Raw genomic sequence first — 55,708 nt, 5'->3', positions numbered from 1 at the left:
TGGGAGACGTGATTTCTAGAAATATAGTTCGAATACGAAAGTATAGGAAAGAAACCTAACGATGATTGATATTTTGGCATAAGGAAGAAACCTAGCAAAAATATCAAATTTTTCAAACGCTAGTCGTATCTTTTTATTTCAGCATAGAAAGATAAGTATACAAAATAAAACATATATATAGATTTGAATTGAATCTATAAAAATATGCATACTGAAATAAAAGTGTATTCGCTATATAAAATTACTAGAAAACATATCCTTCTCCCATCCAGACTATACTGTCGGCCCTAGAGTTTCACTAGATCCACCGTTTTCGAGTTGAAAACGGGTCACGGACTTAGAAGTTTGCACTTCATCACCGCCGGTTGGGAATTTCACCCGACCCCGAAGGATGTTGTTTGCTCAAATTATAGCATAAAAAAAATAAAAGGCTAGTAAAAAGTATTCGAATGTGAAGAATTGTGTGAAAATATATGTAGGCTGAGATGGAGACAAAAGTATTAGAAATGTTGTAAGGAGAAGGGATATAACGGAGTTGCTAAAAAGAAAAAACATGCACAAAAAAATGTGCATGTCACATGTGAAATTATTCTGCCTCTGGTGCTCTAACAACAGATTCAAATTTTCCTTTATGCGAAGCATCGCAATAAGGCATATTTTTTGATAAACCACAACGGCATAAAGAAAATGCCGGTTTTGCTGGGAATACATTCCCTTGTGAATCAACTAATTCCACGTCCCCTGTAACGCGAAAAGAGCCATTATCATTTACTTTAATTTGTACTTTAGCCAACGCTATCCCTCCTTCCCAAACGCTTAATTTCATCATATAATCAAGAGAAGTACTTGACAATATGAAAAGAGCACTTTCTTTGGAAGAGAAGAGAGTGTTATAATGTTTTTTATAACTGACTAGAGTAAGGTGACGAAAGATGGATAAACAATTACGTACATTACGAAATATTGCAAATGAGCGCACGTGGGCATCATTTTTGAATGATAATCATCCATATAGTTTGTTGCACTGGTCCATTGCTGGTGTAGGACAAGAGTCAAAGGATGTTTGGTTACTGCAAGATGAGGTAACATTTCAAACGACAGAATTTCCAACGTTAGATGATGCAATAAAGTGGATTTCTGAAAATATGGAACAAGTTACAGACGTTTTAGCGCAATAAAAAAACAGGCTTATGCAAGCCTGTTTTTTGTTTCTTTTACATATGAGTTTAAAAATTGATCAATGGCTGCTTCATAATCTTCTTTATTTTCGTTATAAGAGCAAGCGTGTGCGCCGTTTTCTGCAATATAAAGTTGTTTATTGTTTTCCTTCGCTTCATAGAGTGCTTTCGTCATATCAGCTAAAATATAATCATCATCTTTACTATGAATAAAGAGGACGGGATTGTTAATGTTTTTTATACAATCGATTGGTGAAACTTCACGAATCGTATAACCGTCACGCACTTTTAAGAAAGCATTTGCTAAAGGTAATAAAGGCCATTTTGGTAAATGGAATTCAACCTTTAAACGGTGCTGTAATTGTCCGTAGAAATCAGAGAAAGGACAATCTGCAATATAGAAGTCAGCACCATCTTCTACAAGTCCTGCGTACTGAAGAAGTGTTGCAGCGCCCATCGATTCACCATGAATACCGAGTGTTATATTTGTTCCAAAACGACCTTTTAGCCAGTCAACTACAGATTTTAAATCATGCTTTTCATAGTATCCATAGCTTGTCGTTTTTCCGCCAGTTTTACCATGACGACGATGATCATAAATAACGACATTATATCCTCTGTTTAAAAATAACCTTGCATATTTTACAGAGTTCATTTTATTTACAGTTACGCCGTGACAGAAAATCATAAACTTATTGGAATGACCAGCAGGAATGTAATATCCGTGAAGATCATATCCGAATTGCGAAGGAATATGAATTTCTTCTTTATGAAGAGCTTCAAAATCCTCTATACGAAAATGTTTTTTCGTTTCTCTTTCGAGTATTTCTTCCTCTGTTTTTTTCTTTAAGTACATCACCTTATTTGTAAAGAAAATCCCAAGGGCAGTTATCGCACCTAGTATAGTAAACAATGCTGCAAAAAAACGTTTCATACTTTACCTCATCCTCCAAATACCGTTACATGTGATACACTTATATTGTATCACAAGGATAGAAAAGGGGAGAAATAGGAAATGGTGCATATACAAAAAATTACGCCAGCGATGAAAGAAACAATTCGAATGTTCATGTGTGAGAACTGGGGGAGTTCATTGATGGTTTCACGTGGTAAGGGACATCAGTTAGAAGAGTTGCCAGGATTTGTTGCGCTCTCAGAAGACAGAATAATCGGAATTGTAACGTATGAATTGATCGGAAATATGTGCGAAATTGTATCGTTAGATAGCTTTGAAGAAAGAAAAGGAATAGGGACAAAACTTGTGGATTGTGTATTACGAGTTGCAGAAGAAGAACGGTGCAGGAAGGTTTGGCTTATAACAACAAATGATAATATGAATGCGTTACGTTTTTACCAAAAACGTAATTTTTTGATGACGAATTTATATGTAAATGCGGTGGAAGAGGCACGAAAAATAAAGAAAGAAATTCCGCGCATTGGGTATGATAATATCCCGATTTTACATGAAATTCAATTAGAATATAGTTTAGTGTAATGATGTAACAATTTTCAGAAATATAAATTATTAACCTTGACGAATATTGTAATTTAGGTTACCGTAAAATTGTAATCTATTACCATATTAAGGGGTGACGATGTGGCAACTATACGTGATGTTGCAAAATTGGCAGGTGTTTCAGTCGCAACCGTTTCACGAGTTATAAATGAAAAAGGATACGTTCATGAGGACACAGTAAAACAAGTAAAGGAAGCAATTGAGGAATTACGTTATAGGCCAAATAGTGCAGCAAAGCCACTATTTAAAGAGAATTCAACGATAATTGCATTACTTGTAGATAATCTATATGACCCATCAAACATCACTTTGCTACATTGTATTGAGGAAATAGCGTATAAAGAAGGATATCAAATTATTGTTTGTAATATAGAGAATAAAGATAGATACATACATATGTTGAAGGAAAATAACGTTGCAGGTGTTATTTTGACAAGATCCGTTTTTAAAAGTATAGGAGAAATCCCATTTCCGTTTGTTGTGATTGATGAAAAAAAATCTCATGCAAATTATTATGAAAGTGGCCAAAGAGCGGTCTCTTTATTAAAAGAAAAAGGTTGTCACTTTCTTGCTTATTTCGGTGAGGGCGAAGATAGTGAAGAAATGGAAGAGTACATATCAGGATTTTTAGACGCTGTTTGGGAGGAAGGAATCTCTTATCGAGAAGAATGTGTACAAGGGTATACGAATAAACAGTTTGTTACATTATTGCAAACTTATCCGTATATAGATGGAATTGTAACTTCAAGTGATAAGATTACCTTTGAGTTAATTCGAGCAGCAAAAAAATTAAATATCCGTATACCGGATAAATTGAAAATTATTGGACTGAACGGGAGTATAGACAGTGAGTGGGCAGGTCCGTCATTTATGCAAATGGAAAGTTGTATCGAAGAAAATGGGAAAATAGCATTGCAACAATTAAAGGGAAAAATAAAAAAGTAAAAGGTGCGTATAAAACGCACCTTTTATAATGTAATTGCGGCAATAAAGCCGAATATAAGTAACGGTATATTGTAATGTAAAAAAGTTGGTACACACGTATCCCATATATGATGGTGTTGACCATCAGCATTTAAACCGGATGTTGGTCCAAGTGTACTATCTGATGCTGGAGATCCTGCGTCTCCTAGCGCTCCGGCTGTACCGATAATTGCAATGGTGGCCATTGGACTAAATCCAAGCTGAATACAAAGAGGTACAAAAATGGTTGTTAAAATAGGGATGGTTGAAAAAGATGATCCAATCCCCATCGTAACGAGCAGTCCAATTACAAGCATAAGAAATGCAGCGAGTGGTTTGTTATTCCCAATTATATGTGCACTCGTTTGTACAAGAGATTCAACATGTCCTGTTTTTCGAAGAACAGCTCCGAACCCAGCGGCAGAAATCATAACAAATCCGATAAAGGACATCATACGCATTCCGCTTGTTAAAATTGCATCAGCTTCTTTAAGAGGTAGACTACCACTAACTGATAAAACGATAATCCCCGCTAGAGCGCCGAAAATCATTGATTCTGTTGCTAATTGAACAGTTAATGTAGCTAAGATAGATACTAGCCCGAAAGTAATGCTTCGTTTTGTATAGGGAACGATTTCATTTTCAGTAGTATGAATTTGTTCTGTTTCATACGTACGAGGTTTTCGGTATGTAATAAATACTGCCACACATAATCCGATAATCATACCGATTGCTGGAATGGTCATTGCTTTTGGAATAAGTGCGACATCAAATGTAAGACCGCTTTGCGCAGCATTTGTTTGTAATACGTCATGATAAATTTTTCCGAATCCTGCTGGAATCCACATATAAGGAGTAATCAATCCGAATGTAATAATACATGTAACAAGTCTGCGATCCACTTTCAGCTCATTTAATACTTTTAAAAGTGCTGGAATTAAGATGGGGATGAAAGCGATGTGAACAGGAATCACATTTTGTGAGAAACAAGCCATCGTTAAAATGATAAATAGAATAAGTATTTTAGAGTAAACTTGTTTTTTCGTGTCTTGTTCATTGCCAATCCACTTTAATGCAGTTTGAATCATAGCATCTGGAAGTCCGGTTTTGGAAAGAGAAATAGCGAAACCACCGAGCATTGCATAACTTAAAGCGATTGGAGCACTGTTTCCAAGACCAGTTGTAAAAGTGTTAATCGTTTCTGAAATACCGAGTCCACCGATAAGTCCGCCTGTTAAAGCTCCAACAATGATGGCGACAATGACCTGGACACGTAATAAACTAAGCAATAGCATAACTGCTACTGCAATGAGTACAGCATTCATAATAAATGTAATCTCCCCAAAATTTTATTGTGTTAAGGCAAGGAAATATGAATCACCTTGCTAGATTTATACATAGTTGCGACATATTATTATAAATTGTTTTTTATGAAATGTAAAAGAGCCTTTTGTTACTAATGTTGAAAAGCTAGCTCTTGTTTAATGGATTGTAAAGAACGAGCGAATAATTCTGGCTCTTCTAAATCGGGAGAATGTGCTGAATTTGGGAACCAAATCATCTTTTTTATCGGTGCTTCTATTACATCACAATATTCCTGAACGAGTGCATAAGGAGTTTGATAATCATAGCGACCAGAACAAAAATAAACTGGAATAGATAAACTCGTAATAGAAGAAAAGAAATCGATTGTCAACATTTCTTCCCATAAAACGCCAGATTTTAAATTTCCTGCGAGAAACTTGAACCAATCTAATAGTGTATATTCGGGAGAAAAGAAGCCTTTTCGTATGAAAGAAAAGGAAGATCCGTTTTGGATTGCACCTCCGAATGTGCCAAGCCATTTTCTTTGAATAATAAGGCGTCTCGTATCTAAAAATGGCGGTTTTCCTAATTTTAAAAGGGACGCTAATGCTTTTTTATGATTATATTTTTTTGCAGAACGAATTAAATGCTGATATAGTAATTCCTCGTTTTGTTTCATATGTACAATTTGCCCAATACCGATATAAGCCTCGATATATTGTGGATAATAGTGTGCTATGTTAAGCCCGATAATACTTCCCCAAGAATGACCAGCGAGAAATAGTTTCTGTTTATTGAACTTTTTAAGTACATATTGAATCACTTCTTTTGCATCGGAAATGAATTGTTCGATTGTAAAATTTGCTCCGAAATCTTTCATTGAAAAGGATTTACCTGCCCCGCGCTGATCCCAATTAATTACGATGAAGTGTTTCTCCAATTCTTTTTGAAAATGACGAATAAATCCGATTTGTGCCATGCCTGGTCCACCGTGACAGCATAATAAAATAGGCTGCTCTACGTTTTGCCCGCGCATAAGGAGAGCTTGTTTTCGGTTGTTAATCATAACGCTTTCCATCGTAGCGATACTATTAGGAATGAGTTTTTTATTTTCATTATAGAACTGCGGGGTATTGCTACGAAAAAGCATATTGAAAACCTCCTTTTCTAAAATCGTATGAATCGCACAGGCTATTCGTTTTGCATATACTGTTAGAAAATCATTGTAACATACCATACTAGTGTCATTTCAATATGGGAGGAGGGAAATTGTGACGATTGGAGAAATTATCGATTGTTTAAATAGGCGTGAATCCATCGCTATTATAGCAAAACGTCTTGAAATAAGCCCGTATACATTATCGAAGAAATTAAGATTGATTGGATACGAATATGATGGAGAACAGAAAAAGCGTATTTTTGTAGGAGATGGAGAAGAACCGCGTCACTTACAACTCCAAGAAGCGACAGCCCTTCAATATGCGAAGACGGATTATCAACTATTAATTTATGAACAATTACAAAGTATTTATGAGTTATTAAGAAAGAAAGAAGAAGTAATTGCGCCCATGATGAATATAAGTACAGAAAAAAAGAAACGTACCTTTTCTATTAATAAAGAAATATTAGCAAAACTAGACGTTATATCAGAATCGAAAGGAATTCAAAAATCTAAACTTGTAGAAGAGGCGTTACAACAATTTTTACAACAATATGATTTTAACAACACATCACATATTGATAAATAAAGAAAAGGATACTATGTTCATTGTAAGAACGAGTATCCTTTTTAGGTTTCACATATATGACGGATAAAAGGTTTATGTGTATCTTTTACGATGAAAAATTAAGATTGTTTATTATGAGTGTACTTAATTTGTTTTTTGAATTCTACCATCGATAATTGGCTGAATAGGTTCTTTTAATTGTTTTACGTAATCGACTAGCGCTTCAAAGTCGTTTGGACCAGTTTCTGCATTTTTACCATTTTTAAATGATACAAATCCATCACCGCCAGAAGCTAAAAAGGCATTTGCCACTACGCTATACGTTTTAGATGGAGATAATTCTTCACCGTTTGTTAAACGTATATTTGTAACTTTTTCACCGTTTGGTTTATTTGCATCCCACGTATATTGAATACCTGAAATTTGAAGCATTCTCGTCGTTCCTTTTTGCCATTGTTGATTTAAAATGTCGCGAATATCTTGACCTGTTAAATCTACTTTAATTAATTGGTTTCCAAAAGGCTGAATGCCGTATAATTCGCCCCATGTAATATCGCCAGCATCTAAGTCATTACGAATGCCGCCCGGATTCATAAGTGCGATTTGAGTTTGCATCGTTTGGCGCTGGGCATCGGCAACTAAATTTCCAAGAGTGGACTCACCAGCATCATTTTGTTTACGGTCGATAGGTGCTGTAGATTTTCCGACAACTTCATTTACAAGCGGTGCAATTTTTTCTTTATATTGATCTAGTTTTTTCTTTACTTGTTTATCAGGTTCTACACCTTCATGGTATGTTGTAACAACTTCAGCTTTTTTCTTTACAATATCTTTTGTTTTACGATCAATTGTTACATCTACATCTGAGAAAGCCATTCCGTAAGAGTTCGCTTGGACGATTAGTTTATTATTTACAGTACCATTTACATACGTGTGACTATGCCCACCAAAAATAACATCAACTTCCGGATCTGTTTCATTTGCAATTCGAGTAAGGTCTCCATTTGTCACACCAGACTCATCTGTTGTTCCACCGACATGAGCAAGGACGACAATGGATTTAACGCCAAGACGCTTTAATTGCTGCGTTGATTTATTAATTGCTTCTACTTCGTCAGTGATTTCTACATTTTTAAGCATAGTAGGCATCACGACATTTGGTGTATCAGTTGTAACTACGCCAATGAATCCTACAGGCACACCATTTACCATTTTTACAGTAAATGGCGGTAAAAATAAGCGGCCAGTGGATTTATTATAGAAGTTTGCAGCGACATAAGGGAAATTTGCACCTTTGAAATTCCCTGTTTTTTCGTGATAGCCACCGTAAATGAGACGTTTCATTTCATCAATACCTTCATCAAATTCGTGGTTTCCGATTGTACCAACATCAAATTTTAAGTCATTTAAAAATTCAATCGTTGGTTCGTCTTGTAACAATGCTGAAACTGGTGGACTAGCTCCGACAATATCGCCAGCGTGTACGAGAAGTGTATTCGGGTTTTGCTTTTTACGTTCTTTTAAATAAGTAGCTAAGTAATCAGCGCCACCAGCTTCTTTGTTATTAATTTTTTTAACAGTATCTAGTTGTCCATGGAAATCATTAATACCAAGCATTTGTACGTCTATGTAGCGGTTTTGTTCAGCTGGAGTCTGAGATGGGGGAGCAGCAAATACGCTTGAAAAAGTAATGGTGCTTAAAACAGCAATGGCAGGAATAATTTTCTTCCACATAATCTAATTCTCCTTTTTTTTATAATCTGACATCATACGACATAATTTTAATAGATTCATAGGATTATAGCTACATAAAAATTTAGTCTTTTCGAAAAATTAACATATTTACAAAAAGTGAATAATAGAGTAAAGGACCTTTTTTATTGTCGAGTTCATTGTGTATCTACTATAATGGAGAAAAAAGTAAAAGGTGAGTAGTATGAAGAAAAAGAAACAAAGACAAATGCAAAGACAAGCGCAAGTGAATCAACAAAAGAAAGAGTCGCTTACATTAGGTGATCAATTAAATGATTCACTCCTGCAGCAATTAAAGAATAAGAAGAAAGAGTTGCAAGTGAGAGAAGAGGAAAAAGTGGCAGCTGAACAGGAAAGAAAGCGCCAAGAACAAAAAGAACGTGAAAAGAATAAATCATTTGAAGAACTGTTAAGTGAAAGTAACCTTACTTGGAAAGACTTTAAATAATAACGAAAATGATCAGTGAATAACGCTGATCATTTTTTTGACGAGCTTGTAAGAAAAGGGGAGTTAGAATGAGAAAAATTGTAGTTGTTCCGCATGAAAATCATTGGGGTAAAAAATTTCAAATGGAGGCTGAAAGATTAAAAGCGGCGATGCCAGAAAAGGTGAAGGTCCATCATATTGGAAGTACGTCGGTGCCAGGACTGGCAGCGAAACCAATTATAGATATGATCATGGAAGTAGAGAGTATCGACAGAGTAGATAGGTGGAATGAACGTTTTGAAGAGCTTGGCTATATCGTAAAAGGGGAGAATGGTATTTCAAGACGCCGTTATTTTATTCATGGAACGGAGGAAAAACGCTCGTATCACTTACACGTGTTTGAAAAAGGAAACCCTGAGATAGTAAGGCATTTAGCATTTCGTGATTATATGATGGCTCATTGTGAAGAAGCTGAGGCATATGCAACTTTAAAGAAAGAATTAGCTGAAAAGTATACATATGAAGGTGCGTTATATTCGGAAGGGAAAACTGAGTTTGTACGTAATGTTGATGAAAAAGCAAAGAAATGGATGGAAAATAATGCGAATGAATGAGTTCGCATTATTTTAGAAAGTATATAAGTTTATTATGTAAACTGTACATATGTTTTGACTTTTTGGTTGAATCTTGTTCAAATAAAGTGGTGGCTTATAAAAAAATGTAATGATGAAAGGGAGACGACTGTGCACATTCCAACAACTACACTTCATAATGGCGTAAAAATGCCGATGATTGGTTTAGGCGTTTATAAAGCGAAAGAAGGCGACGAAGTAAAACAAGCAGTAAAAACAGCGCTAGAAGTTGGATACCGTTCGATTGATACAGCAGCTGTATATGAAAATGAAAGCGGTGTCGGAGAAGCAGTTCGTGAATCAGGGATTCCGAGAGAAGACATCTTTATTACAACAAAAGTTTGGAACGATGATCAAGGATACGAGGAAACACTTGAGGCGTTTGAGAAAAGCTTAAAAAAATTACAAATGGACTATGTAGATTTATATTTAATACATTGGCCAATAAGAGGGAAGTATGTTGATACGTACCGAGCATTAGAAAAATTGTATGAAGAAGGTAAAGTGCGCGCGATTGGTGTTTCTAACTTCCATAAACATCATTTAGAACTGCTATTACCAAATTGCAAAATAAAGCCGATGGTAAACCAAGTGGAACTTCATCCAATGTTAACACAATTTGAATTGCGTGATTTCTGTCAAGGTGAGCAAATTCAAATGGAAGCATGGAGTCCATTAATGAGGGGCGGAGAAGTATTTCAGCACCCGATTATTCAGGCCATTGCTACTAAATATGAAAAAACACCTGCGCAAGTTATATTAAGGTGGGATATTCAAAGCGGGATTGTGACGATTCCTAAGTCTGTTACACCATCTCGCATTCAGGAGAATTTTTCTATCTTTGACTTTTCATTAACAGAAGAAGAGATGACTCAAATTAATACGTTAAATCGTAATTTACATGTAGGAACGAATCCTGATAAATATGATACGTTATAAAAAGACGCTACCAGTATGGTAGCGTCTTTTTATCGGTGTAATGCGTACGTATCACATTTCACGATTTGCTGAAGCTGGATATATTCTTCTGTTGTTAACTGTGTTTGTTTACTAGCTTGTACATTTTCTTGCAATTGCCCAATAGAGCTTGCACCAGGTATAACAGCTGCAACAGTTTCGTTATGTAAGCAATATTGAATAGCTGTTCCAGTTAAGGAGTTTTCTCCAAGTATTTCTTTTACATTCGCAAGCGTCGCATATAATTCATCGTAAGAATAAGAAAGGTAATCTTTTTCTTTTACTCTTTCTATCTTTCTTGTATTGTTATCAGTTAATATTCCTTTCGCAAGTGGTCCGCGAGCAATAACGCTAATTTGATGTTCATTAAGAAGCTGGAACCATTCTTCAGGGCGACGATTCAAAAGGCTATATTCCATTAGAACACTAACGATATTTGATCGCTGTGCATACTCACGGATGACATTTGGACGTATAGAAGAAATACCGTAATGGCGAATGATACCTTCTTTTTTCAATTCTTCAAAGGCTTCAATTACTTCATCTATAGGATCTTCAATCGTCCCGCCGTGAAGTTGATAAAGATCAATATAATCAGTTTGAAGTCTACGTAAACTTTCTTTCACTTCAGCCTTTATGTAATTTTTAGAAGGATCCCAAGACCAGCCGTTTTTTTCTTCTGTCCATCGATTCCCAACCTTCGTTGTAAGGATAATTTGGTCTCGTTTTCCTTTTAAGGCTTTTCCAACAAATTCTTCGTTTAATCCATAATCATATAAATCCGCTGTATCAAAAAAATTGATTCCTAAATCGATTGCTTCATGAATAATACGCAGGGCTTCTTTTTCAGATGTACCGAGGGACATACAGCCAAGCCCCATTTCTGTCACAAATAAATCTGAGTTTCCTAATTGACGTTTTTTCATAGTTCAACCTCCTTCTCCTTATTCTTATTGTACGCAAGGGAAAAGAGGTTGACAAACGTTTACTTTTTAGTTGCTGTAATCCACTCTTGTACAGTTGTATACTCTTTGCCATATTGTTTTAGCTTATGGCGAATTTGCCATGCTTTTCCGACTAAAGTGACGCGATTTGGTAAAATATAAACTTTCATTTCTATCACGCTCCTTTCAATGTGGTAAAATGTATGAGGAAAGAATAGGAAATAGAACAGGGAGATGAAGTAGTATGAGTAATCTTGCAGAGAGAACAGTAAAAACTGAGCCGATTTTTGATGGTAGAGTTATAAAAGTTCGTGTTGATGATGTAGTATTACCAAATGGAGCAATGAGTAAACGTGAAATTGTAAATCACCCTGGTGCAGTTGCTATTATTGCTATTACTGATGAGGGGAAAATTGTGCTTGTTGAGCAGTATCGTAAAGCGCTTGAAAAGGCGATTATAGAAATTCCGGCTGGCAAGTTAGAACCAGGTGAAAAACCTGAGGTGACAGCAGTTCGTGAATTAGAAGAGGAAACAGGTTATGTATGTGAAAATATGGAGCTTATTACTTCTTTCTATACATCTCCAGGATTTGCAGATGAAATTTTATATGTATATAAAGCGACAGGTTTGACGAAAAAAGAAAATAAAGCTGCGTTAGATGAAGATGAGTTTGTGGAATTAATGGAAGTATCATTAGAAGAAGCAACTACTCTTATGAAAGATCTTCGTATTCACGATGCGAAGACGATGTTTGCAGTACAATATTTACAACTACAAAAATAAACACTCGCCAAAGGCGAGTGTTTTTAATTAATTTTTGCATATACGCGTGCATCACGTAAGCTACCATCTGGTGCTATGAAATCATTTTCCATTGTACCTTCTAGAATAAATTCTAAACGTTCTGCTAAGTTACATGCATTTGTATTTGTTGCATCAATACGAATTTCAATTCTTCGAGCGCTTAGCTTATCAAAGGCAAATTGAATGGCACCTTTCACAGCTTCGGTCATATAGCCTTGTTTTGTATAAGCGCTATGTAGCCAGAAGTGAAGTGAAAACTTTGGAATATCCCAGTTTTCAGGCTTGAGCGTTATAGCTCCGATGAATGTACCAGATACTTTATCGTATAAGTGAAAATCAAGTGTTTCACGAAGTAAAAACTGTCCGTGAGCGTTACGAACGATTTCTTCAGCACTTTCTTCTGTTTCAGCGTTAATTGGCATCCACGGTACTAAGTCTTCTAGAGAAGCTTGTATTGCTTCATACACTTCTGCACCATCACCTGGAAATGGCTTACGAACCTGTAAGCGTTCAGTTTGAAATAATGTTGGAAAATCTAATAATAATGGTTTCAAGAGAAATCCCTCCTATTCTCTACTTTTTAGTTTAGCAAAGTAGAGCGGAATTTCAATGTTAATTCGTCATACTTTTTTCTTTCTTTCATACATTTTTAGTAAGAGTGTGAACGGAGGGAAGAAAAATGTGGAGAAAAACTTGGCAAGACCGTGTAATGTCTCACATACAGGAAAACTCTTCATTATATATATTTAACGCTGTTTTGTTATTGATGGGAGTAATATTTGGAGCGATTCTTGTAAATAGTTTACAATTAAATCAAAAACAAGATTTATCATTTTATTTGCAACGTTTTTTTGGACAAGTTTCTAAAGGAGAATTTGCTATTGCAGGCGAAATGTTTCGAGAAAGTTACTTTTCACAATTAAAATACATTGGATTTATTTGGATTTTAGGGATTTCAATTATTGGATTGCCACTCATTTTTATTTTATTATTTGCAAAAGGAGTAGTTGTCGGATTTACAGTAGGTTTCTTAGTAAGTCAGCATGGATGGAATGGATTATTATTAGCATTCGTTTCTGTATTGCCACAAAATCTCATTATCATCCCAGTATTTCTCGTTATGACAACAATTGCCGCAAGTTTTTCCTTACGCATGATTAGGCATCAATTTATCCGAAAAATAACTGAGCCACTATTACCATTATTGATCCGTTATACATGCTTCTTTCTTGTAATTGGAGCGGTGTTAGCTCTTGCTTCTAGTGTAGAGGCTTATGCATCACCAGTTTTAATGAAAGAAGTCGTTGAGGCTATTAATAAACAATAAATACTTTATGAGAATAATTATCAATTTGTTTTTATTGTTTTTCTTTTGACAGAAGCCCTTCTTCTGATATAATGGTGTAAGAGTGGCGAGGAGGGAGTAGTACCGAATGGAAGAAAGAATTGAACGAATTAAGAAGCAATTACATGCAGCGAGCTACAAATTAACACCGCAACGTGAAGCAACAGTTCGTGTGCTGCTAGAAAATGAAGAAGATCATTTAAGCGCAGAAGATGTTTACCTCCTTGTAAAAGAAAAGTCGCCAGAGATCGGATTAGCAACCGTCTATCGAACTTTAGAACTATTATCTGAGTTAAAAGTTGTCGATAAGATTAACTTCGGAGACGGTGTTTCACGCTATGACTTACGCCAAGAAGGTGCGCAGCGTTTCCACCATCATTTGATTTGTACACAATGTGGTGCTGTACAAGAAATACAAGAAGATTTACTTGGTGAAGTGGAAAGGAAAGTAGAACATGACTGGAGCTTTAAGGTGAAGGATCATCGTTTAACATTCCATGGGATTTGTAAAAATTGTCAAGAAAATGAAACGGATGAAAAATAACCTTTTCCTATTTAACTAGGAAGAGGTTTTTTATTTGAATAAGGTATAAATTGGTGAAAGCTTGGCATATGTTGTAATAACTTATATTTTGGAGGAATTTACAATGCGCCGAGCTTTAAAATTAACTTTTGATGGGATAAAAGTATTTTTATTATTTACAAGTTGTACGATTTTGTTTTATTTCGCTATACTATGGATAAATGAAGAATATGAAAGCTATCATCGTTATGAAAAGCCAAAAGAAGAGACTGTAGAAAAAGTATCAGGGAATGAAGAGCCGGCAAAGGATGCTTTCGTAAATAGAATGATGTTTTTCTATGAAAATGGGGAGTAGTGTAGATTGGAAGATCAATTAAAAGATTTTATTCATTATATGGTTGTTGAAAAAGGACTAGCGAAAAATACAGTAGTATCTTATGAACGTGATTTAAAAAGTTATGTAAAGTATTTGCAAAATGTAGAACAAGCGAAAAACTTTCACGAAGTGACACGCTTGCACATTGTTAACTTTCTGCAGCACTTAAAAGAAAACGGAAAATCTTCGAAAACATTAGCACGTCATATTGCATCGATTCGTTCGTTTCACCAATTTTTACTTCGTGAACGAGCGGTAGAGCACGATCCATCCGTACATATTGAAACGCCGCAAGGAGAACGGAAATTACCGAAAGTATTGTCAGTTGATGAAGTAGAGGCGTTACTGCAGACACCAAAAATGACGAGCGCTTTTGGGGTTCGTGATAAAGCGATGCTAGAGTTATTGTATGCAACAGGACTTCGTGTTTCAGAATTAATTGCATTAAATTTAGAAGATGTACATTTAACGATGGGATTTGTTCGATGCATAGGGAAAGGGAATAAAGAAAGAATTATTCCACTAGGAAGTTTAGCGACGGAAGCGATTCAAAAGTATATTGAAAAGGGAAGAAGAGAATTGATGGGGAAAAAAGTAGTAGATGCACTCTTTTTAAACCATCATGGCAATCGATTATCAAGACAAGGATTTTGGAAAATTTTAAAACGATTAGCGAAAGAAGCAAATATTGAAAAAGAGCTTACACCTCATACATTGCGTCATTCTTTTGCTACGCATTTATTAGAAAATGGAGCAGACTTACGTGCTGTGCAAGAAATGCTTGGACATGCAGATATTTCAACGACACAAATTTATACGCATGTTTCAAAAACTAGATTAAAAGATGTATATAAACAGTTTCATCCGAGAGCATAGGTACTATGCTCTTTTTTCATAGATTCAAAAGGCTATAGCACTTCACAGAAACTTCACAAACATTTCGTACATTGTTTTCAGCAGAAGACTAGAATATTACAATGTATTTCCTCTATACTAAATAAAGTATGAAGGAGGAAATGATGATGAAAAAACTTATTATGACTTTATTTATCGCGATGCTAGCATTGGCTGGCTGTAATACAAACAAAGAAGAACCGAAAAAAGAACAGAAACTAGAAGCTGTAAAAGTAGCAGTTCAAACAAATCCGAAAGAAATTAAACCTGGTGAAAAAACAGAAGTACAAGCACTTGTTACACAAGGAAAAGAAAAGGTAACAGATGCTGATGATGTAAAGTTTGAAATTTGGAAAGCTGGCGACGAAAAGCACGAGATGCTAGAAGGTAAGCATAAAGGAAAAGGTGTTTATGCTGTAGAGAAAACGTTCGAGACGGATGGCGTATACCATATTATCGCTCACACAAATGCGCGTGAAATGCATGTTATGCCAGAAGTAAAAGTGGCTGTAGGAAATGCGAAAGTAGAAGATGCGAAAAAAGAAAATAGTGATCATGGTGCAGGACATGGCGATCATAAAAGCGATACAATGATTCACCTTATGGCTGGTGAAATAAAAGCAAATGTTGAATCAACAATGAAAGTTCATTTAAAACAAAAAGAAGAAGCTTTAACTGGTGCTGAAGTACAACTTGAGATTTGGAAAGATGGTGTGGAAAAACACGAATTCATTCCAGCAAAAGAAGGAAATAAAGGGGAGTATGAAACGAAACATACTTTCAAAGAAAAGGGTTCTTACAAAGTGAAAGTTCATGTTAAAAAAGGCGAATTGCATGAACATAAAGAAGAAACAGTAGAAGTAAAATAAAAAAGTAGCTCTTTAGAGCTACTTTTTTTATTTTTATCCCGAAAAATGATCAGTGAGAAAGAACAAAACCGCCACTGATTAAAATTTTACTTTATATGAAGAAATAAATCATAAAATAATTAGCACTTCTTTGCATAATGGATTACAATAGAAGTGTGAAGAAAATGAGAAATTCTACGAAAATGTATTAAAAAGAAAGCGTAAACATGTTATGATATCAGTATCAGATGTCTGACATCTGACTTAGAAAAAACTAGAAATGTTTTTGCGTCGTTTTAAGGTAAACGAAATAGGTTAGAGAATGATTTAAAGAAGTACTGTTTGATAATGAGAACGAAAGATAATTCTTATGGAGAACAGTTTCACTTTATAGCGTTTTGAACATACTACAAGAAGTAGAACTGAACTTATAGGAGGTCGCAGTTATGAATAAATATAAACGTATATTCCTAGTCGTAATGGACTCTGTTGGAATCGGTGAAGCACCAGATGCTGAACAATTTGGTGATTTAGGATCTGACACAATTGGTCACATTGCTGAACATATGAATGGGTTACAAATGCCTAACATGGTGAAATTAGGTCTTGGTAACATTCGTGAAATGAAAGGCATCTCTAAAGTAGAAAAACCACTTGGATATTATACAAAAATGCAAGAAAAATCTACTGGTAAAGATACAATGACAGGTCATTGGGAAATTATGGGTCTTTACATTGATACACCATTCCAAGTGTTCCCAGAAGGATTCCCAAAAGAATTACTTGATGAATTAGAAGAAAAAACAGGCCGTAAAATCATCGGTAATAAACCAGCTTCTGGAACTGAAATACTTGATGAACTTGGTCAAGAACAAATGGAAACAGGCTCTTTAATTGTTTACACTTCTGCTGATAGCGTACTACAAATCGCAGCACACGAAGAAGTAGTGCCGCTTGATGAGTTATATAAAATTTGTAAAATTGCACGTGAATTAACGTTAGATGAGAAGTACATGGTAGGCCGTGTTATCGCTCGTCCATTCGTTGGTGAGCCTGGAAACTTTACACGTACACCGAACCGTCATGACTATGCATTAAAACCATTCGGCCGTACAGTAATGAATGAATTAAAAGATAGTGATTATGATGTGATTGCTATCGGTAAAATCTCTGACATCTATGATGGTGAAGGGGTAACTGAATCACTTCGTACGAAGTCTAACATGGATGGAATGGATAAGCTTGTAGATACATTAAATATGGACTTTACAGGTCTTAGCTTCTTAAACTTAGTTGACTTTGATGCATTATTCGGTCACCGTCGTGATCCACAAGGATACGGAGAAGCTCTGCAAGAATATGATGCACGTCTTCCAGAAGTATTCGAAAAACTAAAAGAAGATGATCTATTATTAATTACAGCAGACCACGGTAATGACCCAGTGCATCATGGTACTGATCATACACGTGAATATGTACCGTTATTAGCATATAGCCCAAGCATGAAAGAAGGCGGAAAAGAGTTACCACTTCGTCAAACATTTGCTGATATTGGTGCAACTGTAGCAGAAAACTTCGGTGTGAAAATGCCAGAATACGGAACAAGCTTCTTAAACGAGCTAAAGAAATAGGGGGATAAACAAATGAATCGTGAACTTATTACAAAATCAGCTTCATACTTAAAAGAGAAATTTCAAGAGACACCACAAGTAGGACTAATCCTTGGATCTGGACTAGGTGTATTAGCAGATGAAATCGAGAACGCAGTAACAGTACCTTACAGTGAAATCCCTGAATTCCCAGTTTCAACTGTAGAAGGCCATGCAGGTCAACTAGTATTCGGTACACTTCAAGGTGTAACGGTAGTAGCAATGCAAGGACGTTTCCACTTCTATGAAGGATACGATATGCAAAAAGTAACATTCCCAGTTCGTGTTATGAAAGAACTAGGGGTAGAAACAGTTGTTGTAACAAATGCAGCTGGTGGTGTAAATACATCATTCGAACCAGGCGATCTTATGTTAATTTCAGATCACATTAACTTCATGGGTACAAATCCATTAATCGGACCAAATGATTCTGAAATGGGTGTACGTTTCCCTGATATGTCTACATCATATACAGTAGAGCTTCGCGAAATGGCGAAACAAGTTGCAGCAGACTTAAATATTAAAGTACAAGAAGGTGTATACGTTGGAATGACAGGTCCTGTATATGAAACACCTGCTGAAATTCGTATGCTTCGTACACTTGGCGGAGATGCAGTTGGTATGTCAACAGTACCTGAAGTAATTGTAGCGCGTCATGCTGGTATGAAAGTACTTGGTATTTCTTGTATTTCAAATATGGCAGCTGGTATTTTAGATCAGCCACTTCACCACGATGAAGTAATCGAAACGACAGAACGTGTTAAAGCTAACTTCTTAGCATTAGTAAAAGCAATCGTAAAACAAATGAAGGGGTGACCTCACAATGAGAATGGTGGACCTAATTGCAAAAAAACGTGACGGACATGCATTAACGACAGAAGAAATTAACTTTATTGTTGAAGGATATACAAATGGTGATATTCCTGATTATCAAGTAAGTTCACTTGCAATGGCAATTTTCTTCCAAGATATGAACAATCAAGAGCGTGCAGATTTAACGATGGCAATGGTAAATAGCGGTGATACAATCGACTTATCAGCTATTGAAGGAGTAAAAGTAGATAAGCACTCGACAGGTGGCGTTGGTGATACAACAACACTTGTATTAGGTCCATTAGTAGCCGCTTTAGGTGTACCGGTTGCAAAAATGTCTGGACGTGGTCTAGGACATACTGGTGGTACAATTGATAAATTAGAAGCAGTTCCAGGATTCCATGTTGAAATCGAAAATGATGAATTCATGCGTCTTGTAAATGAAAATAAAATCGCAGTTATTGGTCAAAGTGGAAACTTAACACCTGCGGATAAAAAATTGTATGCACTTCGTGATGTAACGGCAACAGTAAACTCAATTCCGCTTATTGCAAGCTCAATTATGAGTAAAAAAATTGCTGCTGGTGCAGATGCAATTGTTCTTGATGTAAAAACTGGAGCAGGTGCATTTATGAAAACAGATGAAGATGCAAAACGTTTAGCAGAAGCAATGGTACGCATTGGTAATAACGTTGGTCGTAATACGATGGCTGTTATTTCTGATATGAGTCAACCACTTGGTGAGGCTATTGGTAACGCACTTGAAGTACAAGAAGCAATTGATACGTTACAAGGTAAAGGACCGAAAGATTTAGAAGAGTTATGTTTAACGCTTGGAAGTCAAATGGTATACCTTGCTGGACAAGCTTCATCTCTAGAAGATGCACGTGAGAAATTAATTGAAGTAATGAACAACGGTAAGGCGCTAGAATCATTTAAAACGTTCTTATCAGCGCAAGGCGGCGATGCATCTGTTGTTGATGATCCTTCTAAATTACCACAAGCACAATTTAAAATTGAAGTGGAAGCGAAGGAAGACGGTTATGTATCAGAAATCGTTGCAGATGAAATCGGAACAGCAGCAATGCTTTTAGGAGCAGGACGTGCGACGAAGGAATCTGAAATTGATTTAGCTGTTGGCTTAATGCTTCGTAAAAAAGTAGGGGACAGCGTGAAAAAAGGTGAATCCCTTGTTACCATTTACGCAAACCGTGAAAATGTAGAAGACGTAAAAGCAAAAATTTATGAGAACATGAAGATCTCTAAAGAGCATGTAGATGCACCAACATTAGTGCACGGCATCGTTACTGAATAATAAAGAAGGGCCAGGGAGTATTTCTCCTTGGCTTTTTTTACTATTTTTTGTTTATAATAATAATGGGTGAAAATATGATTAGAATTTGTGCAATAACAAAAACAGATGAAGTATTATATGATGTTTCGCTAGAGGAAACAAAGAAAGACCATATTGTATGGTATTGGCTAGATTTATATAAGCCAACGAAAGAAGAGTATACATACATTTTGCAAGATCATTTTAAGTTCCATCCCCTTGCAATTGAAGACTGCATAGAATATGTACAGAGGCCAAAAGTTGATTTTTATGATGGATATAACTTTTTAGTTCTTCATGCATTTGGTGAGGATGGATTAGAACCGCACGAGATTGATTTATTTATTAGTGATCGTTATATTGTTTCTTTCCACTTTTCTCATAACAATGCAATTGAAAGAGTATGGAAAACGCTTGGAGAAAAGAAGCGTATTAAAAATAGTCCCCTGCACGTAGCGCATACAATTATCGATCAAATTGTAGATGACTATTTTGCGCCTGTATATTACATTGAGGATCATTTAAATGCAATTGATGATAATTTAACGGGTGAAACGGCAGGAAGTGTACTAGAAGAGGTATTTGATATACGTGCAGATCTATCGAAGTTAAGACGTACAATTATTCCGATGCGTGATTTATTGTATCGTATTTTAAATTCGACTCGTTTTTACGGTATAAGTGATCATGAAATTTATTTTAAAGATATACATGATCATTTGCTTAAACTGACTGAAATGATTGAAGCAAGCCGGGAGTTAACAGCAGATATTCGAGATAGTTACTTTTCATTAAACTCGCATCATATGAATAACATTATGAAAACACTAACTGTATTCTCGACTATTTTCATGCCATTAACATTTATTGCGGGAGTATATGGAATGAACTTTACGCATATGCCAGAGCTCGGTGGACAATATAGTTATTTTATTTGTTTACTTATTATGGCACTAATTGGCGGCGGCATGATGGCTTGGTTTTATAAAAAAGGATGGTTTAAATAAAAAACACCGAGGGAAATTCCTCGGTGTTTTTACTTAACCAATAGCATGTAATACGAACATGGCTAAGAATAAGCATGTAATGATATACATAGACGGTGCGACTTCTTTACGCTTTCCAAGAGCAACTTTTAAGATAGGATAAGCAATAAATCCGAACGCAATGCCATCAGCGATACTATATGTGAGCGGGATCATGACGATAATTAAGAACGCAGGAAATCCTTCTGAAAAATCATTCAGAGGAATTTGTTGAATGCTTGTAATCATCAGGCCGCCAATAATAATTAAGATTGGTGCAATGGCACTATCAGGAATTAGTTTGACAAACGGAAGTGCAAACAGTGATGCAAAGAATAACAACCCTGTAACGATAGACGTCAGACCTGTCTTTCCACCTGCAGTAATACCCGCGGCACTCTCTACTGTTGATACGGTAGGGCTTGTGCCAAATAGACCACATGTCATTGCTGAAATTGCATTGGCTTGGTAAGCACGTGGGAATTTACGGTCATCTTCTAATAAACCGTGCAATAGTCCCATGTTCTCAAAAATAAGCACCATGCTTAAGGAGAATGTTGCAATCCAAAACGGTAAGGAAGAAAGTTTGCCAAATGACATAGCTCCAAATACATCGCCGTAATTAGCGAATGAGAATGAGCTATTTCCGATTTGACTTGTATCAACAAGGCCAAATAGCCATGCAATACCAGTTCCTATTGCAATCGTCCATAAAAAGTTTCCACGTACGTTACGAATAAATAGCACAAGTGCAACGATAAGAGTAAGCACGGTCGCAAGAACGACAGGGTTACTTAATTTACCCATTGCAACAGCAGTATTTGGATTCGAAACGACTAAACCACCTTTTTGCAATCCGATAAACGCTAAAAACAATCCGATACCGACAGTAATAGCTTCCTTTAATGACTTTGGAATCGATACTGAAAGCACGCGAGCGATTGGTGTAAACGCAGCAATTGCAAAAATAATACCAGAGATGAAGACAGCTGCTAATGCTTCCTGCCAAGTTAATCCGAGCGTATGCACAGCAGTGTACGTGAAGAATGCATTTACACCCATACCAGGGACAAGAATAGCAGGTGCATTTGCCCAAAATGCCATGAGCAGACATCCGACAAATGAACTGAAAACAGTTGCTAAAATTCCAGCTTCAAGAGGAATGCCAGCATCGGATAAAATGGATGCATTTACAATCATAATATATACGATCGTAAAAAATGACGTAACTCCAGCTAAAACTTCTTGTTTTGGTGATGTTTCGTGTAAACCTAATTTAAATGTTCTTTCAAGTATTCCTTTCATGTTAAACCTTCTTTTTCATATCCCTCTCCCACCCGTGATATCTCTTTCGTAAGAGCTCACCGTCCTTTATTATATCAGAACATCATGTTTTTACAACAAGGAAAATGATAACGTTTACTTATAAATGAAATTATTTATAAATACGTAAAGATCGCCCTTATTGTAGAAATGATTTCTAGTTCTCCCGATTGAATGGGAGGAGCTGCTTGTGCATGTAAAGTAGCATAGGACGCAACTTCCCGTGGTAATTGAGCAGATTCTTCAACGAATGAGAGTGGAACAGGATTAATGTTTAAATTGTATGTACTCGCAATAGCACGAGCTTTTTCTACCGCTTGTTGCAGAGCTTGAATGAGAGCTTGCTCATAATATTTATTTGGGTGAGATATTCGAAAACGTAATCCTTTTGCTACGTTTGCTCCATTTGAAACGGCTATATCATATACTTCCCCTGCTTTTTGTACATTTAAAACGGTAATTTCATACAAATGTTCCACACGATATCCTTGTAGTAATGCTTTATCATTTACATACTCGTATTGAGGAGTGATCGTATAAGAAATCGTTTCTATATCTTTATCAGCGATACCAAGCTGTTTAAGTGCATCCAGTAATTGTTTTGATTGTACTGCATTTTCTTCTTGCGCTTGTTTCACATTTTTACTATCAGTTCGAATGCCAAGTGTTAGTATAACGACATTTGGTTTCGCTTTAACAACACCTTCACCTTGTACAGTAATAGTCGCTTCTTTACCAGTATTAGCTGTGCGTACATTGTGTAAATAAGGATTCATTCCACCCTGCATTTTCCATCACCATCCTTTTTATATGTATATGTGTGAACAAAAAAGAAATTTGTATGAAAAAAGTTACATAAATGAGAATGTTGAGGAAAGAAAGGATATACAACGAGGGTATTTATAGATTATAATATGTGTAAATATGATAAAAAAGGGACGAGGCTAGTGAACGAAAAAAGAGAAACACTGATTTTAGAGTTATCCGGATCATTTCGAAAGATGATACGTTTATTACAAAATGATATTAATACACGTTTTGCAGAACATATGCCATATAATGAATTTTCTGTATTACGCGCGTTATTTTTAAACAGTCCACAGATGGCTTCGCAAATTGCGAGTGAAGTAAACGTAACCTCCAGTCATATTACAGCTGTTACAGATCGTCTTGTACGAAAAGGATTAGTAGAAAGAAAACGTTCTAATTCAGATCGTCGTATCGTGTACTTAGAAATTACAGAGCACGGAAGAGAAGTAACTGAAAAACTAGAAGCTGTACGAAAAGAATATTATAAAGAGAGATTTAAAGGTTGGAGCGACCAAGAAATAGAAATGGTGTTAGAGCTATTTGGCCGCGTATTATAATAAATGAGGATAGGGAGCGACAGCTTTCCTATCCTTTTTCTTTTGAATAAAAACATTTTGAAACTCCAATACTTTAATTAAAAAGAATCGGAGTGAAAAATTATGAAACGTATTTCTATGCTTTTCATTATGATTGGAAGTTTATTCTGCTTTCATCAATTCGCGGATGCCGCAACGCCTCTACAAGTCGTTCAGAAAGAATTACAACATATTTCAAATAAGCAACCTGTTTTATATTCAAAACTATGGATTCGCTCAATGCAGAATGCTATTTTATTTCATCATAGTGATAACATTCGGCATGAAGATACGATAAGCAATGTAACAAAGTCTTCTCTTGTAAAAGTAAAACAACTGCCACTTCAGAAAGCGTCACAGTATATCCCGAGATTATCGCAATATATTTCTAAGTTTGAGGCTGAGAATGTACAAGTGTATTATGTTGCAGCGCGTTACGAAGTGAAAAAAGAAAATCCATATCAGTTAAATGGTATGAATTATTTTATGCAAGTGTTTATTCAACAAGGGGGAGAATGGAGAATTGCTGAAAGTATAGTTGCTCCAACAGATCAAATCGTGGCAAATGGTGATGGGTTTGGAACGAAGCAAGAAAAAGAATATGGGAAAAGAAGAGAGAATGTAAAATAACCTCCTCATCAAGAGGAGGTTATTTTATTTGAAATTCCAAGAGACTTTCCATTTTAATATTTTAGGTAGGAAGAAATACGTAATGAAACTAGTCACTAAAAATCCGATGTAAAAGCTGGACAATGAGTGCGCTCGACTTAGTATTAAACCTCCAACGATCCCACCAAAGAAAATCGCACAAGCTAAAACTACTTTTTGTAGTTTTGGATATAATAAGTAGTTACCATTTCGCTCATTGACTGAACGGGCATATAAATATATACCGAGTGGTAATAAAATAATGATATGTGCGATAGGGCCAAGCAATGTTTTTGCTGGGGGAATTTTTGTAAAGTTTGGTTCGTTATGACGTACTCCATTTTGATCAGTATAAGCGCTTTGTGGATCATAATTAAAGTGAATACGAAAATCTTCTGCTGGACTAGAAATACGTATGTTTTCCATAACATCATGTATTATGCCATTGTTCTCATGAAAGTCGGCATTCGAGTGAACAGCAATGACTCCTGATATTAGAGATGGAAGTAACGCTGGGAAGATTAATATAGCTGCAGTAAGAAATCCTTGCGATATCACATTTCCAGCGATTGTTCCTATACATAAGGCAAGTGTATAAATAGCAATTAATACAATTAACATGTATATAAAGTAACGATGAAAGGGGGAGAATACTTGATATTTATTATGAAAAGTCAACTTTTTCATAATAGCAAATAGTCCCCAGTTTAGAACGACAACAGCGGCGATATTACAGATTCCAAACAACCACTTTGTTATATAGAGGTGCGAACGTTTAAAGGGCATAGACCATAACAAGTCGCTAGCGTTATTTTGTCTTTCCCATCCAATTAATGTACAAGCTAGCAAGATAAGCACACTACCTAACAGTATGACGGGATTTATGAGTGTTAAATCAAAATTGTAATGATATACATAGTTCCATTTTTTATTGTCATTTAGAAATTGTTGTTGTTGAATAGAAGTCATATAGTAGTAATATGACAAAGTATAGAAGCTGACGAGCCAAAATAACCATACAACATATTTACTTTGTTGATACGTTCTTAGCCATAGTGCTTTTTGAAACATAGGATCTCTCCTTTAAAAAACTTTATAATTTGTTAGGCGTGATAATATAACATAAGTAATGATTCCAGCGAGAAACAAACAAATATAGTAGTTAAGTAAGAAATGAAATTGATTTAGTTTATAGCCACCTAGTAATGCAAAGTAAATGGTTGTCCCCCATATACATATTCGTAAATGTTTTTGGAAAATAAATATCTTTTGACTGTTTTCATTTGGTGATCGTGTATATAAATATGTTCCAAGTAGTAAGTAAACTATTGTATAAAAAATAGGGACTAACATCGATTTAGCTGAATAATAGTGATAAGATGCTGGATCTCTTAAAGTAGTTGAGTCCTTTTCTTTTTTACGTGATTCAGGATCATAATGGTAATAAATCGTGAAATTATATATTGGTGCAACTATATTTGTTTTTTGATTAATTTCGTAAAGTTGTTCATATAACTTATAATTTTTAGGATCGGTAGCTTCTAAGTGATTTATCGTAAAAGTGTACACTAGTGGAATAAATGTAAGCCCCATTAGTAACCAAGGAATACAAAAAACAACCTGCGAAACAACGCTTCCAGTAAAAGTACCGATGCATAGTGCAGCTGTATATACTGCTGCATAAGAAACAATCGCATAAAGAAAGTATCGATGAAATGGACTAAATGATTGATACTCAAAATGAATAGTTGTTCTATAAATAACATACATAAGAATCCAATTTATAAGTAACGAGCTCAAAATACAAAAGGAACCAAAAGCCCATTTAGATAAGAAGACATCTTTTCTTTTAAAAGGCATCATCATAAGTAGTGTATTCGATTGGTTGCTACGTTCCCATCCTATCAATAAGCAGGCTAAAGCAATGACAAGAACAGTTAACCAAAAACTATTACCTTCCCCTGGCGAAAAGGCATAAAAATAATAATACTGTTTCCCTTTTTCTTGTAATTCGTAATACTCAGCAAGTTGTCTCTGAGCACTTTTATAGTAGCCAAAAGATAACAAGTAAAGCGAACTAAAGAAGAAGAGTAACGCAGCATATTTCCCGCGCTTCCAATTCCACATCCACAACGCCTTATGAAACATACCCATCCTCCTCCAGTGTCGTAACGAAGACATCTTCAAGTGACATTGTTAATTCTTCAATGAGTATAGGTTGTTCTTTATAAAACTTCTCCAGTGTTGTAGCCACATTTCCCTCAATTAAGATTGTATATACTTTTCCTGTTTGATTTAATATTTTAATATTGCTTAAGTTTTCTAGTTTTTGAGGTAATGAACGTTCGTAAGCAACTTGGATTTTAGCAAATCGTGATTTTGCATCGTCTAGTGATGTAATAGACGAGACAGTATGGCCTTTTAATATAATGATTGTATCTGCAATTTGTTCCACTTCATCTAAATGGTGAGTTGAGATGAAAATGGTAATTTCTTTTTCTGCAACTTCTCCAACGAGAAACTGTAAAATCTGCCTTTTCACGATAGGATCAAGTCCATTTGTCGGTTCATCTAAAATGATATATTCTGCTTTTGTAGAAACAGCTAAAATAATTGCAAGCAGTGCTTTCATGCCTTTTGAATAGCTACGAATTCGTTTGTTTGGTAAGTTAAAACGTTCTAACAGTTCATAGAAATATGCTTCATCAAATGCGGTATAAACTTCTTTATAAAACTTTACAATTTCTTTTATCGTATAGCCGTTCAATATGTTAGTAGAATCCGGAACATATACGATTTTTTGCTTTATTTCAGGACATTGATGAATGTTTGTATCTTCATATGTAACAGTCCCTGCATCAGGGTCTAAAATACCGACCATCGTTCGCAATAAAGTTGTTTTCCCCGCACCGTTTCTTCCGAGTAATCCGATGATACTCCCTCTTTGTAATGTGAAAGAAACATCGTCTAAAATCGTTTGATTATCAATTGTTTTCTTCAGGCTTGTCACTTTCAGCATCTGTATTTCCTCCAATCTCTTTATAGTATGAATCTATCCAATCATGAATTTTATCTTTCGTAACACCAAGATAAGAGGCTTCTAATAGTAATTGATGAAATTGCTTTTCAACCATAGCGATTTTCCTTTCGTCTAATGTTGGGGTAATCGATTGGGATACAAATGTTCCTTTTCCTCGTAATGTTTCAATAATCCCTTGTCGCTCTAACTCTTGATACGCTTTACTCACTGTATTTGGATTGATAACGAGTAAAGAAGCGAGTTCGCGTACAGAAGGAAGTTTGTCACTTGGAGCTAACATGTTCTTCAATACGAGTTCTTTTATATTTTGAACAATTTGTTCCCATATCGGAGTGTTGCTTCTTGGATCAAGTTGAATATGCAAGAGCAATGTCTCCTTTCTGACATGTATTAAGTGTACTACTTCATGTAATACACTTAATACAATAAAGGTGATGAATGTGTTTGTCAACCGAAAATGTTAGAAAAATATGGTATTAAAAAATGAAGAATTGGAAAAAATAGGTTTGATATAGAATGGAGGGTTAGTCATGAAGCGAGTTTTTGGAATACTTGTTTGTTTCATGTTATTGCTTTCTGGTACTTCAGTTAGTTTCGCACAATCTGAGAAGACGAAGCAGGAGAAAACAGAAGAAACAACGCCGAAGTTAGCGGAACAAGCGTCATCAGCAATTGTAATTGAACAAGATACAGGTAAAGTTTTGTTTGATAAAAATCCAAATGAGAAGTTACCACCTGCTAGTATGACGAAGATTATGACAATGCTATTAATTATGGAACAAGTTGAAAAAGGAAAATTAAAACTGACCGATAAAGTGAGAGCAAGTGAGCATGCAGCTTCAATGGGTGGATCACAAATTTTTTTAGAGCCTGGAGAAGAGATGACCGTAAATGAAATGCTAAAGGGTATTGCCATTGCATCTGGAAATGATGCGTCTGTTGCAGTAGCGGAGCATATTGCTGGTTCAGAAGAAGGTTTTGTAAATATGATGAACAAAAAAGCGAAAGATTTAGGACTGAAAAATACTCATTTTCAAAATCCGACTGGTCTTCCGGCTAAAGACCATTATTCCACAGCGAATGATATGGCTATAATGGCAAAAGAATTGATGAAATATCCACTTATTCGCAAATACACAGGAAAATATGAAGACTATTTACGTGAAGATACGGATAAGAAGTTTTGGCTCGTTAATACGAATAAGTTAGTACGTTTTTATCCGGGAGTAGATGGTGTAAAAACGGGCTTTACGACAGAAGCAAAATATTGTTTAACAGCATCGGCTGAAAAGAATGGGATGCGTGTTATTTCAGTTGTTATGGGAGCACCTACATCGAGAGAACGGAACAATCAAGTAACGAAGCTTCTTGACTACGCATTTGGTCAATATATGACAAAGAAATTGTATACACGAGGCGAAAAAATTAAGACTGTCCAAGTAGGAAAAGGGAAAAAAGAAAAAGTAGATTTAGTTGCGTCAGACAATGTATCTCTTCTTATGAAGAAGGGCGAAAATATGGACAAGGTAAAGCAAGAGGTAATTGCTGAAAAGAAAGTGAAAGCGCCGATTAAAAAGGGCGATGCACTTGGTACACTTGTAATTAAAAAAGATAAAGATGTTTTATTAAAACAAACAATTGTAGCAAAAGAAGATGTTGCTGCAGCGAGCTGGTGGGAGTTATTTAAAAGAAGTTTTGGGATGTTTTCAACATCAAAATAGCGGCAAACATTTTGCCGCTTTTCTATTCGTATGTAAGTAAATAATTGCTGAATGGTTTCACTTTATGGCGAAATAGTTCTTCTTTTGTCAGTAGGAAGGATTCTTATGTTGTATCACGAAAATCTTTATGTATGTAAATGAGTAAAGTTTGAGCATAAGGAGGAAATCGTGTGAGTCTTTCCATGCAATTAGAAGTAAAACGTGACGTCCTATGTGTGAGACTAGCGGGTGAATTAGATCATCATACTGCTGAAGAGTTGCGAACGAAAGTAACAGATATGATTGAGACACATGGTGTTCATCATATTGTTTTGAGCCTAGAGAACTTATCGTTTATGGATAGTTCTGGTTTAGGTGTTATATTAGGCCGATATAAGCATGTAAAGGGATTAGGTGGAGAAATGGTTGTTTGTGCAATTTCACCGCCTGTTAAGCGTTTATTTGAAATGTCGGGCTTATTTAAAATTGTTCGCTTAGAAGAAAGTGAAGCGCATGCGCTCGCGACGTTGGGGGTGGCATAAATGAGAAATGAAATGAACCTTCAATTTTCAGCATTAAGTCAAAATGAATCGTTCGCTCGCGTTACAGTAGCTGCTTTCATTGCGCAACTAGATCCTACGATGGAAGAACTTACAGAGATTAAAACAGTTGTGTCAGAAGCGGTTACGAATGCAATTATTCATGGGTACGAAGGAAATGCAGAAGGTGTTGTTTATATTTCTGTAATTTTGGAAGAAGCAATGGTGAAACTCACGATTCGAGATGAAGGGATTGGCATCTTTGATTTAGATGAAGCGAGACAACCCCTTTTTACAACTAAACCTGAATTAGAGCGTTCCGGAATGGGATTTACTATCATGGAAAATTTTATGGATGAAGTAGAAGTTATTTCAAACGAATCTTTCGGGACAACAATCCATTTGACAAAATACTTATCAAATAGTAACGCTCTATGCAATTAAGGAGAATAGCCTATGGACATAGAGGTCAAAAATGAGAAGAAGAAACCTCAGTTAAAGGACCACGAGCTAAAAGCGTTAATTCAAAAAAGTCAAGATGGAGATCAACAAGCGAGAGATACAATTGTTCAAAGTAATATGCGTCTCGTATGGTCGGTTGTGCAACGTTTTCTTAATCGCGGATACGAACCAGACGATTTATTTCAAATTGGATGTATTGGGCTCTTAAAATCGGTAGATAAATTTGATTTATCTTTCGACGTGAAATTTTCAACATATGCAGTTCCCATGATTATTGGCGAAATACAGCGATTTTTACGTGATGATGGATCAGTGAAAGTAAGTAGGTCATTAAAAGAAACAGGAAACAAAATTCGGAAGATGAGAGACGAGCTTTCGAAAGAATTCGGAAGAGCTCCAACGATTAATGAAGTAGCCGAGGCGTTAGAACTAACGCCAGAAGAAGTTGTTCTGGCGCAAGAAGCGAGTCGTGCTCCTTCATCTATACATGAAACGGTGTATGAAAACGATGGGGATCCAATCACTATTTTAGATCAAATTGCAGATCAATCTGAAACGAAATGGTTTGATAAAATTGCTTTAAAAGAGGCAATTAGAGAATTAGATGAGCGAGAGCGTTTAATCGTATATTTACGCTACTATAAAGACCAAACCCAATCGGAAGTAGCGGAGCGAATAGGCATTTCGCAAGTACAAGTTTCAAGACTTGAAAAGAAAATTTTAAAACAGATGAAAGATCGAATAGATGAATAGCTATTCGATCTTTTTTTATGCCTTTAATTAGGAGGAGATTGTAAACTTTCGTAAAAATTAACAGAATTTATTGATAATTTAGTAAATTTAAAATATAATCCAAGTATGAACTTGTCACAAAGGGGGAAGGAAATATGGAAACGAGGCAACAATGGGGAACGAGGGCTGGATTCATTTTCGCAGCAGTCGGCTCTGCCGTTGGATTAGGAAACATATGGCGTTTTCCTTATACAGCGTATGAAAATGGGGGAGGCGCATTCTTTTTACCGTACTTATTCGCATTATTAACGACTGGTATTTCATTATTAGCGTTTGAATTTGCTCTTGGGCATCGTCACCGTGGTTCCGCGCCACTTACGTTCTTCCGTATTCATCCGCGTGCTGAATTCATCGGATGGTGGCAAATGTGCGTAACATTTATCGTTTCAACATATTATGCAGTAATTATTGCTTGGTCTATTTCGTATACGTATTTTGCAATTACTGGGGCGTGGGGGAAAGACACGCAATCATTTTTATTTAAAGAGTATTTGCATGTTGCAGATAAGCCTGGGCAGTTTGGAGGGCTCGTACCCGAAGTATTAATTCCGCTAGCTCTCGTTTGGATTATTGTGCTTGGTGTTGCATTTAAAGGAGTAAAAAAAGGAATCGAAGTTGTGAACCGTATTTTCATCCCTTTACTAGTTGTTATGTTCCTTATTATCGTAGTTCGTGCAGTGACGATGGAAGGTGCGATGCAAGGATTAGATGCATTCTTTAAACCAGATTGGAGTCGTATTTTTGACGGAAAAGTATGGCTTGCTGCTTACGGTCAAATTTTCTTTAGTTTATCTTTAGCATTTGGAATTATGATTACGTATTCAAGTTATTTGCCGAAAAACTCAGATACAACAAATAACGCCTTTATCACGGGCTTTGCAAACTCAGGATTTGAATTATTAGCAGGGATTGGGGTCTTTGCGGCTCTTGGATTTATGGCAAATAATATGGGAGTACCAGTTGATAAAGTAGCAAGTGCTGGTGTAGGGCTTGCTTTCGTAGTATTCCCGCAAATTATTAATGAATTACCGATGTCACCTTTATTTGGCGTATTATTTTTCTTATCATTAACGGTTGCCGGAATTACATCCCTCATCTCGCTTGCGGAAGTATGTTTTGCTGCCGTATCTGAAAAGTTTAGCTTAAGCCGCCAGAAAACAATTGGAATTATGGGGACGCTTCTCGTACTTGTTTCTCTCGTTTTTGCGACACGTGGCGGGCTTATGTTCCTAGATGTTGTCGATTACTTCGCTAATAACTTCGGATTAATTACAATTGCTCTAGCGGAAGTAGTTACGATAGGACTCATTTTACGTCGTTTACCAGTTTATCAAAACCACGCAAACTTCGTATCTGATATTAAGTTAGGGACGTTTTGGAGGGTGAGTTTACTCGTTATTACTCCGCTTATGTTAGGGTACATGTTAATTGATGGTACAATCCAAAATATTAAAAAGAACTATGGAGGTTACTCAACGGAGTTTGTCGTAACATATGGTTGGTCAATTGCAGCAGCGTTCCTTATCATTGCGCTAATCATTAGTTTAAAGAAATGGAATGCACAAATACATTCAGATTCTGCTAAGCTTGAAAAAGAATGGAAAGATCGAGGTGTTTCATAATGAGTGGATCAGCGATTATGATGATGGTTATTGGAATAGTAGTCATTTGGGGAGGGCTCGCATTAAGCATTGCAAATTTATTTAAGAAAAAAGCATAAACTAAAAAACATCTGTACCGAAATGGTACAGATGTTTTTTTATGAAAAAATTGTATTAGAAAAAAATTGAATAACCATACTACAACTACGAGGAAGAGTGAAGAGGTGAATGGAAATTGGAACAAACAATTTATATTAAAATGCGTAATCGATTAAAAGTTTCTCCTACGTATGAAGTAAAGCTGGGAGATGTTGCTCAACTTGCCGGAGATGCTGCAGTAGTTCAGTCATTACAGGATGAGGTAATTTATAAAATTACAGCGCGTGATAAAACGCATGTTGTAATTGATGTTATGAAAATAATTGAGATTATTAGGCGAAAAACCGCTCATATACAAATTAATTTACTCGGTTCTGGACAAACTCTTGTTGAAATTATATATGAAAAAAAGAAAGTACATCCGATTTTTTTCGGACTTGTATGGTTGTTACTTTTCATTGGAGCAGCTCTTGCCATCATATATTTTCATGAAGATGTAAGCATGCAACAAGTGCACCAACGGTTATATTACATGATTACGGGAGAATTTAAGGCGCAACCACTTTTATTTCAAATTCCTTATTCATTAGGTCTTGGGCTAGGCATGGTTTTATTTTTTAATCATGTATTTCAAAAGCGTATTAATGAAGAGCCGAGTCCGTTAGAAGTGGAGATGTTCCAATACCAGCAATCACTTGACCAATATGTAATTGTTCATGAAAACAAGGATAATATGAAACAACTTACCGATGATTGAGTCTGGATTCGTTATTTTAATTGCTTTAGCAGGAGGAATTGCTGTAGGTAGCGGATATGTTGCGTTTTTAGCTGTACTTGGTATAATCCCTCGTCTAGCTCAATTAACGAGAAGTGGAAAGCACATTCAATATTTTGAGTGGGCAGTTATTGCAGGTACATTAACAGGAGCTTGGTGTAGTTTGAAAAACATTACATTTCAAACATCGCAATATTGGCTTGTTATATTAGGGATATTTTGTGGCACATTCATTGGAATGCTCGCTGCCGCATTAACGGAAGTGTTAAATGTTCTACCTATTTTAGCGAAGCGAGTAGGGGTAGAGGGGAAGATTGTTGTTTTACTCGTTGCTCTTGTACTTGGAAAAGTAATAGGCTCGTTGTTTCACTGGATTTATTTCGTAAAGTAGGAGGCAATATATAAATGACAGGGCGAAAACTAAAGGACGATTACGTAAATAAAGTGAAGGAATACCATCCGAAGCCAAATTATTTTATAAATTGTGTTAAGGCATTTTTTGTAGGTGGACTCACTTGTACAATCGGAGAAGTATTGATGAAATTTTATATACATTATTTTCATTTTAGTGAACAAGAGGCAGGAAATCCAACAGTCGCAACTCTTGTACTATTATCGGCGATTTTAACAGGTTGTGGTGTATATGATAAAATCGGTCAATTTGCTGGAGCAGGTTCGGCCGTACCTGTTACGGGATTTGCTAATTCTATGGCAAGTGCTGCGCTAGAGCATAAGAGTGAAGGAATTGTACTTGGGGTTGCTACAAACATGTTTAAGCTAGCGGGAAGTGTAATCGTTTTTGGTGTTGTCGGGGCGTACATTATTGGGTTAATAAGATATACTTTTAAAATTTTTATGTCTTAAAGGAGGGGCTAGTATGAGGTTGACAGGAAAACAAACGTGGGTATTTCAAAATGATATTTATGTGAATGCAACCGGTACTGCCGTCGGTCCAAAAGAAGCTGAAGGCCCTCTTGGAAAGGAATTTGATATTTCATATGATGATTTACATTGCGGAGAGGAAAACTGGGAGCTTGCGGAACGAAGATTAATGTCAGATTCTATTCAACAAGTCATGCAAAAAGCAAATGTAGAAACATCACAAATTGATTTCTTTTTAGCGGGTGACTTATTAAATCAAACAGTAACAGCAAATTACGTTGCGCGTAAGTGGGGAATTCCCTTTTTAGGCATGTTTAGTGCTTGTGCGACCTCGATGGAGACTTTAGCGGTCGGATCAGCCTTTATAGATGGTGGATTCGCAAATCGTGTTTTAGCGACGGTAAGTAGTCATAATGCAACAGCTGAAAGACAGTTTCGTTATCCAACAGAGTATGGGGGACAAAAACCAGGAACAGCAAATTCCACTGTTACAGGTGCGGGATCCATATTAATTAGTAAAGAAAAAAGTGCCATTAAAATTACGTCGGCTACGATTGGAAAAGTACAAGATTTAGGAATTGCGAACCCTTTAGATATGGGATCGGCGATGGCGCCGGCTGCGGCTCATACAATTCAGCAGCATTTTGAAGATTTGAAGAGAAGTGCTAATGATTATGATGTGATTGTTACCGGTGATTTATCTGCTATTGGGACACCGATCGCGAAACAACTGTTACTGGAAGAAGGTTATGATATTGGGCATATATATAATGATTGCGGATTAATGATTTATGATTCGGGTCAAGAAGAAGTATTTGCAGGTGGTAGTGGTTGTGCTTGTTCAGCTGTTGTCACATATGGTCATTTATTAAGCGAGATGCAAAAAGGGAATTTACAACGAATTTTTGTCGTTGCTACTGGCGCGTTATTAAGCCCGATGATGATGCAGCAGAAAGAAACAATTCCAACAATTGCACATGGTGTCGTATTTGAGAGAGTGAAGGGAGAGTGAATTGTGGATTTTATATATGCATTTCTTGTAGGAGGCGCTATTTGTCTAGTTGGACAAGTATTGTTAGATTTTGCAAAGTTAACACCAGCTCATTTAATGGCTACCTTTGTAGTGATAGGAGCAGTTTTAGATGGATTTGGATTGTACGATAAGCTTATAAAGTTTGCTGGTGCTGGGGCAACAGTTCCTATTACAAGTTTTGGACATTCCTTATTACACGGGGCAATGCATGCGGCAGAGAAACACGGATATATAGGGATTGGTATGGGTATGTTTAGTTTAACGTCTGCAGGCATTTCTGCAGCGATATTATTTTCATTTTTTATAGCACTTATATGTAAACCGAAAGGATAAATCAAATGAGACGAAGGGTTGTTTTGGTCACAGATGGAGATGAATATGCAAAGCGAACAATTGAGCTTTTAACGAAGGAATTTGGGGGAAGGTGTATTTCAGCATCACAAAGCAATCCAACCAAATTGACAGGGAAGAAAGTTGTTGAGCTTATTATGCAAACGCCATATGACCCTGTATTTGTCATGTTTGATGACAGTGGATTTATTGGAGAAGGATCTGGTGAAAAAGCTTTAAAATATGTAGCCACGCATAAACAAATTGATGTACTTGGGATTTTGGCGGTAGCGTCTAATACACATCATTGGGAATGGGCACGTGTAGATGTAAGCGTGGATCGAAACGGGAATTTAACGGAATATGGCGTTGATAAGTTTGGACTCCCAGATGGTGAAATTGGCAGAATTAGCGGAGATACAATTTATTGTCTAGATGATCTGAATGTTCCTGTCATTGTTGGAATTGGTGATATTGGTAAGATGTGTGGAAATGATGAATGGGAGAGAGGCTCACCAATTACTAAAAAAGCAATTCAGTTAATTTTGGAAAGGAGTGGGTTTTATGACGAAGCCTAAAAAAATAGATATCCCTATTTCAACTTTCATAAGTGACAATGAAAATTATTTAAAACAAACGGTTGGATTAGGCGTTACATTTGATGTTGGTATTCGTAAATTTCAAATTTTGAATAAAGAAATTGCTGTGTTATTCGTAAATGGACTTTGTGATACGAATTATATTATTCCTATTTTAGAAGAAGCTGTGGATACGAATGAAATAAGGGATGTTGAAGAAGATACAGTAAAGCTTTTAGAGAATCGTTTAATTCATCAGCAAGTAAGTAAAGTGAAAACGATGGATGAAGTAATGGTTCAAGCGTTATCAGGGCTTATTATTATATTTGTGGAAGGCGAAACAGAAGCGTTCGCGATAGATGTTCGAAGCTATCCAGGAAGAACACCGACAGAGCCGGATACCGAAAAAGTAGTACGCGGTGCGAGAGATGGATTTGTTGAAAATATCGTTGTAAATACAGCGTTAATTCGTAGAAGAATTCGAGATCCACGTCTTCGAAACGAAATTATTCGAGTAGGGGATAGATCGCAAACGGATATTTGTATTACATATGTACAAGATGTTGCAAATCAAGATTTAGTAAAGATTATAAAACAAGAATTGAATAACATTGATGTTGATGGCATTACGATGGCGGATAAAACAGTGGAAGAATTTGTTGTAAAGCAAAGCTATAATCCATTCCCGCTTATTCGATATACAGAAAGACCGGATGTAGCAGCCAATCATTTATTAGAAGGACATGTTTTAGTACTTGTTGATACATCACCGAGTGCTATGATTACGCCAACAACATATTTCCATCATTTACAGCATGCAGAAGAGTTTAGACAAAATCCAGCTGTCGGTACATTTTTACGTTGGGTACGTTTTTTAGGTGTTTTATTCTCCTTGTTTTTACTACCATTTTGGTTAGTGTTTGTATTTGATCCAACTCTTTTACCAGAAAATCTTGCTTTTATTGGACCGACTAAGATGACACATTTACCAATTTTATTACAAGTATTAATGGCAGAGGTCGGGCTTGAGTTTTTAAGGATGGCTGCCATTCATACTCCAACGCCGTTATCGTCTGCAGCAGGATTAATTTCCGCTATATTAATTGGTCAAATAGCAATCGATGTAGGTTTGTTTGTACCAGAAGTTATTTTGTATGTAGCAGTTTCTATGATCGGTGCTTATGCAACACCGAGTTATGAATTAGGGCTAGGGAATAAGGTTGGAAAATTATTTGTTATTATTTTAACAGGTCTCTTCCATGAGATGGGCTTTGTAATTGGTATGACGATATTGATTTTATTTTTAACGTCTATAAAAAGTTTGCAAACACCTTATTTATGGCCGTTTTTACCATTTGATTGGGGCGCATTAACAAAAATTCTACTCCGTCCGACGATGTCTAGTTTAAAAGTACGACCAAGTATTGTAAGACCTCAAAATGTAAAAAGACAAAAATAAACGGGATTATACACCCGTTTATTTTTTTTTAGCAAAAATTTATTGTTTTTTAACAAAAATCAAACATTTTTTGTGTACACTTAGAGTAGATATTGTGTATGGAAGGGGAAGAGGACATGATTAAATTATTTGTAAGTGATTTAGATGACACGCTCGTTTACAATGTGAATGATATGCAAAAAGAAGATGAACGTGCAATTTGTTGGTTAGCTGAAAAAGGGACAAATATTTGTTTTGCCTCAGGCCGCTTTACTCATCGAATTGATGAAGTTGTAAATAGGTTTACATTCCCGTATTACACAACGAGTTTAAATGGAGCGACGATGTTACTACCGGATGGGAAAATATTTCATGAATCAAGTTTTGAAGATGGGATTGCCCAGGAAATATATCGATATATCCATAAAAAGGGACTAGCAGATATTGTTTGTGCAAATGAGCAACGGTATACAAAAAGAAAAAATGAACATCATCATAATTTTGAAACGTATATGGGCGTGCATATCGCTGAAATAGAAGCATTAGAAGAGGAATTTGGTAAAACTGTACATCCTGCGAAATTGTTTGTTTTTGGAGAAGAAGAGACAATTGAAGCATTAGATCAAGAATTACGAGATACCTTTCAGAATGAAGCGGAAGTTTTTATGTCTGGTAAACGCTATGTTGACATTATGCCAAGAGGAGTAAGTAAAGGGAGTGCTTTAAGACGACTAATGGAACATTTGCAAATTGAAGCAAATGAAGTTGCATGCATTGGAGATTCTTTCAATGATATTTCTATGTTTGAAGTAACCCCGCATTCATTCACTCTGCATCATGCTCATCCATATGTGAAGGAGAAGGCAAATCATATAGTTCGTTCGGTTGAAGAAGCTATTATGAAATTGCCGTTACTTGTATAAAAAAAGAAGCTCGCTACTAGCGAGCTTCTTTTTACTTGAATAAAGATTTAACAAAATCAATGATACTTGAGAAGAAATCTTTCACTTTATCTAGGAAACTTTGCCCTTCTTCAGATCCTAAAAAGGCAGAAACGTGTTCTTTTGCTTTATTTAACTGACTGCCAACTTGATTCCAATCGATATTAAGATTTTTCATTTTATCAAATAGCGCAACTAAGTTATCTAACTGTTCATCCGTTAATGTAATACCAAGTTGATCCGCAATTTTTTTAATTAATGAACGTAAATCTTCAGTTGTTTTTGGTTGTTCTTTGGCAATTTCTTCTTTAATTTTCGCAACAAGTTGAACTGCTTTTTCTTCACCAATTTTATCGCCGAGCTGGGATGTTTGCACCATTTCTTCATTGGCTACTTTTTTTACTTCCTCAGGAATTGCTTTGTTTGATGTCGTTTCATAGGCTTTCATTAAGCCAGTTAAAGCAGCAGTTCCAGAAACTTTAAATGGTGCAGTAATTTGAATTTCAGCATCTTTCACACCTGCTGTAATAAGTGCGTTTGTGTACATTGCATCTGTTATTGAATTAATGTTTTTTGAACGTACAATGAGACCAGAACCTGGCTTTGTGTATGTGATCATAGAAGAGGAAATTGCTCTCGTACCAATTTGAGCTTTTGGAACAATCCCTTCTAGAAATTTATGTTCTTCCGCATTAGACACAGTAATAATTGTAGCATCTTTTGGTGCTTTCATTTCTTTTAACAGATCTTGTTTTTGTTGTTCAGACAAGTTTTCTCCTAGTGTAACAATTGATTCTCCTTCGATGATGTCTGCAAACGAAGCTGTTGGCATAATAAATACTGCTACAGCTAATAGCAGAGCTAGTAATTTCGTTTTCACGAAAAATCGCTCCCTTTCTCTTTCTAAAATTTTCGGGCAACACAGTTATTATAGTATATATTTCTTATTTGTCACCTAGCTTTTTCCACATTTCAAAAAAGAAGTATGTAGATTGTCGGATTCTTTTTGTTTCTAGTGATGAATGTGGTAATATAGTGCTGAGATAGTTGAAAGGAGACATATACGTATGAAAACTTTAGGATACATAGTAATGGAAAATGGTGAAAAAATCGATTTAGAATTTTTCCCAGAAGAGGCACCGAAAACAGTAGAAAACTTTAAAAAACTAGCAGAGCAAGGATTTTATGATGGTGTGACATTCCACCGCGTTATTCCTGGCTTCGTAAGCCAAGGTGGAGATCCAACAGGAACAGGTGCGGGTGGCCCAGGTTACTCTATCCCATGTGAAACTGATGGAAATCCTCATAGACACCTTGTAGGATCACTTTCTATGGCTCATGCTGGCCGTAACACAGGCGGTAGCCAATTCTTTATCGTTCATGAGCCACAGCCACACTTAGATGGTGTACATACTGTATTCGGTAAAGTAACAAGCGGTATTGAAACAGTATTAAACATGCGTCAAGGTGATGTAATGAAAGAAGTTAAAGTTTGGGAAGAGTAAGTGAATGAGAAAAGAGAGCTATTGCTCTCTTTTTTATTTTTAATAGGAATGGGGATTTCGTTTACGGTACATGATACAAGTAGTAATGTGATTGTAGTGAGAATATGTCGCTTATGAGAACAAAATTTTAACAAATCACATAGACTACATTATTAGATTACACATTTCAATAAAAGTTGTTTATTACATTCATTTTGCTAGAATTCATCTGCTCTAAGGTGATGAATAGTGAAGTGATAATGAGCGGTGGATGTTTCTTTTCACTTTCATATAACAGCGTTTCTTCTTTTATCTACTTAGAAAAAACAGTAATGAAACGTATATTTGACTTTCTTCTTTTCGCTTTGTATGATTATCAAGTTGTTTTAAGCTCTTCTCACTCTGTTGAAAATATTGTAAAATGAATGTGATATGAAAAGAGTGATTGAGGGGATTTAATAGTTTGTAACTTTTGTAAGAAGGGATAAGGGTTATGTTAATTCGTTTTAAAAAAAGTTATGAAAAGATTGCAATGGGGCTTCTTTCATTTATGCCAACTGAAAAAGATGTGAAAACATTACAATTGACTATGAAAGATTATGAAGCAAAGGATGATTGGCAATTGTATTTGTGGAAACAAAACGAAGATTTTGTTGGGATAATGGGGATTGTAAAAAAAGAGAATCAAGTTTTGGAAATTCAGCATTTGAGTGTGAACCCATCTCACCGTCATATGGGTATTGGGACGAAGATGGTTCAAGAGTTAAAGAGTAAATTTCTTGAATTTACAATTTGCGGAAATGAGCAAACAGCAAGTTTTTGCAAAAAATGTAAAGGGCTTGAACAAAATATACATTCGTGAAAGCAGAGATAAGTAGTTTATTACCTCTGCTTTCTTTTTTGTAATTGTTCGTTTCGTTCAGCGATGACTTCTGTTCGATCACGTAATGTGTGCTTATGTATTATAAATTCATTAGAAGTAGCATTCACGTCTTTCCAAGGAAGGTTTTGTTTCTGACATAATTCTATGCAGTACTTTTCTAATGTTGTATCCGACAATGGTAAAAATAACGGTGTAAAACTTTCTTCTTTCTGGATAGATTGCAATTTATCTTTGAGTAAGAACAGGAGTTGTGCCTCATTTATTCCTAAACGAAGTAAATGTGCACTGTTTTTTTCTAAAATCGTTATGGCGCTTTTCATCATCTTCTCTGCGCCATTCCAGTTAGAGCGTCTGTGATGGTATAAAGAAACTGCAATTTGAATGAGGCCGACTAAATAATGATCCCGATTTCCTCTCGGTTTTGTTTTCCAATACTCTTCCAGTATTTCGTGGCATTCAAAATAATCATAATCTCCGTGAAAATGAATTAAAAACTGTATGTATTCGGTAGGATACATTTTCTTCGCCCCTATCTAACGGTTATAAGTATAAGTTTATCATAGAAATATGAACAATAAACGACTAGGGAATTTCTCCCTAGTCGTTTATTGTTCATATTAGCAGAAGCAAGCTGCCCCTACAATAATTAGCAAAATAAACAATACAACAAGTAATGCGAACCCACCGCTAAAACCACAATCAACGTGACCCATAGTTTTTTGACCTCCTACATTGTTCTTACTACACTGTTATCATATGAAGTGGTGGGCATGATGCCATAGGCATAGGTCTATTTTTAATTAAATTTCTTAAAAAGGTTGGATAGAACATGAGTATGCTCTATACTTATGTTGTTATAGAAAAAATGTGGTGGGATGCTTTGTGCAGTATAATTTTAAAGTAGAGGCTTTTGAAGGGCCTTTAGATTTATTGTTACATTTAATACATCGTTATGAAATTGATATATATAATATTCCTGTAGCGGAAATTACAGAGCAATATTTATCTTATGTTCATACGATGAAAGAACTACAATTAGATGTTGCAAGTGAGTATTTAGTAATGGCTGCAACGTTATTACAAATTAAAAGTAAAATGTTGTTGCCAAAACATGAAGAAGATGTACTTGATAACGGTGATGACTTTATAGATGATCCTCGTCAAGAATTGATGGAGAGGTTAATTGAATATAAGAAATATAAGCAAGTTGCTACTGAACTAAAAGAAAGAGAACAAGAAAGAGCACAGCTATATACACGTCCGCCAATTGATTTTACATCATTGCAACAAGAAGAGGAGACAAGCTTGCCTCTTGATGTTACGTTATATGATATGCTAGCGGCATTTCAAAAATTAATGCGTCGTAAAAAAGCAAAGAAACCTGTGACAACACGTATTACTCGTCAAGAAATACCAATTGAACAGCGTATGACGGATATTTTAAAGCAGTTAGAAATACAAGGTGGTCGTCAAAGTTTTTATGATTTGTTTGTTGATGATGAACGGGAAATAATGGTTGTAACATTTTTAGCGGTTCTTGAGCTTATGAAAAATCAACAAATCGTAATTGAACAAGAACATAATTTTGATGAAATTTTCGTATCAAGCTATACTAAATCTGCATAGAGTTAGTATGGAAAATGGGATAGAAATAGTATATCTCATGCTAGGTTTGAATGTATCGTTTGGAACAAGAGAAAAAATATTGAACCGAACGCATTGATTGTGATTCGGTTTTTTGATGTGTATTTTTATGGAGAAAATAGGAGGAAGGAGCTCGTAAGATGGATAGAACAGAACAGAAATCAATCATTGAAGGGCTTTTATTTGTTTCTGGTGATGAAGGGATTTCTCCTGAACAAATAGCAAAAGTCCTTGAAATTGAAGGAAACGAAGTAATCGATATTTTAGAAGAAATGCAAAAAGAATGTGAAGGTGCACACCGAGGTTTGCAAATTGTACAGTATGCAAAAGTATATCGTTTTGCTACAAAGAAAGAACATGCGTCGTACTATCAAAAACTAATAGATATCCCAACAGCTGCTTCACTCTCTCAGGCTGCGCTAGAAACGTTAGCAATTGTTGCATATCGTCAACCCATTACAAGAACTGAAATGGAAGAGATTAGAGGGGTAAAAACCGATAAGGCGTTACAAACGTTAGTATCACACTTACTTATAAAAGAAATGGGAAGAGCAGAAGGACCTGGGCGTCCGATTTTATATGGAACGACGAAAGAATTTTTAGACACATTTGGATTAAAAACATTAGATGATTTACCTCCGCTTTCTGAAGAAAACGAACAAATGAATGAAGCGGATTTATTCTTCGGTTCTTTACAAGAGATATCGAAATAAAAGCTTAGCATTTTGCTAAGCTTTTTTGTATATCAATTATATACCGTGCCATACTAATTGAAAAAAGGAGACGAGTTATGAGAGGTATACGAAGTGTTTTATTATTAGTTTCTGTTTTGTTATGCTTTTCTTTAAATAGTGCATCTGCCAAAAGGTATATGATGTCTATTCATACCGCGTCTCCTTTACATATGCAGCGGCAACATTTTGGTAAAATGAAAGTGAGTTTCTTAAAAGTTGGACAAGGTGATGCAACACTTATTATATTGCCAAATGGACAAACGATGTTAATTGATGGAGGACCTTATGAAGCTGGTGAGGTTGTTATCCAAAAACTAATTGAAAAAGGAATTAACCATTTAGATGCTATCGTCAGTACTCATCCAGATATGGATCACATTGGAGGACTCATTCCGATTGTAGAGCAGATGCCGGTATCACTTATATTAGATAGTGGAAAAACATATAGTTCTCTTACTTATCATACGTATCGAAATCATATAAAGAAAAGGGGAATCCCTTTCATTTCAGTAAAAGAGGGACAATACATACCGCTAGATCCGCATGTTTCCATACAAGTATTAAACAACGGGAAGTCCAAAGATGAAAATAATGAATCTTCAATTGTATTAAAGATTCGGTATGGTAAGGCAGATTTTTTACTAATGGGTGATGCTGATGTGCGAACGGAAACTGAAATATTAAAGCAATTTGATGTACATGCAGATGTGTTAAAGGTGGGACATCATGGCTCATATACTTCAACAAGTGAAAGGTTTATAAAGAAGGTAGAACCACAGTTCGCGATTCTTTCTTATGGTAGCAGAAATCCGTATGGACATCCGCATCAAAGTGTAGTGAGACGATTAAAACAGCGTGGTATAATGATGTATGGAACAAATAAGCGTACAGTAGAAATGGAAACAGACGGCGAACATATTACAATTGGGTCTAGCGGATTAATGCCATTACTTAAGTGATTCATACGATAGATGATATTGTTCCTTTTTGGAAAAAATGAATAACATATATTATAATTGCGAGAGACGTACTAAGCTTCCTTTTTGTTAAACAAAGAGGAAATTTCATTAGAATGTATAGACAACTACTCGTGCATATATTAAGATGGAATTAGGCGAATAAGGTAATAATAACAAGTAGGTATTTCATGGGAAAGGATCGATGAAAATGAAAACGCAAGTTGTCATCAATGCCAAAATTTATACAGGTCAAGAAGTAGTGGAAAACGGATTTATTCGTTACACAGAAACAATTAAAGAAATTGGTTTGATGGCTCAATATGTATCACAAGAAAATGAAGCGGTTTTAGATGCGGCAGGGAAAATTGTGATTCCAGGTATGATTGATGTTCATATTCATGGTGGATACGATATTGATGCGATGGATGCAAATAGCGATGGGTTAGTAACTCTAGGTAAAGAAATGTTAAAAGAAGGAGTTACAACTTACTTTCCAACAACAATGACACAAGCTCCAGAAGCAATCGAAGCAGCACTACATGCTGCGAAGGAAGCGAAAGAAAAAGGAGCACATTTCGAATATATTCACTTAGAAGGACCGTATGTTTCAAAGAAACGTGCAGGTGCACAACCACTTGAACATATTGTTCCTGCGAATATTGAACAATTTAAACAATGGCAGGAAGCAAGCGGAAATTTAATTAAATTAGTAACATATGCACCTGAAGAAGAAGGTGCGTTAGAGTTTGAGCAATATCTTGCTGAAACTGGTGTTGTTGGCACAATGGGACATACCGATGCAATTGATGCGCAACTAAAAAATAGAAACATTACACATGCAACGCATTTATACAATCAAATGCGTGGATTACATCACCGTGAACCAGGAGTTGTTGGTCATGTGTTATTAAATCCAGATGTAATGGTTGAAGTAATTACAGATGGTATTCACATTCACCCGGATATGGTGAAATTAGCATATAAATTAAAAGGACCGAAAAAAGTAAGTGTTATTACTGATGCAATGCGTGCAAAAGGTCTTGAAGATGGATTATATGAGCTTGGCGGACAGCCAGTACATGTAAAAGATGGTAGTGCTCGATTAGAAGATGGAACGTTAGCTGGTAGTATTCTAAAAATGGATCAAGCTTTCCGAAATGTAATTGAATTTACAGGTTGTTCAATCGAAGATGCAGTACTAATGACATCAGTGAACCAAGCAGAAGAGTTTGGATTAAATAATAAAGGTGCATTAGCGGTAGGAAAAGATGCAGACTTTGTTGTGATGAATGAAGATTTACATGTATATGATACGGTTCGTTTAGGAATTCATATGAAGGAAGGGAAGTAATGAAATGAATATTCTTGTTGTAAAAACTCCAGAAGAACTAGCAGAAGCAGGTTATAAATTAATTGAAGAAGTTGTAAAAACAAAAGAAAATCCAACATTAGGAATGGCTACAGGAAGCTCTCCATTAGGTATTTATGCAGAAATGCGAAAAAATAAACTTGATACAAGCCGTGTAACCACTGTAAACTTAGATGAGTACGTAAATTTACCACATGAAGATAAAAACAGCTATCACTATTTCATGCAAGAACAGTTGTTTGATCATCTTCCATTTAAACAAACTTATGTACCAAATGGGATGGCAAGTGATTTAGAGGAAGAGTGCAAACGTTACGAGGGCATTCTAGCTGCTAACCCAGTTGACCTACAGATTCTTGGAATCGGTGAAAACGGTCACATCGGATTTAACGAACCAGGAACACCGTTTAATTCTCCAACAAACATTGTTGAATTAACAGAATCTACACGCCAAGCAAACCTTCGCTTCTTCGAAAAAGAAGAAGATGTGCCAACTCATGCAATTACAATGGGAATTGGAAGCATTATGAAAGCGAAACAAATTCTACTTGTTGCTATGGGTTCTAAAAAGGCAGAAGCTGTTAAAGAATTATTGCAAGGTGCATATAGTGAAGCGTGTCCTGCTACAGTTTTACAACGTCATCCGAATGTAACCGTAATCGCTGATCAAGAAGCTCTATCTTTATGCAGTGAGGCGATTGCTGATGAACATCGACAAGTATTCACCATTTCCGATCTATTATCAGATTCAAGAGTGGGTGAAACAGCTAATTGAGGACGGCGAATGGAAGCCGGGAGATAAAATCCCATCTGAGAATGAACTTTGCGATAAGTTCGAAGTGAGTCGTATGACAATCAGACAGGCGATTAATAATTTAGTGGAACAAGGTTATTTATATCGGAAACGTGGAATCGGTACGTTTGTCCAACTTCCGAAAGTGGAACAAAAATTGCAAGGAATGACAGGATTCACAGAAGATATGATTTCTCGTGGGATGAACCCAAGTAGTCAATTATTAAGTTTCCGCCTCGTTCCAGCTACTGCGAAAATAGCAGACCGGCTGAGAATACAGGAGGGAGAGTCGGTTTATGAAGTGAGGCGTATTCGCTTAGCTGACGATGAACCGATTGCTTTTGAGACGACATATTTGTCGCCAGCTCTTGTAAAAGATATTAACGAAGAAATATTGCAACAATCTTTATATGAACATTTAGAGAAAAAACTGGGCTTCAAACTTGTTAGCGCTACTCAATCAATTGAAGCTTCAATTGCAACGGATAATGAAGCGGAACATCTGCATATTCCTAAAAAGGCGCCAGTGCTTGTCATGCGTCAATGGTCATATTCAGAAGGTGAAGTACCGTTAGAGTATGTGAAATGTATTTATCGTGGAGATCGTTATAAGTTTATTACAAACATCGCACGTAACAAATAATATATTTCAGTTTGTGAAGTACAGTAAATGTCAAATTGTTTAACATGTAAAGAGAAAATACGACTCATCCTTACAAGGAGTGAGTCGTATTTTTATTATGAGCAATTACGTGGTTAACAGCATCTTTAACTGTATTTACTACATAGTGAGCGTGTTCTTTTACTGCGTCATCTGCTTGAGCCATAGCAAAACTGTGAGGAGTTAAAGCAAACATTGGAATATCATTATAAGAATCCCCTATGCAAGCAACTTCCTCTGGTTGTAATTGAAACTCCTTTAATAAAACAGAAATAGCAGAACCTTTACTAATATTAGGTGGCATTACATCTAAGCATTGTTCTGCTGAAATGAACGTACTAACTTTTCCATGAAATTTTTCATCAATTTTTTTCTGAAGAAGTTGTAAGCTCTCCTTTGTTCCACCGACAGAAATTTTATTCGGGAAAATTGTATCATCTATTTTCTGTAATAAATTTGGTTCTTCGACAGAAGTCATCGTTACTTGTTGCTCAAGTTCATGAATAAACGGTGTTTTTTCTTCAATGTAGTAATGATGTTCATCACTAACATAACGGAAATAAGGCTCTTCATTCGTCATGTGTAACAACTCAGGAAGAATGCTGGAATCAAAAGTTGCAGATAATAGCTGCTTATTTTCATTTGTATATACAAAAACACCATTAACACTGATGCGGTGGAAATTTGTATTTACAGCTTTCATTAAGTCTGCAATTTCATTATCAAGTCGGCCAGAAGCGAAACAAAGAATCACATTTTGTTCAGCAAGACTACGAAGTGCTACAATATCCTGTTCGTCAATTAAACCTCCGTGTTGCATCATTGTACCGTCGATATCACTTACAAACATTTTAATCATGTTGCTATCTCCTTTCTATGTACAGTTGCTCTTACATTATACGCATCATATATAAACATGTCTAAAAAATGAATTTTTATGAAATGGTAGATGTTTTACATTGACGACAAAGAAGAATGTTCTGTAACATAAAAGCAGGCTATTTAAGTACGAGGGTGGTGTTATATGAGTAATTATCTAGAAATTAAAAAAGTTTTAAATAATAATGTCATCATTGCTAGCCATCCTGAACATGAGGAAGTAGTAGTGATTGGTAAAGGAATTGGATTTGGGAAAAAAGCGAAAGATGTATTGGAGCAAGAACAAATTGAAAAAATGTTTGTTCTAAAAAATGAACGTGATCGTGAACAATACAAACTGCTAGTTCCACATGTGAGTGAAAAATTAATTGAATTAATGAATGATATTATGTTCTATATTCAAGAAAAAGCAAAATCGCCATTGAATGAACATATTCATATCGCTTTAACAGATCATATTTCTTTTGCGATTAAGCGTTTAAAACAAGGGTTTACAATTGATAATCCTTTTTTAGTTGAAACGAAAATGCTCTATCCAGAGGAATATAAAATTGCTGAAGGTGTTGTAAACCTTTTAAATTCTCGTTTGCAAATTACATTGCCGGAAGGAGAAATTGGGTTTATTGCACTCCATATTTACAGTTCACTTACAAATTCAGATTTATCTTCAGTTAATCAAAACTCCCGTCTCATTGCACAGCTTGTATCTTTAATTGAGACGAATTTACAAATTACATTAGACCAAGAAAGTATTCACTATTTACGCCTTATTCGTCATCTTCAATATGCTATTGAGAGGGTGAAAAAAGGAGAAAAAGTAGAGGAATCGCAAAGTTTTGCTGATTTATTAAAGGCGGAATATCCTGTCTGTTATAATTTAGCTTGGAAGCTAGTTAAGGTTATGCAAAAAGAATTGCAACTTCCTGTTTATGAAGCAGAGAGTATATATTTAACGATGCACTTGCAGCGCTTAGTGAAGGCAGAGCATGTGTAAAAAGACATATATTTTTGTCGAAAATGAAAACGTTAAAAAAAATCATTGAATCGCTTACAATAGTTATGTATAATAACTATTGCAAAGTTATACAAATTTCGACAAACACATTAAGGTATAAAACGAAAACGTTTGCCTTAATTATAGTGAACTTATACGTAAACCTATTTTTGACACGTGTTACTGATTCGATCAGGCATGAGTGGAGAAAAGTAAGGAATGTAAGCTAGAGAAAGGGATATACTACCCTTTGTATAGCTATCGTTCTATCTTTTTTTCCTCATGCCTTTTTGGCGTTTGTCGGAAGGTATCAATATAGATAAGAGAGGAAGGGTTTCCATGTTTAAGAAGATCTTTGGTGTTCTTCAAAAAGTCGGAAAAGCGCTTATGCTTCCAGTAGCGATTTTACCGGCAGCAGGTATTTTACTTGGATTTGGTAATGCATTTCAAAATCCACAGTTAACAAATGTTATTCCTGCTTTAAAAGCAGATTGGTTCGTAATGGTAGCAAAAATTATGGAACAATCTGGTGATATTATTTTCGCTAACCTTGCATTACTATTCGCAGTTGGGGTAGCAATTGGCTTAGCTGGTGGAGACGGAGTAGCTGGTTTAGCAGCATTCGTTGGCTACTTAATTATGAACAAAACGATGAGTGTGTTCTTAGAAGTAGATAAGCTAGTGAAAGTAACAAGTTCTGGAGCAGACCCAGTAAAAATTGGATTTGCAGATCCAGCGTATGCAAACGTATTAGGAATTCCAACGCTACAAACTGGAGTGTTTGGTGGTATTATCGTCGGGATAGTAGCGGCATATTGCTATAATAAATACTTCAACATTGAATTACCATCATACTTAGGTTTCTTTGCAGGTAAGCGTTTCGTACCGATTGCAACTGCAACATTCTCTTTAATAGTAGGTATTATCATGTGCTTCGTTTGGCCATACATTCAAGGTGGCTTAAACACGTTCTCACATCAAATGATTGATGCAAATAGAACGTTAGCAGCATTTATTTTCGGTTTAATTGAACGTTCATTAATTCCATTTGGATTACATCACATTTTCTATTCACCGTTCTGGTTCGAATTCGGTCAGTATACAAATGCGGCTGGCGAATTAATTCGTGGTGACCAAAAAATCTTTATGGCACAGTTAAAAGACGGTGTAGAATTAACAGCAGGTACATTTACAACTGGTAAGTATCCGTTCATGATGTTCGGTCTTCCAGCAGCAGCTTTAGCAATGTACCATGAAGCACGTCCAGAAAACAAAAAATTAGCAGCTGGTATTTTAGGTTCTGCTGCATTAACATCTTTCTTAACAGGTATTACAGAGCCACTTGAATTTTCATTCTTATTCGTAGCACCAGTATTATTTGGAATTCACGCAGTATTCGCTGGTCTATCATTTATGACAATGCAAATTTTAGGTGTTAAAATTGGTATGACATTCTCTGGTGGTTTAATCGACTTCCTATTATTCGGTGTACTACCAGGCCGTACGGCATGGTGGTGGGTAATTATTGTTGGTCTTGTACTAGCGGTTATTTACTACTTCGGATTCCGATTTGCAATCCGTAAATGGGATTTAAAAACACCTGGTCGTGAAGTTGCAAATGCGAATGAAGGTGCAGGAAAAGCAGAAGCTGGTGAACTTCCTCGTGAAGTATTAGTAGCACTTGGTGGTAAAGAAAACATTGCTTCTTTAGACGCTTGTATTACTCGTTTACGTGTACAGGTTAACGAACAAAAGAATGTAAATAAAGATCGCTTGAAAGAACTTGGAGCAGCTGGTGTACTTGAAGTTGGAAATAACATTCAAGCTATTTTTGGACCGAAATCTGACACATTAAAATCACAAATTCATGATATTATGTCAGGTCGTACACCTCATGTTGAAAAAGAAGAGCCTGTAAAAGTAGAAGAAGCTCCTCAAAAAGTTGATGAAAACGAAACAATCGTTTCACCAATTGAAGGGAAAATCCTACCAATTACAGAAGTGCCAGATCAAGTATTTTCAGGAAAAATGATGGGAGATGGATTTGCAATTGAGCCAACAGAAGGAACAGTAGTTTCTCCAGTTAACGGTGAAATTGTCAACGTATTCCCTACAAAGCATGCAATTGGTATTCAATCTGAAGGTGGAAAAGAAATTTTAATCCACTTCGGTATTGATACTGTAAAATTAAATGGTGAAGGTTTTGAAGCACTTGTAGCACAAGGTGACAAAGTGAAACAAGGACAACCATTATTAAAAGTAGATCTTGCATTTGTAAAAGAAAATGCACCATCTATCATTACACCAATTGTATTTACGAATTTACAACAAGGGCAACAAGTCGAATTGAAAAAAGATGGAAATGTTAAGAAGGGCGAAAACGCTATTATTGACATTCAGTAGGAATTTGACGCAAAATGTTTATAATTATAATAGGCGATGTGGTTGACCGAACATCGCCTATTATATACAATAGATGATGTAGTACTCACGTCTATACAACTAAAAAATACTGTAATTTAAAGGAGATAAATTATCATGGAAAAAATCTTTAAAGTAACTAGCGACTCAGGAATTCATGCTCGTCCAGCAACTCTACTTGTAAACACTGCAAGCAAATTTGGTTCTGACATTAACTTAGAGTATAACGGAAAGAACGTTAACTTAAAATCAATCATGGGCGTTATGTCTTTAGGTATTCAACAAGGCGCGGAAATTAAAATCACTGCAAATGGTGATGATGCAGCTCAAGCACTAGCAGCTATCGAAGAAACTATGAAAAACGAAGGATTAGGAGAATAATGACTCTTAACATTCAAGGGATCGCTGCATCAAGTGGGATTGCTATTGCAAAGGCTTTCAGACTTGAAAATCCTGAATTTAACATCGAAAAGAAATCAATTACAAACGAAGCTGCAGAAATTGCACGCTTAGAAGCTGCGCTTGAGAAAGCAAAAACTGAATTAGAAGCTATTAAGGACCACGCTTTTGCTGAGCTAGGTGCTGACAAAGCTGCGATCTTTGAAGCACATTTATTAGTGTTAAATGATCCAGAACTAGTAAACCCAGTAAAAGATAAAGTAAATAGTGAAAAAGTAAATGCTGAATTTGCAATGGATGAAGTTGCATCAATGTTTATTTCTATGTTTGAAAACATGGATAACGAATATATGAAAGAACGTGCTGCGGACATTCGTGACGTAACAAAACGTGTTCTTGCACATTTACTAGGCATTAACTTCTCAAATCCTGGTACAATTTCTGAAGAAGTAATCATTATTGCTGAAGATTTAACACCATCTGATACGGCTCAGTTAAACCGTAAGTATGCAAAAGGTTTTACAACTGATATCGGTGGACGTACATCTCACTCTGCGATTATGGCTCGCTCTATGGAAATTCCAGCTGTTGTTGGTACGAAAGTTGTTATGGAGAAAATCCAAAATGGCGATATCGTAATCATCGATGGTTTAGATGGAGAAGTAATTGTTAATCCATCAGAAGAAACTCTTCGCTCGTTTGAAGAAAAGAAAGCGAAATTTGAAGAGCAAAAAGCTGAATGGGCAAAATTAAAAGACCAAGCTACTGTAACAAGTGATGGACATCACGTTGAGCTTGTTGCAAATATCGGAACACCAAATGATGTACAAGGTATTATCGATAATGGCGGAGAAGGCGTTGGTTTATACCGTACAGAATTCTTATACATGGGCCGTGACAATCTTCCAACAGAAGAAGAGCAGTTCGAAGCATATAAAGCAGTTCTTGAAGGTGTAAAAGAAGGTCAACCTGTTGTTGTTCGTACACTTGACATCGGTGGAGATAAAGAGCTTCCATACTTACATTTACCAAAAGAAATGAACCCATTCTTAGGATACCGTGCAATTCGCTTATGTCTTGATGAGCAAGATGTGTTCCGTACACAACTTCGTGCATTACTTCGTGCTAGCGTATATGGTAACTTAAAAATTATGTTCCCAATGATTGCAACACTTGATGAGTTCCGTCAAGCGAAAGCAATCTTATTAGAAGAAAAAGCAAAACTTGTAGAAGCGGGTACAACTGTTTCTGATTCTATTGAAGTTGGTATGATGGTTGAAATTCCAGCTTCAGCAGTATTAGCAGATCAATTCGCAAAAGAAGTTGATTTCTTCTCTATCGGAACAAACGACTTAATTCAATACACAATGGCTGCAGACCGTATGAACGAACAAGTATCTTACTTATACCAACCATATAACCCATCTATTTTACGTCTTGTAAAAATGGTTATCGATGCTGCTCATAAAGAAGGCAAATGGGCTGGTATGTGTGGTGAGATGGCGGGCGATTCACTTGCTATCCCATTATTATTAGGATTAGGTTTAGATGAGTTCAGTATGAGTGCAACATCTATTCTTCCTGCAAGAACACAACTAAGCAAGTTGTCAAAAGCAGAAATGGAAACATTAGCAGAAAAAGCATTAATGATGTCAACTGCTGAAGAAGTTGTTGAACTCGTTAAAAGCATATAATCAATAAAAAAACCTGAGTCGATTTGAAATCGGTCTCAGGTTTTTTCTATGAGAAAAGTAAATCTTATTTTTTTACTATAGAGGATAAGGAACAGAATTAGATAGCGATAGCAACGATATCAGTTGGGCATACACGTAAAATACCAGTAAAAGTATTACGGTTTTGATTGTTCTTATCGTCTTTATTGTTATCTTTGTTGTCTTTGTTATTACGAGCTAAAGCAGAGAAAAGAGCAACACCGTTAGCGAAACCTTCAAAAATTACATTGTTGAAAGTGCCATTACCTCTAATGCTTAAAAGAGAAAGCTCTGTTCCAACTGAAATATTAGCAAGTACGTTACATACAGCTGGTTGTTGTGGTCTAACTACTTCTCTCTCTTTCTCTTTCTCATGATGTCTGCACTCTCTTTCATGATGATGACAGTCTCTAAAGTTATCACAGCATCCAAATGATCCAAACATAATCCTCATCACCCCCTTCACACTTATAATCTATGTAAGTTCAGTAGTGAGTGACTGGACAGAGAGTGGAATTTTTTCTAGGGGAATTTCTCATTTTAAAAGACTAGCTGGGTGTTTATTACGGAATGATGTTTAAAATAGGATAGATATCACAAAAAAGTGCAAAGACCACCGAAATGAATGAAATAGGTAGCCTTTACACTTTTTTGCTTTTATATAAAACGATGATATATACAGGAAGAGCTAACAGTAGCGGTACAATGGATCGTGCAGTATGTTTTTCTGATTCTAAGTGGAATGCTTCTTCTTTTGGGAATTGTAAAACTGAAATGTTTGCAGCATCGCCAATAAAATATAGAAGCAGTACAGTTACTATGTAACATAAAAGTGCAATAAAGCTTCCGTATGAACTCAATGAAAATCCCTCTCTTGTTATCTATTTGTTATCATTGTATCATAATTGTAACAAAAACACACGGTTATATTTCGATACTTTAACAAAATTCGACACAAAACGTCATTTATGTGTATGCGAATAGCATGAAATTTACTGTTTTTATGTGCGGATGTCGAATCATACATTTTAGTATTACGGATGTGTGACAGAATAAAAAAGAAACGAAGGTAATGAAATTACCTTCGTTTCTTTTTTATTCGTATGAAAGGGCAGTAAGACCCTCACATTGATTCAAGTTTCACTTTATTATTTTGCCCATTCACTCACTTGTTCTACGCTCATTCGTGGTGCAGGGTGGCCTTTTAAAGTTGATTCACCAATTGTAATAAGCATAATTGGTACGTAGCGAGATGAAACATTGAATTCTTCTGTAAGTGCTTGTGGGTTGAAACCACCAATCGCACAAGTATCCCAGCCAGTTGCTTTAGCTGCAAGCATAAGTTGCATTGCTGCTAAAGATGCATTTGAAAAGGCTGCATCTCTTGGGAATTGCTCACGTGCATATGCAGACTCAATATTTTTAGCTAAGCGCTCTTTTGCTTCTTCTTTCATAAATCCTTGTTCTACAATTGGACCATAAACTTGTTCAACATTTTTATAAGCTTCTAAATCACCTAAAATAGCGACTACAGCAGAAGCATCAAGAATTTGTTGTTGGTTATAAGCAATTGGATGTAATCGTTTCTGTACATCTTCACCTTGGAATACGAGGAATTTCCAGTGCTGTAAGTTCCAAGCAGAAGGTGCTTGAGCAGCTCCCTTTAAAATCTCGTGTAACTCTGTAGATGAAATTTCTTTCTCTGGGTTGAATGCACGTGTAGATGTGCGTTCATATAGAACATTAAAAAAGTTTTCGTTTGTCATTATATATCCTCCAAATTACATATCAAATTATGAAAAAAACAAATGTAATATATTCTACTTACATTTTGTAAGTTATCGAATTTAAGAATATAATATCTTTATTTTAATTGTCAAGTTTTAAAGCGGAAGCTAGGGCATTCATACAAACGATACAATTCCTATAATCATACACTAAAAAAGGAATTTATAGAGTGAAAAATGAAGAGAACATTCTCAATTAGCTTGTTAACATGTATCCCTCACTCATTAAAGTTTTTAGAGAACAGTTTTTTATAAAATGTTTGTGAGGAATTCTGTAGAACAAGATATATGAAGTGAGTGAAGACTAGTGATGAACATACTACATTTTTTATTAGAAAATACGGTTTTCCAAAATGTATTACAAGATCTTCAGTTAAATGTCCTTTATATAGAAAATGGATGCACACATCA

General features: G+C 35.8%; 68 protein-coding genes and 1 riboswitch (1 of these 69 only partly in view). Of the genes, 47 read left to right on the top strand and 21 right to left on the bottom strand.

Annotated elements, in window-relative coordinates:
* Positions 1–252: 252 nt before the first annotated feature.
* Positions 253–396, bottom strand: a riboswitch (FMN riboswitch).
* A gap of 190 nt (positions 397–586) precedes the next feature.
* Positions 587–793: a CDGSH iron-sulfur domain-containing protein gene (locus ACTFRN_RS03235; protein WP_001151582.1), complete on the bottom strand. Its 207-nt coding sequence runs from the start codon at positions 791–793 to the stop codon at positions 587–589.
* 139 nt (positions 794–932) lie between these two features.
* Here ACTFRN_RS03235 and ACTFRN_RS03230 point away from each other — a divergent pair, with 139 nt between their 5' ends.
* On the top strand, positions 933–1,178 hold the full coding sequence (locus ACTFRN_RS03230; protein ID WP_000360809.1) for a YqkC family protein: 246 nt from the start codon (positions 933–935) through the stop codon (positions 1,176–1,178).
* Between the two features lie 10 nt (positions 1,179–1,188).
* Here the strand turns inward: ACTFRN_RS03230 and ACTFRN_RS03225 are convergent, their stop codons facing one another.
* Entirely contained in the window at positions 1,189–2,112 is a 924-nt protein-coding gene (locus tag ACTFRN_RS03225; protein ID WP_014893526.1) for an alpha/beta hydrolase, read from the bottom strand.
* Between the two features lie 81 nt (positions 2,113–2,193).
* Between ACTFRN_RS03225 and ACTFRN_RS03220 the strand changes: the two genes are divergently transcribed.
* Both ACTFRN_RS03220 and ACTFRN_RS03215 read left to right on the top strand, forming a co-directional pair.
* Positions 2,194–2,673: a GNAT family N-acetyltransferase gene (locus ACTFRN_RS03220; protein WP_000233414.1), complete on the top strand. Its 480-nt coding sequence runs from the start codon at positions 2,194–2,196 to the stop codon at positions 2,671–2,673.
* Positions 2,674–2,775: 102 nt separating this feature from the next.
* A complete protein-coding gene (locus ACTFRN_RS03215) occupies positions 2,776–3,639 on the top strand; it encodes a LacI family DNA-binding transcriptional regulator (RefSeq protein WP_000201354.1) in 864 nt (287 codons plus the stop codon).
* Positions 3,640–3,662: 23 nt separating this feature from the next.
* On the opposite strand, the gene ACTFRN_RS03210 is transcribed toward ACTFRN_RS03215, so the two are convergent.
* Together ACTFRN_RS03210 and ACTFRN_RS03205 are read right to left on the bottom strand one after the other, a co-directional pair.
* Positions 3,663–4,982: a Na+/H+ antiporter family protein gene (locus ACTFRN_RS03210; RefSeq protein WP_000994774.1), complete on the bottom strand. Its 1,320-nt coding sequence runs from the start codon at positions 4,980–4,982 to the stop codon at positions 3,663–3,665.
* 131 nt (positions 4,983–5,113) lie between these two features.
* Positions 5,114–6,112, bottom strand: coding sequence for an alpha/beta fold hydrolase (locus ACTFRN_RS03205; protein WP_000898951.1), 999 nt, complete (start codon positions 6,110–6,112; stop codon positions 5,114–5,116).
* 121 nt (positions 6,113–6,233) lie between these two features.
* On the opposite strand from ACTFRN_RS03205, the gene ACTFRN_RS03200 reads away from it, so the two are divergent.
* Positions 6,234–6,710, top strand: a complete 477-nt coding sequence (locus ACTFRN_RS03200; RefSeq protein ID WP_000151910.1) for a ribbon-helix-helix domain-containing protein — start codon at positions 6,234–6,236, stop codon at positions 6,708–6,710.
* 123 nt (positions 6,711–6,833) lie between these two features.
* On the opposite strand, the gene ACTFRN_RS03195 is transcribed toward ACTFRN_RS03200, so the two are convergent.
* Positions 6,834–8,423 (bottom strand): bifunctional metallophosphatase/5'-nucleotidase, encoded by a 1,590-nt coding sequence (locus ACTFRN_RS03195; protein WP_000265542.1) that lies wholly within the window; start codon positions 8,421–8,423, stop codon positions 6,834–6,836.
* Positions 8,424–8,625: 202 nt separating this feature from the next.
* Here ACTFRN_RS03195 and ACTFRN_RS03190 point away from each other — a divergent pair, with 202 nt between their 5' ends.
* From ACTFRN_RS03190 to ACTFRN_RS03180, 3 genes are all read left to right on the top strand, one after another.
* Entirely contained in the window at positions 8,626–8,889 is a 264-nt protein-coding gene (locus ACTFRN_RS03190) for a YqkE family protein (RefSeq protein WP_140383338.1), read from the top strand.
* Positions 8,890–8,957: 68 nt separating this feature from the next.
* Complete coding sequence (locus ACTFRN_RS03185; protein ID WP_001227175.1) at positions 8,958–9,482, top strand: GrpB family protein; 525 nt, start codon at positions 8,958–8,960, stop codon at positions 9,480–9,482.
* Between the two features lie 129 nt (positions 9,483–9,611).
* Positions 9,612–10,439 (top strand): aldo/keto reductase, encoded by an 828-nt coding sequence (locus ACTFRN_RS03180; RefSeq protein ID WP_000547981.1) that lies wholly within the window; start codon positions 9,612–9,614, stop codon positions 10,437–10,439.
* 29 nt (positions 10,440–10,468) lie between these two features.
* On the opposite strand, the gene lolS is transcribed toward ACTFRN_RS03180, so the two are convergent.
* Together lolS and mciZ are read right to left on the bottom strand one after the other, a co-directional pair.
* Positions 10,469–11,383, bottom strand: a complete 915-nt coding sequence (gene lolS, locus ACTFRN_RS03175; protein ID WP_000747196.1) for an aldo/keto reductase — start codon at positions 11,381–11,383, stop codon at positions 10,469–10,471.
* A gap of 59 nt (positions 11,384–11,442) precedes the next feature.
* Positions 11,443–11,571: a Z-ring formation inhibitor MciZ gene (gene mciZ / locus ACTFRN_RS03170; protein WP_000870299.1), complete on the bottom strand. Its 129-nt coding sequence runs from the start codon at positions 11,569–11,571 to the stop codon at positions 11,443–11,445.
* Between the two features lie 74 nt (positions 11,572–11,645).
* Between mciZ and ACTFRN_RS03165 the strand changes: the two genes are divergently transcribed.
* Positions 11,646–12,185 (top strand): NUDIX hydrolase, encoded by a 540-nt coding sequence (locus ACTFRN_RS03165; RefSeq protein WP_000067038.1) that lies wholly within the window; start codon positions 11,646–11,648, stop codon positions 12,183–12,185.
* Between the two features lie 23 nt (positions 12,186–12,208).
* Here ACTFRN_RS03165 and ACTFRN_RS03160 read toward each other — a convergent pair whose 3' ends face one another.
* Positions 12,209–12,760, bottom strand: a complete 552-nt coding sequence (locus tag ACTFRN_RS03160; protein WP_000803491.1) for a GNAT family N-acetyltransferase — start codon at positions 12,758–12,760, stop codon at positions 12,209–12,211.
* Positions 12,761–12,915: 155 nt separating this feature from the next.
* Between ACTFRN_RS03160 and spoIIM the strand changes: the two genes are divergently transcribed.
* The 9 genes from spoIIM to corA all read left to right on the top strand — a co-directional run bounded on the left by spoIIM (position 12,916) and on the right by corA (position 20,994).
* Entirely contained in the window at positions 12,916–13,533 is a 618-nt protein-coding gene (spoIIM, locus tag ACTFRN_RS03155; RefSeq protein ID WP_223290733.1) for a stage II sporulation protein M, read from the top strand.
* Between the two features lie 106 nt (positions 13,534–13,639).
* The gene (gene fur / locus ACTFRN_RS03150) at positions 13,640–14,095 is read left to right on the top strand and encodes a ferric iron uptake transcriptional regulator (RefSeq protein ID WP_000392655.1); all 456 of its coding nucleotides are present in this window, start codon (positions 13,640–13,642) and stop codon (positions 14,093–14,095) included.
* A gap of 103 nt (positions 14,096–14,198) precedes the next feature.
* Positions 14,199–14,429 carry a YqzK family protein gene (locus ACTFRN_RS03145; protein WP_001250432.1) on the top strand — a complete coding sequence of 77 codons (231 nt, stop codon included), beginning with the start codon at positions 14,199–14,201 and terminating at the stop codon, positions 14,427–14,429.
* A 6-nt stretch (positions 14,430–14,435) separates the two neighbouring features.
* The gene (gene xerD, locus ACTFRN_RS03140) at positions 14,436–15,326 is read left to right on the top strand and encodes a site-specific tyrosine recombinase XerD (protein WP_074567418.1); all 891 of its coding nucleotides are present in this window, start codon (positions 14,436–14,438) and stop codon (positions 15,324–15,326) included.
* Positions 15,327–15,469: 143 nt separating this feature from the next.
* Complete coding sequence (locus ACTFRN_RS03135) at positions 15,470–16,213, top strand: FixH family protein (RefSeq protein WP_124878161.1); 744 nt, start codon at positions 15,470–15,472, stop codon at positions 16,211–16,213.
* A gap of 425 nt (positions 16,214–16,638) precedes the next feature.
* The gene (gene deoB, locus ACTFRN_RS03130) at positions 16,639–17,823 is read left to right on the top strand and encodes a phosphopentomutase (RefSeq protein ID WP_001046082.1); all 1,185 of its coding nucleotides are present in this window, start codon (positions 16,639–16,641) and stop codon (positions 17,821–17,823) included.
* 12 nt (positions 17,824–17,835) lie between these two features.
* Positions 17,836–18,657: a purine-nucleoside phosphorylase gene (locus tag ACTFRN_RS03125; RefSeq protein WP_001078446.1), complete on the top strand. Its 822-nt coding sequence runs from the start codon at positions 17,836–17,838 to the stop codon at positions 18,655–18,657.
* Positions 18,658–18,664: 7 nt separating this feature from the next.
* Positions 18,665–19,969, top strand: a complete 1,305-nt coding sequence (locus ACTFRN_RS03120) for a pyrimidine-nucleoside phosphorylase (protein ID WP_088106421.1) — start codon at positions 18,665–18,667, stop codon at positions 19,967–19,969.
* A gap of 62 nt (positions 19,970–20,031) precedes the next feature.
* Positions 20,032–20,994, top strand: coding sequence for a magnesium/cobalt transporter CorA (gene corA, locus ACTFRN_RS03115; RefSeq protein WP_001998197.1), 963 nt, complete (start codon positions 20,032–20,034; stop codon positions 20,992–20,994).
* A gap of 33 nt (positions 20,995–21,027) precedes the next feature.
* Here the strand turns inward: corA and ACTFRN_RS03110 are convergent, their stop codons facing one another.
* Together ACTFRN_RS03110 and ACTFRN_RS03105 are read right to left on the bottom strand one after the other, a co-directional pair.
* On the bottom strand, positions 21,028–22,317 hold the full coding sequence (locus ACTFRN_RS03110; RefSeq protein WP_000676248.1) for an NCS2 family permease: 1,290 nt from the start codon (positions 22,315–22,317) through the stop codon (positions 21,028–21,030).
* 134 nt (positions 22,318–22,451) lie between these two features.
* A complete protein-coding gene (locus ACTFRN_RS03105) occupies positions 22,452–23,123 on the bottom strand; it encodes an SIMPL domain-containing protein (RefSeq protein ID WP_001161454.1) in 672 nt (223 codons plus the stop codon).
* Between the two features lie 159 nt (positions 23,124–23,282).
* On the opposite strand from ACTFRN_RS03105, the gene ACTFRN_RS03100 reads away from it, so the two are divergent.
* Both ACTFRN_RS03100 and ACTFRN_RS03095 read left to right on the top strand, forming a co-directional pair.
* Positions 23,283–23,702: a MarR family winged helix-turn-helix transcriptional regulator gene (locus ACTFRN_RS03100; RefSeq protein WP_001003315.1), complete on the top strand. Its 420-nt coding sequence runs from the start codon at positions 23,283–23,285 to the stop codon at positions 23,700–23,702.
* A 102-nt stretch (positions 23,703–23,804) separates the two neighbouring features.
* Positions 23,805–24,350, top strand: a complete 546-nt coding sequence (locus ACTFRN_RS03095) for a hypothetical protein (protein ID WP_073543118.1) — start codon at positions 23,805–23,807, stop codon at positions 24,348–24,350.
* A gap of 24 nt (positions 24,351–24,374) precedes the next feature.
* Here the strand turns inward: ACTFRN_RS03095 and ACTFRN_RS03090 are convergent, their stop codons facing one another.
* Genes ACTFRN_RS03090 through ACTFRN_RS03075 form a run of 4 tightly spaced genes read right to left on the bottom strand, consistent with a single transcriptional unit; the run spans position 24,375 to position 27,772 of the window.
* Positions 24,375–25,439 (bottom strand): ABC transporter permease subunit, encoded by a 1,065-nt coding sequence (locus ACTFRN_RS03090; protein ID WP_088106422.1) that lies wholly within the window; start codon positions 25,437–25,439, stop codon positions 24,375–24,377.
* Positions 25,440–25,451: 12 nt separating this feature from the next.
* Positions 25,452–26,516 carry an ABC transporter permease subunit gene (locus ACTFRN_RS03085; protein ID WP_088106423.1) on the bottom strand — a complete coding sequence of 355 codons (1,065 nt, stop codon included), beginning with the start codon at positions 26,514–26,516 and terminating at the stop codon, positions 25,452–25,454.
* Positions 26,506–27,387, bottom strand: coding sequence for an ABC transporter ATP-binding protein (locus tag ACTFRN_RS03080; protein WP_088106424.1), 882 nt, complete (start codon positions 27,385–27,387; stop codon positions 26,506–26,508). Before ACTFRN_RS03080 ends, ACTFRN_RS03085 begins: the two co-directional genes overlap by 11 nt.
* Positions 27,353–27,772 (bottom strand): GntR family transcriptional regulator, encoded by a 420-nt coding sequence (locus ACTFRN_RS03075; protein WP_017673592.1) that lies wholly within the window; start codon positions 27,770–27,772, stop codon positions 27,353–27,355. The genes ACTFRN_RS03080 and ACTFRN_RS03075 overlap by 35 nt, the downstream gene beginning before the upstream one ends.
* Before the next feature lie 166 nt (positions 27,773–27,938).
* Between ACTFRN_RS03075 and dacF the strand changes: the two genes are divergently transcribed.
* The 14 genes from dacF (at position 27,939) to ACTFRN_RS03005 (ending at position 38,560) form a co-directional block, all read left to right on the top strand.
* Entirely contained in the window at positions 27,939–29,129 is a 1,191-nt protein-coding gene (gene dacF, locus ACTFRN_RS03070) for a serine-type D-Ala-D-Ala carboxypeptidase DacF (RefSeq protein ID WP_088106425.1), read from the top strand.
* 170 nt (positions 29,130–29,299) lie between these two features.
* Entirely contained in the window at positions 29,300–29,650 is a 351-nt protein-coding gene (spoIIAA, locus tag ACTFRN_RS03065; RefSeq protein ID WP_000059133.1) for an anti-sigma F factor antagonist, read from the top strand.
* Complete coding sequence (gene spoIIAB, locus ACTFRN_RS03060) at positions 29,651–30,091, top strand: anti-sigma F factor (RefSeq protein ID WP_001243399.1); 441 nt, start codon at positions 29,651–29,653, stop codon at positions 30,089–30,091.
* Positions 30,092–30,103: 12 nt separating this feature from the next.
* A complete protein-coding gene (gene sigF, locus ACTFRN_RS03055; protein ID WP_000350729.1) occupies positions 30,104–30,862 on the top strand; it encodes an RNA polymerase sporulation sigma factor SigF in 759 nt (252 codons plus the stop codon).
* 134 nt (positions 30,863–30,996) lie between these two features.
* Positions 30,997–32,523: a sodium-dependent transporter gene (locus ACTFRN_RS03050; protein WP_000450077.1), complete on the top strand. Its 1,527-nt coding sequence runs from the start codon at positions 30,997–30,999 to the stop codon at positions 32,521–32,523.
* A complete protein-coding gene (locus ACTFRN_RS03045; protein WP_000016826.1) occupies positions 32,523–32,621 on the top strand; it encodes a methionine/alanine import family NSS transporter small subunit in 99 nt (32 codons plus the stop codon). The genes ACTFRN_RS03050 and ACTFRN_RS03045 overlap by 1 nt, the downstream gene beginning before the upstream one ends.
* Before the next feature lie 116 nt (positions 32,622–32,737).
* Entirely contained in the window at positions 32,738–33,358 is a 621-nt protein-coding gene (gene spoVAA / locus ACTFRN_RS03040; protein WP_000438355.1) for a stage V sporulation protein SpoVAA, read from the top strand.
* Positions 33,351–33,767 (top strand): stage V sporulation protein SpoVAB, encoded by a 417-nt coding sequence (gene spoVAB, locus ACTFRN_RS03035; protein ID WP_000572932.1) that lies wholly within the window; start codon positions 33,351–33,353, stop codon positions 33,765–33,767. Before spoVAA ends, spoVAB begins: the two co-directional genes overlap by 8 nt.
* Positions 33,768–33,781: 14 nt before the next feature.
* Positions 33,782–34,240: a stage V sporulation protein AC gene (gene spoVAC, locus ACTFRN_RS03030; RefSeq protein ID WP_088106426.1), complete on the top strand. Its 459-nt coding sequence runs from the start codon at positions 33,782–33,784 to the stop codon at positions 34,238–34,240.
* 13 nt (positions 34,241–34,253) lie between these two features.
* Positions 34,254–35,270, top strand: coding sequence for a stage V sporulation protein AD (spoVAD, locus tag ACTFRN_RS03025; RefSeq protein WP_001241152.1), 1,017 nt, complete (start codon positions 34,254–34,256; stop codon positions 35,268–35,270).
* Between the two features lie 3 nt (positions 35,271–35,273).
* Complete coding sequence (gene spoVAE, locus ACTFRN_RS03020; RefSeq protein WP_000345905.1) at positions 35,274–35,624, top strand: stage V sporulation protein AE; 351 nt, start codon at positions 35,274–35,276, stop codon at positions 35,622–35,624.
* A 5-nt stretch (positions 35,625–35,629) separates the two neighbouring features.
* Positions 35,630–36,199, top strand: a complete 570-nt coding sequence (locus tag ACTFRN_RS03015) for a stage V sporulation protein AE (protein WP_001254414.1) — start codon at positions 35,630–35,632, stop codon at positions 36,197–36,199.
* Positions 36,186–37,658: a spore germination protein SpoVAF gene (gene spoVAF / locus ACTFRN_RS03010; protein WP_000165588.1), complete on the top strand. Its 1,473-nt coding sequence runs from the start codon at positions 36,186–36,188 to the stop codon at positions 37,656–37,658. The genes ACTFRN_RS03015 and spoVAF overlap by 14 nt, the downstream gene beginning before the upstream one ends.
* A 98-nt stretch (positions 37,659–37,756) precedes the next feature.
* Entirely contained in the window at positions 37,757–38,560 is an 804-nt protein-coding gene (locus tag ACTFRN_RS03005) for a Cof-type HAD-IIB family hydrolase (RefSeq protein WP_041184497.1), read from the top strand.
* A 31-nt stretch (positions 38,561–38,591) separates the two neighbouring features.
* Here the strand turns inward: ACTFRN_RS03005 and ACTFRN_RS03000 are convergent, their stop codons facing one another.
* Complete coding sequence (locus ACTFRN_RS03000) at positions 38,592–39,458, bottom strand: DUF1002 domain-containing protein (protein ID WP_000850502.1); 867 nt, start codon at positions 39,456–39,458, stop codon at positions 38,592–38,594.
* Positions 39,459–39,645: 187 nt separating this feature from the next.
* Between ACTFRN_RS03000 and ACTFRN_RS02995 the strand changes: the two genes are divergently transcribed.
* The 3 genes from ACTFRN_RS02995 to ribT all read left to right on the top strand — a co-directional run bounded on the left by ACTFRN_RS02995 (position 39,646) and on the right by ribT (position 40,924).
* On the top strand, positions 39,646–40,083 hold the full coding sequence (locus ACTFRN_RS02995) for a peptidylprolyl isomerase (protein ID WP_000853792.1): 438 nt from the start codon (positions 39,646–39,648) through the stop codon (positions 40,081–40,083).
* 221 nt (positions 40,084–40,304) lie between these two features.
* Positions 40,305–40,487, top strand: a complete 183-nt coding sequence (locus tag ACTFRN_RS02990; RefSeq protein ID WP_041184696.1) for a hypothetical protein — start codon at positions 40,305–40,307, stop codon at positions 40,485–40,487.
* Positions 40,488–40,555: 68 nt separating this feature from the next.
* The gene (gene ribT / locus ACTFRN_RS02985) at positions 40,556–40,924 is read left to right on the top strand and encodes a GNAT family N-acetyltransferase RibT (RefSeq protein ID WP_000908397.1); all 369 of its coding nucleotides are present in this window, start codon (positions 40,556–40,558) and stop codon (positions 40,922–40,924) included.
* 20 nt (positions 40,925–40,944) lie between these two features.
* Here ribT and ACTFRN_RS02980 read toward each other — a convergent pair whose 3' ends face one another.
* Complete coding sequence (locus tag ACTFRN_RS02980) at positions 40,945–41,463, bottom strand: DUF309 domain-containing protein (RefSeq protein WP_000283585.1); 519 nt, start codon at positions 41,461–41,463, stop codon at positions 40,945–40,947.
* Between the two features lie 99 nt (positions 41,464–41,562).
* Positions 41,563–41,658 carry a YjcZ family sporulation protein gene (locus ACTFRN_RS02975; protein WP_000510194.1) on the bottom strand — a complete coding sequence of 32 codons (96 nt, stop codon included), beginning with the start codon at positions 41,656–41,658 and terminating at the stop codon, positions 41,563–41,565.
* A 169-nt stretch (positions 41,659–41,827) separates the two neighbouring features.
* Between ACTFRN_RS02975 and scpA the strand changes: the two genes are divergently transcribed.
* The 6 genes from scpA (at position 41,828) to phnF (ending at position 47,087) form a co-directional block, all read left to right on the top strand.
* Positions 41,828–42,571, top strand: coding sequence for a segregation/condensation protein A (gene scpA, locus ACTFRN_RS02970; RefSeq protein WP_001199762.1), 744 nt, complete (start codon positions 41,828–41,830; stop codon positions 42,569–42,571).
* 158 nt (positions 42,572–42,729) lie between these two features.
* A complete protein-coding gene (gene scpB, locus ACTFRN_RS02965) occupies positions 42,730–43,302 on the top strand; it encodes a segregation/condensation protein ScpB (protein WP_000376222.1) in 573 nt (190 codons plus the stop codon).
* Positions 43,303–43,379: 77 nt separating this feature from the next.
* A complete protein-coding gene (locus ACTFRN_RS02960; protein WP_001214101.1) occupies positions 43,380–44,282 on the top strand; it encodes a ComEC/Rec2 family competence protein in 903 nt (300 codons plus the stop codon).
* 208 nt (positions 44,283–44,490) lie between these two features.
* A complete protein-coding gene (nagA, locus tag ACTFRN_RS02955) occupies positions 44,491–45,633 on the top strand; it encodes an N-acetylglucosamine-6-phosphate deacetylase (protein WP_014893528.1) in 1,143 nt (380 codons plus the stop codon).
* A gap of 4 nt (positions 45,634–45,637) precedes the next feature.
* Positions 45,638–46,426 (top strand): glucosamine-6-phosphate deaminase, encoded by a 789-nt coding sequence (gene nagB / locus ACTFRN_RS02950; RefSeq protein WP_001024206.1) that lies wholly within the window; start codon positions 45,638–45,640, stop codon positions 46,424–46,426.
* A complete protein-coding gene (gene phnF, locus ACTFRN_RS02945; RefSeq protein WP_002194085.1) occupies positions 46,356–47,087 on the top strand; it encodes a phosphonate metabolism transcriptional regulator PhnF in 732 nt (243 codons plus the stop codon). Before nagB ends, phnF begins: the two co-directional genes overlap by 71 nt.
* A gap of 70 nt (positions 47,088–47,157) precedes the next feature.
* On the opposite strand, the gene ACTFRN_RS02940 is transcribed toward phnF, so the two are convergent.
* Positions 47,158–47,964: a Cof-type HAD-IIB family hydrolase gene (locus ACTFRN_RS02940; protein WP_088106427.1), complete on the bottom strand. Its 807-nt coding sequence runs from the start codon at positions 47,962–47,964 to the stop codon at positions 47,158–47,160.
* 165 nt (positions 47,965–48,129) lie between these two features.
* On the opposite strand from ACTFRN_RS02940, the gene glcT reads away from it, so the two are divergent.
* The 4 genes from glcT (at position 48,130) to ptsP (ending at position 53,492) form a co-directional block, all read left to right on the top strand.
* Positions 48,130–48,978 carry a glucose PTS transporter transcription antiterminator GlcT gene (gene glcT / locus ACTFRN_RS02935; RefSeq protein ID WP_000073863.1) on the top strand — a complete coding sequence of 283 codons (849 nt, stop codon included), beginning with the start codon at positions 48,130–48,132 and terminating at the stop codon, positions 48,976–48,978.
* A 339-nt stretch (positions 48,979–49,317) separates the two neighbouring features.
* Positions 49,318–51,381 carry a PTS glucose transporter subunit IIABC gene (gene ptsG, locus ACTFRN_RS02930; RefSeq protein ID WP_000473182.1) on the top strand — a complete coding sequence of 688 codons (2,064 nt, stop codon included), beginning with the start codon at positions 49,318–49,320 and terminating at the stop codon, positions 51,379–51,381.
* Positions 51,382–51,516: 135 nt separating this feature from the next.
* A complete protein-coding gene (gene ptsH / locus ACTFRN_RS02925; RefSeq protein ID WP_000411079.1) occupies positions 51,517–51,780 on the top strand; it encodes a phosphocarrier protein HPr in 264 nt (87 codons plus the stop codon).
* Positions 51,780–53,492, top strand: coding sequence for a phosphoenolpyruvate--protein phosphotransferase (gene ptsP / locus ACTFRN_RS02920; RefSeq protein ID WP_000174221.1), 1,713 nt, complete (start codon positions 51,780–51,782; stop codon positions 53,490–53,492). Before ptsH ends, ptsP begins: the two co-directional genes overlap by 1 nt.
* Before the next feature lie 97 nt (positions 53,493–53,589).
* On the opposite strand, the gene ACTFRN_RS02915 is transcribed toward ptsP, so the two are convergent.
* The 3 genes from ACTFRN_RS02915 to ACTFRN_RS02905 form a co-directional block, all read right to left on the bottom strand.
* Positions 53,590–53,955, bottom strand: a complete 366-nt coding sequence (locus ACTFRN_RS02915; protein WP_000468015.1) for a DUF3915 domain-containing protein — start codon at positions 53,953–53,955, stop codon at positions 53,590–53,592.
* A 196-nt stretch (positions 53,956–54,151) separates the two neighbouring features.
* Positions 54,152–54,370 (bottom strand): hypothetical protein, encoded by a 219-nt coding sequence (locus ACTFRN_RS02910; RefSeq protein ID WP_000100486.1) that lies wholly within the window; start codon positions 54,368–54,370, stop codon positions 54,152–54,154.
* A gap of 288 nt (positions 54,371–54,658) precedes the next feature.
* A complete protein-coding gene (locus tag ACTFRN_RS02905) occupies positions 54,659–55,276 on the bottom strand; it encodes a nitroreductase family protein (RefSeq protein WP_000180605.1) in 618 nt (205 codons plus the stop codon).
* 331 nt (positions 55,277–55,607) lie between these two features.
* Between ACTFRN_RS02905 and ACTFRN_RS02900 the strand changes: the two genes are divergently transcribed.
* Positions 55,608–55,708 carry the 5' end (the start) of a GGDEF domain-containing protein gene (locus ACTFRN_RS02900; protein WP_001023204.1) on the top strand. The gene runs 1,192 nt beyond the window's last position, so the window shows 101 of its 1,293 coding nt (coding positions 1–101); it begins with the start codon at positions 55,608–55,610; its stop codon lies beyond the right edge, outside the window.

This window comes from Bacillus cereus group sp. MYBK245-2 (assembly GCF_051916145.1).
GTDB lineage: Bacteria > Bacillota > Bacilli > Bacillales > Bacillaceae_G > Bacillus_A > Bacillus_A pacificus.
This window is presented reverse-complemented; position numbering and strand designations above follow the sequence as displayed.

Coding starts and splice junctions, on each gene's coding strand:
- ACTFRN_RS03005 (WP_041184497.1), top strand. CDS start 37,757: ATGGAAGGGGAAGAGGACATGATTAAATTATTTGTAAGTGATTTAGAT.
- ACTFRN_RS02980 (WP_000283585.1), bottom strand. CDS start 41,463: ATGTATCCTACCGAATACATACAGTTTTTAATTCATTTTCACGGAGAT.
- ACTFRN_RS03015 (WP_001254414.1), top strand. CDS start 35,630: ATGAGACGAAGGGTTGTTTTGGTCACAGATGGAGATGAATATGCAAAG.
- scpB (WP_000376222.1), top strand. CDS start 42,730: ATGGATAGAACAGAACAGAAATCAATCATTGAAGGGCTTTTATTTGTT.
- spoVAF (WP_000165588.1), top strand. CDS start 36,186: ATGACGAAGCCTAAAAAAATAGATATCCCTATTTCAACTTTCATAAGT.
- ACTFRN_RS03190 (WP_140383338.1), top strand. CDS start 8,626: ATGAAGAAAAAGAAACAAAGACAAATGCAAAGACAAGCGCAAGTGAAT.
- sigF (WP_000350729.1), top strand. CDS start 30,104: ATGGACATAGAGGTCAAAAATGAGAAGAAGAAACCTCAGTTAAAGGAC.
- ACTFRN_RS03110 (WP_000676248.1), bottom strand. CDS start 22,317: ATGAAAGGAATACTTGAAAGAACATTTAAATTAGGTTTACACGAAACA.
- spoVAB (WP_000572932.1), top strand. CDS start 33,351: ATGATTGAGTCTGGATTCGTTATTTTAATTGCTTTAGCAGGAGGAATT.
- spoIIM (WP_223290733.1), top strand. CDS start 12,916: ATGTCTCACATACAGGAAAACTCTTCATTATATATATTTAACGCTGTT.
- ACTFRN_RS03205 (WP_000898951.1), bottom strand. CDS start 6,112: ATGCTTTTTCGTAGCAATACCCCGCAGTTCTATAATGAAAATAAAAAA.
- spoVAC (WP_088106426.1), top strand. CDS start 33,782: ATGACAGGGCGAAAACTAAAGGACGATTACGTAAATAAAGTGAAGGAA.
- dacF (WP_088106425.1), top strand. CDS start 27,939: ATGAAGCGAGTTTTTGGAATACTTGTTTGTTTCATGTTATTGCTTTCT.
- spoVAD (WP_001241152.1), top strand. CDS start 34,254: ATGAGGTTGACAGGAAAACAAACGTGGGTATTTCAAAATGATATTTAT.
- ACTFRN_RS02915 (WP_000468015.1), bottom strand. CDS start 53,955: ATGTTTGGATCATTTGGATGCTGTGATAACTTTAGAGACTGTCATCAT.
- nagB (WP_001024206.1), top strand. CDS start 45,638: ATGAATATTCTTGTTGTAAAAACTCCAGAAGAACTAGCAGAAGCAGGT.
- ACTFRN_RS02975 (WP_000510194.1), bottom strand. CDS start 41,658: ATGGGTCACGTTGATTGTGGTTTTAGCGGTGGGTTCGCATTACTTGTT.
- mciZ (WP_000870299.1), bottom strand. CDS start 11,571: ATGAAAGTTTATATTTTACCAAATCGCGTCACTTTAGTCGGAAAAGCA.
- ACTFRN_RS03185 (WP_001227175.1), top strand. CDS start 8,958: ATGAGAAAAATTGTAGTTGTTCCGCATGAAAATCATTGGGGTAAAAAA.
- ACTFRN_RS03050 (WP_000450077.1), top strand. CDS start 30,997: ATGGAAACGAGGCAACAATGGGGAACGAGGGCTGGATTCATTTTCGCA.
- ACTFRN_RS03210 (WP_000994774.1), bottom strand. CDS start 4,982: ATGAATGCTGTACTCATTGCAGTAGCAGTTATGCTATTGCTTAGTTTA.
- ACTFRN_RS03165 (WP_000067038.1), top strand. CDS start 11,646: ATGAGTAATCTTGCAGAGAGAACAGTAAAAACTGAGCCGATTTTTGAT.
- ACTFRN_RS03085 (WP_088106423.1), bottom strand. CDS start 26,516: ATGTTTCATAAGGCGTTGTGGATGTGGAATTGGAAGCGCGGGAAATAT.
- spoIIAB (WP_001243399.1), top strand. CDS start 29,651: ATGAGAAATGAAATGAACCTTCAATTTTCAGCATTAAGTCAAAATGAA.
- lolS (WP_000747196.1), bottom strand. CDS start 11,383: ATGAAAAAACGTCAATTAGGAAACTCAGATTTATTTGTGACAGAAATG.
- ACTFRN_RS03125 (WP_001078446.1), top strand. CDS start 17,836: ATGAATCGTGAACTTATTACAAAATCAGCTTCATACTTAAAAGAGAAA.
- ptsH (WP_000411079.1), top strand. CDS start 51,517: ATGGAAAAAATCTTTAAAGTAACTAGCGACTCAGGAATTCATGCTCGT.
- glcT (WP_000073863.1), top strand. CDS start 48,130: ATGAGTAATTATCTAGAAATTAAAAAAGTTTTAAATAATAATGTCATC.
- ACTFRN_RS03045 (WP_000016826.1), top strand. CDS start 32,523: ATGAGTGGATCAGCGATTATGATGATGGTTATTGGAATAGTAGTCATT.
- ACTFRN_RS03095 (WP_073543118.1), top strand. CDS start 23,805: ATGAAACGTATTTCTATGCTTTTCATTATGATTGGAAGTTTATTCTGC.
- nagA (WP_014893528.1), top strand. CDS start 44,491: ATGAAAACGCAAGTTGTCATCAATGCCAAAATTTATACAGGTCAAGAA.
- fur (WP_000392655.1), top strand. CDS start 13,640: ATGGAAGAAAGAATTGAACGAATTAAGAAGCAATTACATGCAGCGAGC.
- ptsG (WP_000473182.1), top strand. CDS start 49,318: ATGTTTAAGAAGATCTTTGGTGTTCTTCAAAAAGTCGGAAAAGCGCTT.
- ACTFRN_RS02940 (WP_088106427.1), bottom strand. CDS start 47,964: ATGATTAAAATGTTTGTAAGTGATATCGACGGTACAATGATGCAACAC.
- ACTFRN_RS03195 (WP_000265542.1), bottom strand. CDS start 8,423: ATGTGGAAGAAAATTATTCCTGCCATTGCTGTTTTAAGCACCATTACT.
- phnF (WP_002194085.1), top strand. CDS start 46,356: ATGAACATCGACAAGTATTCACCATTTCCGATCTATTATCAGATTCAA.
- ACTFRN_RS03090 (WP_088106422.1), bottom strand. CDS start 25,439: ATGTTTCAAAAAGCACTATGGCTAAGAACGTATCAACAAAGTAAATAT.
- corA (WP_001998197.1), top strand. CDS start 20,032: ATGGGTGAAAATATGATTAGAATTTGTGCAATAACAAAAACAGATGAA.
- ACTFRN_RS02995 (WP_000853792.1), top strand. CDS start 39,646: ATGAAAACTTTAGGATACATAGTAATGGAAAATGGTGAAAAAATCGAT.
- ACTFRN_RS02960 (WP_001214101.1), top strand. CDS start 43,380: ATGAGAGGTATACGAAGTGTTTTATTATTAGTTTCTGTTTTGTTATGC.
- ACTFRN_RS03080 (WP_088106424.1), bottom strand. CDS start 27,387: ATGCTGAAAGTGACAAGCCTGAAGAAAACAATTGATAATCAAACGATT.
- ACTFRN_RS03220 (WP_000233414.1), top strand. CDS start 2,194: ATGGTGCATATACAAAAAATTACGCCAGCGATGAAAGAAACAATTCGA.
- ptsP (WP_000174221.1), top strand. CDS start 51,780: ATGACTCTTAACATTCAAGGGATCGCTGCATCAAGTGGGATTGCTATT.
- ACTFRN_RS03120 (WP_088106421.1), top strand. CDS start 18,665: ATGAGAATGGTGGACCTAATTGCAAAAAAACGTGACGGACATGCATTA.
- deoB (WP_001046082.1), top strand. CDS start 16,639: ATGAATAAATATAAACGTATATTCCTAGTCGTAATGGACTCTGTTGGA.
- ACTFRN_RS03230 (WP_000360809.1), top strand. CDS start 933: ATGGATAAACAATTACGTACATTACGAAATATTGCAAATGAGCGCACG.
- ACTFRN_RS02990 (WP_041184696.1), top strand. CDS start 40,305: ATGAATAGTGAAGTGATAATGAGCGGTGGATGTTTCTTTTCACTTTCA.
- ACTFRN_RS02905 (WP_000180605.1), bottom strand. CDS start 55,276: ATGACAAACGAAAACTTTTTTAATGTTCTATATGAACGCACATCTACA.
- ACTFRN_RS03225 (WP_014893526.1), bottom strand. CDS start 2,112: ATGAAACGTTTTTTTGCAGCATTGTTTACTATACTAGGTGCGATAACT.
- ACTFRN_RS03145 (WP_001250432.1), top strand. CDS start 14,199: ATGCGCCGAGCTTTAAAATTAACTTTTGATGGGATAAAAGTATTTTTA.
- ACTFRN_RS03105 (WP_001161454.1), bottom strand. CDS start 23,123: ATGCAGGGTGGAATGAATCCTTATTTACACAATGTACGCACAGCTAAT.
- ACTFRN_RS03135 (WP_124878161.1), top strand. CDS start 15,470: ATGATGAAAAAACTTATTATGACTTTATTTATCGCGATGCTAGCATTG.
- ribT (WP_000908397.1), top strand. CDS start 40,556: ATGTTAATTCGTTTTAAAAAAAGTTATGAAAAGATTGCAATGGGGCTT.